Raw genomic sequence first — 57,671 nt, 5'->3', positions numbered from 1 at the left:
GGGACGCCGTAGGCCGCGGCGGCGGCGTCGCGATGCTCGGGGACGACGTCGACGACGCCCACCAGCGTGACGGCGGGGGAGCGGTCCAGCGCCGGCAGGTGCCCCGTCGTCGCGATGTCGCCGCAGCCCACCTGCACCATCGGCAGGGTTTCTACGCTCACGTCAGCCCCAGGAGTCGTTCGGCGTTGCGGTGTGCCAGCGCGGCGGCGTCGTCGTCCGGCAGTTCCGCCAGGATGGCACGATGCACGGACAGTCGGTGCCGGCGCAGGTCCGGGTCGCCGAAGCCGCCGTCGGTGCCCAGCGTCAGCTTCGCCGCCGGCACCCGCCGGCTGATCTCCCGGAACACCGCCCGCGGCGCCGTCCCGCACATCGTGATGTGCACGTTCGGGTACCGCAGGGCCGCGGCGACGGCGTCCTCCCACAGGTCGAACAGGCCGCCGTGCGCCAGCACCACCGTCAGCTCCGGGAACCGGGCCGCCAGCCGGGCGATCTGCAACGGCGACGCGTACGGCGGGGTGCCGTCGTGCAGGACCAACGGCAGCCCGCGCTCGATCGCCGCCTCCGCCACCGGGTCCATGTACGTCTCCAGCGGCGAGAATCCCTGCATCCACGGGTGCAGCTTGATCGCGTGGAAGCCGCGGTCGGCGCAGCGGCGCAGTTCGTCGGCGGCGTCCGGCCGGCGCGGGTCGACGCTGCCGAACGGGAGCAGCCGCCCGTCCGACCCCGCGCACACCTGGGCGACGACGTCGTTGCCGCTCACCGCGTCGTAGCCGAGCCCGTCCAGCGTCATGACGGCGGCCCGGGCGATGCCGAACCGGTCCATCTCGGCCAGCACGCCGGACTGCCGCCACGACGCCCACTCCGGCGCGGACGCGGACGGCAGGTGGGTGTGCAGGTCGACGAAGCTCACGCGGCCACCCCCAGCAGCGTCGCGGCGGTGCCGCCGAGCACCGCGGCGCGGTCCGGGCCGGCCAGTCCGGCGCGGTCGACCCGCTCCAGCTCCGGCGCGAGGTCGTTGAACGGCACGTCGCTGCTGAACAGCACCCGATCGGCGCCCAGCGCGGCGACCATACCGGCGATCAGCGACGCCCCGTTGTACGCCGTCTCGGCCACCAGGTTCGGGCCGGTGCTCAGCGCGGGCATGAGGTCGAGGGAGAAGTCGGTGCGCCCGGACCGGCCCATGACGAACGTGACGCCGGGACGGCGCAGCGCCAGCTCGGCCAGCTGCAGCGGCTCGCTCGCCACCGGCACGCCGGTGACGACGTAGACCGGCCGGCCGTGCTCCTCGGCGACGTCGAGCACCGGCTCCAGCAGCGGCGACAGCAGCCCGAATCCCTGCACGGACGGCGCCAGCTTCAGCCCGCGCGCGCCCGCGGCGAACGCTCTGCGCAGCTCCGCCACCGCGCGGTCGCCGTACCAGGGGTTGACGGTGGCCCAGTGCGCCAGCCGGTCCGGGTGCGCGTCGCACCAGCTCGCCAGCGTGCGGTTGCCGTCCTCGTTGTCGACGGCGAGCCAGCGCCCGACCGGGCCGAGCACGGCCCGGTCGACGCCGCCGCCGTCCAGCGCCCGCAGCAGGTCGTCGACGCCGAGCGTCGGCAGGCTGGGGTGCTCGCCGGCGGCGACGTGGGCGTCCGTTGTCACGCGACGGGCTCCGGGCGGCGGTAGCCACAGCGGTCCAGGTGCTCGGCCAGCGCGGCGCGGTCCTCCGGGCGCAGCGGCAGCAGCGGCAGCCGCACCGCCGGCCCGCCCCGTCCGAGCAGGTGCATGGCCTCCTTGATGACGGTGATGTGGTACCCCGGGCGGGCCGCGCGCAGCTCCGCGATCGGGGCGATCCGCTCGCGCAGCAGCGTCGCGTGCCGCTCGGCGTCGCCGTCCAGCGCGGCCGCCCACACGGCCAGCGCGACGTCCGGGTCGAGGTTGACCAGGCCGGAGGTCATCGCGACCGCGCCCAGGCGGGCGTAGTCGACGGCGGGCAGTTCGGCCATGCCGTTGATCCAGACGTACCGGTCGCCGAGCCGCTGGACGCAGCGGGCGAACAACTCCTGGTCGCCGGCCTCGTCCTTCACCGCGACCGCGGCCTCGACCTCGGCCAGCCGCTCGAGGTCGGCGTCGTCGTAGACCGCGCCGGTCGTGCTGAACACGATCATGCCCAGGCCGGACGCGGCGCCGATCTCGCGGTAGTGGCGGACCATGCCGTCGCGGTCCGGCGTGACGAAGTACAGCGGGTTGACCATGAGCCCGTCGGCCCCGGCGTCCGCCGCGATGCGGGCCAGCCGGGAGGCGATCGCGGTCGAGTGCCCGACGCCGGCCAGCACCGGCACCCGGCCGCCGACGGCGTCGACGCTCTCGCGGACCAGCGCCGCGTATTCCGGCTCGTCCAGCGCGTAGAACTCGCCGACGCCACCGCCGACCACGACCGCCCCGACGCCGCTGCCGGCGAGGAAGGCCACGTGACTGCGCTGGCTGTCGAGGTCGAGGGCGCCGTCGTCGTGCATCGACGTCGGGGCGAAGGCGAGGACGCCGCGCAGCGAGGCGCGCAAGTTCTGCAGATCCACGGTTGGCCTTTCCACGAAGGGGACGGCTCTGGTATATCAGACATCAGCGGCTACTGAACAGCCCGTTCCGCGTCGGTCAAGGGGTGCCGGCAGCGGGCGAGCCGATCACTGGAGGAGCCATGCGACACCACTCGACCGTCCTCGGCCAGGCGATCACCGTGCCGGACCAGGCCGGTGACGAGGGCCACGTGCTCGTGGTCCTGGCCGACATCGACGACTTCGAGGTGAACCGGCTGTCCCGCGGCGACGAGTGGGCGGCGGGCATGCTGGAGGCCGCCGCGGCCGCCGTCGAACGCTGCGCCGCCGGCTACGCGCCGGAGCGGCACGGCGCCGTCGTCGCCGTCCCGCCGGACGCCTGGATGGTGACCTTCCACGGCGCCGACCCGACCGAGCTGCGCGCCACCGGGCGGCGGTTCGCCGCGCTCGTGCGCGACCGCGTCCAGGCCGCCTGCGGGGTGGCCGTGACGGTGGGCATCAGCCGGACCAGCACCGGGCCGGCGCGGGTCGAGGCGGCGACGGCGGAGGCGGTGGCCGCGCTGGACCACAAGCTGGTCAGCGGCGGCGACGCGGTGTACGACCTCGCCGACGTGCGGGTCGCGCGGGCGGCCGGAGCCGGGCCGGTGCCGGTGCCGGACCGGGTGGAGGAACGGCTGGCCCGCTGCATCCGCCGCGGCGACGCGACCGGCGCGGTGGCGACGCTGCGGTCCTGGATCGAGCGGGTCAGCGCCGTCGACGGTGTGACGCCGGACGTGCTGCGCGAGTGGCTGGCCGCCGAGGTGCTGTACGCGCTGGAGGTGGCGGGGCAACGCCGGTTGTCGGACGGCTCGACGGACTGGATCGCGGCCTGTTCGCGGCTGCCGCTCAACGAGGTGGCCGAGATGTACGACATCCACGACCGTTCCTACCTGGTGCTGTGGCTGGAGCAACTGCTGCCGCGGATCGTCGCCTCGCACGCCGCGCCGTCGCCGGCCCGGCACGTCCTCGCCGTCGTCGAGCGGCACATCCAGGACCACTACGCCGACGACCTGCGGCTGGTCACCGTCAGCGAGGCGGTGTTCGTCAGCCCGTACTACATCAGCCACCTGTTCCAGCGCGAACTCGGCACCACGTTCCTCAAATACCTGACGGCGGTGCGGATGCGGCACGGGCGGCGGCTGCTGGCCGAGACCGACCTGCCGGTCGAGCTGGTCGCCGAGCAGGTCGGCTACCAGGCGCCGAAGCGGTTCCGCGAGCTGTTCAAGCGGACCTTCCACGTGACACCGAGCGAGTACCGCCGCCAGGTCACGACGCCGGTGCTGCGGGCGGTCGGCTGATGGCCGTCGTCGACGTCCACACGCACGTGATGTGGTACCCGGACCACATCAGCGACCGCACCGCCGGCGAGGCGCTGGCCGCGAAGCTGGTCAAGCTCGAGCGCAGCGGCGGTCTCACCAACGCCGCCCACCTCGACCTGCACTGCTACGACTCCACGCCGTCAGAGCATTGGGCGGCGGCGCAGCAGGCGGACCGCGTCGTCGTGTTCGGGATGGCCGCCAAGCCGACCGGGTTCGACGTGCCCAACGACGTCATCGCGTCGTACGTCCGGGAGCACCCGGACCGGCTCGAGGGGTGGGCGTCGGTGAACCCGGGCGAGCCCGGCGCCGTCGACGAGCTGGTCCGCTGTGTCGAGGACCTCGGCCTGCGCGGCCTCAAGGTCGGCCCGACGTACCAGCACTGGGACCCGCGCGACACGTCACTGTGGGGCGTGTTCGAGTACTGCGCGCGGCACGACCTGCCCGTCATCGTCCACCAGGGCACCACCTTCCCGACGACGGCGCGGCTGGAGTTCGCCCAGCCGCTGCTGCTGGAACGGCTGGTCATGCGGTTCCCGTCGCTGCGGGTGATCATCGCGCACCTCGGCCACCCGTGGGAGGAGGACGTCGTCGCGCTGATGCGCAAGGCGCCCAACGTCTACGCCGACATCTCCGCACTGCACTACCGGCCGTACCGGTTCTGGCACGCGATGACGACGGCGTTCGAGTACGGCGTGACGGGCAAGCTGCTGTTCGCGTCGGACTTCCCGAGCGCCACGGTGCAGCAGACCCTGGAGGGGTTGCGCCGGGTGAACGACGTCGTCGCCGGGACGCCGCTGCCGACGCTGCCGGTGGACGTGCAGGACCAGATCGTGCACGAGAACTGGAAGCGTTTCTTCCACGCCGGTTGACCCGGCCGGGCGGCGTTCGTCCGGAGGCGGGCCGACGCGTTTTCGAGGTGCGCGGCGGGCCCGGCGTCCTGGTCCTGCGTCGCGTCCTGGTTCCCAGTGGCGTTGTTCGGCCCTTTCGGCCCCGGAAACGCTACCCAGAACCAGGACGTGACGGCAGACCAGCACGCGAGGGGCCGAGGCAACGGGGCAAGTCTCCGGCCCTCGGGGCAACTATCCGGCTGTCGCCGCGTACGCCGCGCACCTAGGTTCACGGCAAGCGTCCTGGCTTCACCCGAATCGTCCCCCCGGCCGTCAGGAGCACCATGCCTTCCTTGCGTGCACGATTCCCACGACGTCTCGCCGCGCTGGCCGCGGTCGCCGCGACGGTGCTGCTGGCACCGGCCGCGGCGGCTCCCGCGGATCCCGTCGCGCCCGGTGTCGTCGAGAACCTCGGCATCCCCATCTCCACCTACCTCGTCCTCGACACCGTCCTCGCCGACGACGCCAACGGCGACCCGACCCTCTACGGCAGCACGTACAATGCGCCCAGCGACGGCGTGACGTTCTTCGGCGTCGACCCGGAGACCGGCGCCGTCCGCACCGAGCTGCCCATGCCCGGCGCGTGGGGCGGCTACCACGTCGCCGCCGCGCCGGACGGGCGCATCTACCTCGGCCCGCTGAACTCGTCCAGCGCGTCGCAGCTCTGGGAGTACGACCCGGTCGCCGACACCGTGTCGCTGGTGGCGACGATGCCGACCGGCATCATGTGCTTCGGCATCACGGTGTCGCCGTACACCGGCAAGGTCTACTGCGGCGTGCACTCCGGCGCCGGCGTCTACGAGTACGACCCGGTCACCGGCGCCGTGCGCCTCGTCGTCTCCGCCCGCACCTACCCCAAGGGCCTGACGGTGCTCGACGCGAACCGGCTCGTGGTCGCGCAGGGCACCGACGCGAGCGTCCTGGTCGTCGATATCGCCACCGGCGCGACGACCGAGGTGCTGCCGGCGGCGTACCAGCACTACTCGTTCGCCTACAACTCGCTGCGCATCGGCGACTGGGTGTACGTGCAGCTGGTGACGCCGGACTCGAAGATCATCCGGTTCGACGCGGCGACGATGACGTTCGACGCCGAGGTGCTGGGCATCACCGGGATGGGCTTCGCCGCGCAGGGCGGCGCCGACCCGAACGACTTCTACGCGACCGGCCCCGGCGGCATCGTCGCCGTCGACGGTGACACGCTCGCCACGACCAGCACCGGCACGGCGCCGACGTTCGTGTCGGCGGCGCAGATGCAGCCGGTGACGATCGGCGGGCAGCAGTGGTTCGCCAGCGTCGGCAGCAACGGGCTGCTCGGCCGGTGGAACCCGGCGACCGGCGAGGTCTGGACCCACCAGCTGTCGCTGCCGGGCGACCCGACGAACATCACCGCGCTGGTCCAGGGCCCGGACGGCGACGTCTACGGCGGCACCTACGAGACCAACGCGCTGTTCGGTTACGACGCCGACACCGGTGACACCACCGTCTACGGCAACGTCGCACCCGGCCGCACCGGCGAGATCCTGTCCATGACGACGACCGGTGGCAAGATCTTCATCGGCTCGTACATCAACAACGTCGTCACCGTCTTCGACCCGGCGCAGCCCTGGAACCCGGGCAGTTCGCCGACGTCGAACCCGCGCGACCTCGGCCCGGTCGGTGACAACCAGTACCGGCCGTGGGACATGGAGGTCGGGCCGGACGGCCGGGTCTGGGTCGCGTCGTCGGGGGCGTACGGCGCGCTGCGCGGCGCGCTGACCGCGATCGACCCGGTGACGTACGCCGTCGAGTCGTTCCGCGGCCTGGCCGGCGACCAGCACTTCTTCTCCGTCGCGGCCGGCGACGGGGTGATCTACGGGGGTACGACGCGCTACGGCGACGACACCGACGCCGGCGGCGACGCCCAGCTGCTCACCGTCGACCCGGACGACGGGACGGTGCTCGCGTCCGTCGTGCCGGTGCCGGGCGCGACCCGGATCCTCACGCTGGAGACCGCCGCCGACGGCACGCTGTACGGGTCGGCGGACGGGACCTGGTTCCGGATGAACCCGGCCACCGGCGTCGTGACGGTGCTGGGCGCGTTCCCGGGCGGCACGCTGCTGGGCCTGATCGACGGTCCCGGCGGCGACCTGTACGGGCACACCGGCGGCGCGATCGTCCGGATCCCGGCCGGCACCGACACCGTCGAGACCGTGGCGACGCCGGGCAGCGGGTACTACCGGACGCTCGCGTTCGACGGATCGGACCGCGCGTACTGGGGGAGCGGCGGCGCGCTGCTGCGGACGCTGCCCGACATCGCGCCCGCGCCGACCTCCACCACCGCGTCGACGGGGCTGCGCCCGGCGTCGGCCGGCGGGCCGGCCGTGGTGAGCGTCGAGGTCGGTAGCCCGCCCGGCGAGCCGACCGGCGCGGTCACGCTGCACCGGGTCCGGCCCGACGGGTCGCCGGGCGCGGCCGTCGCGACGGGGGAGCTGCGCGACGGCGCCGCCACCGTCACCGTCAAGGCGTCCGACGTGGGCGGGCCGGGTCTCTACCAGCTGGTCGCGACGTACGGCGGCGACCTGGCACATGCACCGAGCACCTCCACGCCGATCCGGGTCATCGTCGGACCCGGCCGGTAACCCCCGAAGTGAGGAGCCCGTCATGAGATTGCCCCGTCCACTGGCCGCGGCGCTCGCCGTCGCGACCCTCGTCGCGACCGCGGTCGCCGGGCCGATCGCGCCCGCCGCCGCGTCGTCCACCACCGTCTCGACGATCTCGTCCACCATCGGCGCCACCAACGTCACCCCGATGCACAGCCCGCAGCTGCCCAAGATCGTCCAGGACTCGAACGGCTGGCGCTACGCGGTGACGCTGGACGGCTCCGGCACGTCGTACCCGTGGATCTCGCGGATCTGGAAGTCGCCCGACGGCGTCAACTGGACCCTCGCCGTCACGCTCAACCAGTGGGTCTACCAGCCGCCGTCGCTGCTGCTGGACTCCGGCAACCGGCTCTGGGTGACCGTCCCCTGCTACACCGGCGGCCAGTGCTACCCGGGCGTCGCCTCCGCCAGTGGCGCGTCCATGGAACGCGTCTACCTGGTGCGGCTGCAGTTCTCGTCGCGGCTGGGCGACGGCTCGTTCGACTTCGGCTCGTGGAGCGACCAGTCCGTGCGCTCGGCCGGCGCGGAGCGCTACTACGGCGGCATGGCCATCGACAACGACCGCCGCTACATCTACCACGCCTACAGCAAGGCCGACTGGAGCCTGAACGTCAGCAAGTTCGACACCTGGACGAACACCGAGACGACGTCGCTGGTGGCCAACCCCGGGGTGAACGAGGCGTACCTGTATCCACGGGTCCGGCCAGGCACGACCAGCGGCGAGGTGTGGCTGCTGTTCAACCAGACCGTGCTCAACACCGGCAGCAGCGCGACCATCCACGGCGTGCAACTGTGGCGGTCGACCGACGGCGGCGCGTCGTTCCCCTCCGGGCAGCGCTACATGGTCTCGTCCAGCCCATCGCCGGACGGGGTGAACAACTGGACCGACGCCGCCGACCTCGTCGTCGACTCGTCGAACCGGCCACACGTGCTGTTCTACAAGATGATCTCCGGGGTCTCGCACCTCTACTACTGGCAGGGCAACGCCGGCTCGGTGACGCTGCCCGGCAGCCCCACGGACCTCGGCACGTACGAGAACCACGCCCAGCTGGCGGTCGCCGCGAGCGGTGAGCGGTTCGTGCTCGGCACTCCGGCGGCCGGCTCCAGCTCACTGAACGTGCTGCGTTCCACGACCGGCACGAGCTGGACGACGGAGACGTTCCCGGTCAGCGGGGCGGCGCAGGTGTACTCGCCGAACCTGGAGCGCAAGGAGACCGGCTCCTGGGTGCCTGACGCCGGGACCGGCATCCGGATGCTGCTGTCGACCCGGCCGACCGGCTCGTCCGACTTCAGCCGGCTGGACTACCTGGTCTACACGCCGACGTAGAACCGGTCAGGACGACATCGCCGCCGCCACCTTCGTGAGGGCGGCGGCGATGTCGTCGACGTCGGCGTCGGTGTAGTTCTCGTTCCACTGCAGCACGACGAGGGTGTCGTCGATCAGGCGCTCGGTGACCGGGCACAGTCCTCGCCGATACGTCCAGTCGCGCCGGGCCGGCGGGCTGGTCAGCGGGAACCCGGACGTCCCATACGTACGCCGCTCGGCCAGCGCCGGGTACAGGTAGACCGGCGACTGCAGCCAGCCCGCGTGCGCCGGCACCCCCTCCGCCGTCAGCGCCGACGCCCAGCGCCGGTTGCCGCCGTCGACCACCAGCGGCAGCACCCACCAGGCGTGCAGGTCGGGGTCCGGCGGCAGCACCACGCCGGGGAGGTCGCCGACGGCGGCCAGCAGCCGGGCCGCCAGCCGTCGCCGGCGCCGCACCACCTCGGGCAGCCGGCGCAGCTGGACGGCGGCGACGGCGGCGGTGAGGTTGGTCATCCGGTAGTTCAGCGCGAGGAACTGGTGGAACCGGCCCTGGTCGCGCGGCCACGCCTTGTCGGCGAACAGCCGCATCCGCTCGGCCAGCGCGGCGTCGCCGGTGAGACACAGCCCGCCGTCGCCGGCGGTGACGTGCTTGTACTGCTGCAGGCTGAAGCAGCCGACGGCGCCGTACGTGCCGACCGGCGGCGCGTCGGGGGCGGGCCGGGCGAGGTAGGCCTGCGCGCAGTCCTCGATCAGCGCGACGCCGGCGCGGTCGGCCAGGGCGCGCAGCGCGGCGACCGGAGCGGCCGCCCCGAACAGGTGCACGACGAGGATGGCGCGGGTCCGCGGCGACAGGCACGCCTCGACGGACGACGGGTCCAGGTTGCCGGTCAGTGGGTCGACGTCGGCGAAGACGGGGACGGCGTTCTGGGCGAGGATCGCGGCGATGGTGCCGAAGTCGGTCAGGGGAGTGGTGACGATCTCGTCGCCCGGTTCCGGGTCGATCCCCGCGACCGCCAGGTGCAGCGCCGCCGTCCCGGACGAGCTGGCGACGGCGTGCCCGCCGCCGTGCAGCCGGACCATCGTCGCCTCCAGGTCGGGCAGCCACGGCCCGCCGCAGGACGCGTTGAGGACGGCGCCGTCCAGCACCTCGAGCACGGCGGCGCGCTCCTCGGCGCCGAACGTCCGGCCGGCCGGGTCGAGGACGGTGGGCAGCGGGCGCGTGCGCACCGGCGTCCCGCCGTCGACGGCGAGCCGGCTCATGCCGCGACCAGCCGGAGGGTGCGGCCGTGCAGGACCACCTGGGTGAACGCGCGGCCGTAGCGCTGCACCCGCTCGTGCGGCTCGCCGCCGGCCGGGACGAGGTACGGCGGGAGCAGCAGCGCGACGCCGTCGACGCCGGGCCCGCCCTCCACCGTCACGGTGACGCCGCCGTCGTGCGTGGTCGTGTGCACCCGCAGCGCCCGCCGTCGCTCCGTCCAGTCGGCCAGCGCGACGCTGGTGTGGAACGCGGCCCCGGCGGCGCGCAGCCGGGCCACCGTCTCGGCGAGGGCCGAGCGGACCTCGGCGTGGTGCTGCAGGTGCTGGCCGTGGAAGAGCAGGTGCACCACGCCGTGCCGGCGCAGCGCCTCGTCCACGAAGCCGTCGCGGACCTCGTCCGTGCAGGTGAGCCAGAGATCCTGGGTCTGTAGCGGCAGGTCGAGCACGTCGGCGGGGCGGTTGCCGTGCGCGGCGCCCAGGATCGGGTGATGCGGGTGGCAGCTGCCGAACGGGAAACCGATCGCGCCCTGGACGCTCGGGCCGTGGCTCTGGTCGACCCGCAGGCCCAGCCGCTCGCACCACAGGTAGAACTCGTCCCACCCCTCCCAGCGGGTGAAGTGGTTCTTGTTCGTGACGATCGCGGCGCCGCGCACCTGGTACGTCGCCCACGCCAGCTGGTCGCGCAGCCGGTCGAAGCCCCACGTGCAGTCCGGGGTGTCGAGCATCGCGTTGTAGTGCAGCCCCGGCTCGTGCCCGGCCGCCACCACCTCGTCGTACACCGCCGGCGAGTAGCCGCCCGGGTACAGGAAGCACCAGGTCACGGGGATGTCCGCGGCGGCGAACGCGTCCAGCGCGGCGCGGGCGGACGGGTCGTCGTTGGCGTCGGAGTCGTGGCTGACGTGCGCCGCGGCGGGCGCGCCGTCCGGCCAGGGTGCGACCAGCGGGATCGCGGCGTCGCCGGCGGCGTCGAGCAGCAGGCCGAGCAGCGCCTCGCGCCACCGGTCGGCCTGCGCGGTGGCGAAGTACGGCAGGCTGCGCGCGGGCGGGTGGACGTGCTCGTAGGGGGCGTCCGCGTCGGGGACGGCACGGTCCTCCGCCCACGAGAGCGCGATGCCGTCGTCGGTCTTCAGCCAGCCGTCGTCGACCGGCGCCGAGCCGTCCGCGGGCGGGACGCCGTCGGCGTGCACCGGGTGGCCCTGCGTGATCCGCACCAGCGTGTGCCACAGGTCCGGCCCGACGACGGCGATGCTGCCGCGCCCGTGCGGCGACGTCACGATGGCCGGACGGCCGTCGGCCCAGTGGGCGACGACCTCGCCGGTCTCGTCGAGGGCCCAGCCGCCGAACGCGCGCAGCCGGTCGGCGCCGAGCGTGACGACCGCCTCGTCCGGCGCGGGCGTCGCCGCGATGCCGGTCCAGCCCGGGTCGTGGCCGCAGACTACCAGGCCGCCGCCGTCCGCCGTCCAGGCCAGCAGGACGGCCGCGGTCTCGTCGCCGGGATGGTCGACGACGAGGACGGGCGCGGTCTCGGCCGGCAGCGGGCCGTCGGCGAGGTCGTGGACAGTGGCGGGGACGCCGAGGACGGCCAGCGCCTCCGCGGCGGCGGGCGCCGACCAGACGTCGCGGCCGGCCCGCCGGGTCGCCTCGGCCGCCTTCTGGTCGGTGAAGATCCGGATCATTGCGGCCACGATAGGCACCGCCGCCGTCCGGCACAGGGCGGATTCTTGCCCTCTGTAGTGCGCAAACACGAGCCTGGGCCGGACCCGCCGCAGGCCCTACCGTCCGGGTGATCACAACAGAGGAGACCCGGATGCTCAGATGGATCACCGCTGTGCTCGCCACCGTCCTCGTGACGACGGCGACCGCGGGCGCCGCGGCGCCCGCCACTCCCGCCACGACCGGCACCGTCGAGGACCTCGGCGTGCCGATCTCGAACTACCTCATCCTGGACAGCGTCGTCGGCGCCGACCGCGACGGCCGTCCCACCCTGTACGGCAGCACCTACGCGGCCAGCTCGCCCGGCGTCTCGTTCTTCGCCATCGACGTCGAGACCGGCGAGCTGGTCAAGGAGCTGCCGATGCCCGACTCGTGGGGCGGCTACCACACGTCGATCGGCTCGGACGGCCGCGTGTACCTCGCCACCCAGCACGGCGACGGGCTGGCGCACCTGTGGCGCTACGACCCGGCCACCGAGCTGGTGGAGATCGTCGCCACCAGCGACGAGACGGACATCGGGCACACGTTCTTCTTCGGGGTCGGCGCCGGCCGCGGCGGCAAGACGTACCTCGGCAGCTACCCGTCGGGGAAGCTGTTCTCGTACGACCAGGAGTCGTCGGCGCTGACCGACCTCGGCACCGTCCAGGCCGACCGGCTGTACGCGAAGGCGATCGCGCCCCTCGACGGCCGCCGCGTCTTCGTCGGCGGCGGCACCCCCGCGTCCGCCAACATCGTCGACACCCGCACCGGCGTCGCGACGTCGATCCTGCCGCCCGAGTACGCGGACTACTCGTTCGCCTACAACGCCGCCGTCGTCGGCACCACCCTGCTGGTGCAGCTGGTGGTGCCGGACCAGCGGGTGCTGCGGTTCGAGCTGCGCGGCACCCGGACGGTGTTCGCCGGCGAGGTGCCGGGGCTGAGCGGGACCGGCATCGTCCCGATCGACGCGAACCGCGCGTACGCCGTCGGGACCTGCCCGGGCTCCGCGTACGGCATCGTCCGCTACGACTTCCGCACCGGCGGCTGCGAGTGGCTGACCGACGCGTCGTGGGTGTCCGGGCAGCTGTCCCGGACCGTTCTCGACGACGGGTCGGAGTGGCTGGTCGGGGTCGGGTCGAAGGGCCTGTTCGGCCGCTACAACCCGGAGACCGGCGAGGTGGTGACGTCGCAGCTGGCCTTCACCGGTTCCGGCAGCAACGTGACGGCGCTGCGGACCGGGCCGGACGGCGCGATCTACGGCGGCACCTATGAGACGAACGCGCTGTTCCGGATCGACCCTGCTTCTGGGGCGACGACCGTCCTGGGCGGTGTCGCCGCCGGGCGGAGCGGGGAGATCCTGTCCCTCGCCGCCACCGACGACGAGCTGTACATGGGCTCGTACACGCACAACGTGGTGACCGTGTACGACCCCGCGCGACCCTGGGCGCCGGGGACCGACCCCGGTGCGTCGAACCCGCTCGACCTCGGCCCCGTCGGCGACGAGCAGTACCGGCCGTGGGACATGGTCCAGGGCTCGTCCGGCGACGTGTTCCTCGCGTCCGGGGCGGCGTACGGCCAGCTGGGCGGCGCGCTGTCGCGGATCGACCCGGCGACGCACTCGGTCTCGTCGTGGCGCGGGCTGGCCGGCGACCAGAACCTGTTCGCGCTGGCCGCGGGCGACGGCGAGGTCTACGCGGGCACCACCACCCACGGCGACGGCGTCACGGCCTCCGGCGACGCCCAGCTGCTCGTGTTCGACGAGTCGTCCTCGACGGTGACGCATGCGGTGGTCCCGGTACCCGGCTCGACGTGGATCGCCTCGCTCGCGGTGGCCGGCAACGGCCAGGTCTACGGGTCGACCCTCGACGGCCAGTGGTTCCGCTTCGACCCGTCGACGCGGACGGTGACCGGGTTGGGCGCGTTCCCGCTCGGCTCGGCGAACGCCCTGGCCACCGGCCCGGACGGGTGGGTGTACGGCACCGGCGGCAGCGCGTTGTTCCGCATCGACCCCGCCACGGACGCCGTCACGACGCTGGCCGAGGTGGGTGGCGGCTACTACCGCACCATCGCCTTCGACGACGCGGGGCGGGTGTACTGGGGGAGCGGCACGAAGGTGATGCGCTGGACCCCGTAAGCCGCCGCCCAGGTTAGACCTCCTCAGACCCGCGGTAAGTGCACCTCACATGCGGAGACGGAGATGGGCGTTATCGTCGGCCCCGCGCCGGCCTGAGTTCTTGGACGTGAGTCGGGGCCGTCGACCAGTATTTGATCGACGGCCCCCAGGGTGCGATCCGTCAGCCGCGCGGCGGGAACGGGTCGTCCTCGTAGGTGCGCTCGTCCTCGATCGTGCCGTCGATCCGGCAGATCTTCAGCGTGCTGGGCGCGTTCGACTTCGCGACCTTGACCCCGGCCGTCACGGCGTCGGTCTTCACCGCGTGGGCGCTCACGGTGTTCTGGTTGTGCCGCACCTTCCAGCGCGAGTCGAGGTACTGGACGAAGTAGATCTTCCTCACGGGCATCTTGGTGACCTCTCGGGTTGTGTGGGGGAACGCCACCTCAGCGCTTCCCCTTGGACTTCGCCTTCGTGGATTCATTGACCGTGGTCTTCGGGCTCCGCTTGACGGTCGACTGCATGACGAACCTGCCCGTGATCGCGCTGCGGCCACGCGAGCTGCTCGTGGTCCTCCGAGACATGTGCTCCTCCTTTCCGACGGTCCTAGGGGATCCTCGCGCGAGTTGCTAGCCTGCAATCAGGCGTCTACAGGCGAACAGCCTAGGCGGTCGATTTCAAGAGTGCAAACCGATGTCGATAGTCGAATGGGGTGCTGGGTGGCGGATCGTGGATCGTTTGATGCAGGAGCCTTCTTTGAGGCGCTAGATCGGCGGCGACAGGAGCAAGAGTTGCTCTGGAAGGACGTGGCCAAGGCGGCCCACGTCAGTCCTTCGACCCTCACACGATTAGCGCAAGGCAAACGACCCGATGTCGACAGCCTCGCGGCGCTCGTCGATTGGGCGAGCCTTCGAGCTGACGACTTTGTACGTCGGGTTCACGGGGAGCCAGAGCCGGATCCGGTGGCGGCGATCTCCACTTACCTCAGAGCCGATCGAAGCCTCACGCCGGAGGCGGCCGAAGCCATCGCCAAGGTCGTGAAGGCCACCTATGACGCAGTTGCACCCAAGAGATGACGGCCCATGGCGCTCAGGAGGGGTTTCAAGTCTGAGGCCGAGGCGCTGGCCGAGGAGATGAGAGCAGAACTGGACCTTGGCAACACCAAGCGCCTGGACCCGCAAATACTTGCTGATCATCTTGAGATCCCGGTGTGGACCTTGACTGACGTCAGCGGACGATCGAGCGGCTCCGAAGATGGCCGCAGTGTGAAGGAGGCGATCCTCGAGCTTCAATCTCAGAGCAGCGACGCCTTCTCTGCGATGACCGTATTTCGAGGTCCAGAACGCGTGATCGTGCACAATGACCGACACGACACGGGAAGACAAGCCAGCAACATCACGCACGAGCTGGCACACGGGCTCCTACTTCACCCGGCGTCTGCCGCGATCGACGATCGCGGGTGCCGGAACTGGGCTGGCGATGTCGAGGACGAGGCGAGCTACCTCGGCGGGGCCCTGCTGATCCCGGGGAAGGGCGCTCGGTGGATCGCACGAGTAGGCATGTCCGTTGCCGAAGCTGCCAGTAGGTTCGGCTGTAGTGCGGACATGGTCCGATGGCGCTTGAACGTCAGTGGCGCACAGCGCATTGCGAAAGCGCAAGGTCGCGTCTAGGTACCTGGCGGCCTCTATCGATCAACGGGTGTAGAGGTCTCCGGCGTCGGTCGGCGCGGTAGGTGGCCACCTCGGCGACGGCGAAGCCCTCGGAGGCGCCCCCGTCGGCATGAACTTCGCGGCGGAACTGTGGGGGAGCACGCTCACGCGAGCTGGCGGTGGAGGTGGTCTCGCCCGCACGTGTGACCTGCGCGTCGAATTGAAGTCGTACGGCACCCTCACGCCGCACGTGCTTCGCTGCACCGAGATGAGAGAGCTGCGGTTCTCCAGCGACGTCCGTTGCCGTGGACCTATGCGGAGGTCACCGAGGTCGGGGCACTTCGCGACACGGTCAGTTCGCTCTGGCGGGTCGCGGGCATGCTGTGGTCGGAGGACGCCGACCACGACATCGCCTGCGGCTGGCTCTTCCTCGATGGGCGAGAGGTCCACCGAGCGCTGACTCAGTAGAGGTCCGGGCGGCGATCGGCGCGGTAGGTGGCGAGTTCGGACCAGCGGCGGGCGTCGGCGTCGTCGGTAACGACCTCGGCGACGGCGACGCCTTCAGCGGCGTCGAGGGTGGCCAGGACGCGGCCGGACGGGCCGGCGATGGTGGAGTGGCCGATGCTGGTGAAGCCGCCGCCCGAGCCGGCCAGGCACGACATCACCACCGGCACGCCGTTCTCCAGGGCCCGCACCCGCGCCAGCGACCGCACCATCGAGCCGTCCCAGCCCATCCCGGCCTGCCACGGGTCGGTGATCCAGTTGGTCGCGTTGACGATCATCGACGCGCCGGCGTCGACGAGGGCGCGGACGTACTCGGGGAAGATCAGGTCGTAGCAGACCGTCAGCCCGAGCCGGCCCACCGCGGTGTCGACGACGACCGGTGACGAGCCCGCCGCGTAGACCGTCCGCTCGGTGCTGAACAGGTGCGCCTTCCGGTACGTCGCCAGCCGTGCGCCGTCGGGGCCGAACAGCGAGAGCGCGTCGTACAGGTCCGGGCCGGCCGCCTCGATGTGGCCGGCGGCGATGTGCACGCCCAGGGAGGCGGCCAGCGAGCCGACGGCGTCGGCCGGCCCGGCCACCGCCGAGGCGTCTTCGCGCGAGAACGGGTACCCGGTCACCGCGCATTCCGGGAACACCACCAGCGACGCGCCGGCAGCGGCGGCCGAGCGGGCCTGGGCCGCCGAGCGGGCCTGGTTGGACGGGACCGCGCCCAGGACCGGAGCGACCTGGGCGCACGCGACCGCGACGGGCATCAGGCGGGGGCGGCGACGGCGGCGCGGTCGTACGCGACCGGGTTGACCAGCGAGCCGACGCCCTCGACGGTGGCGACCATGGTGCCGCCGTCGTCGACCCGGCCGATGCCGGACGGGGTGCCGGTGGCGATGATGTCGCCCGGCTCGAGGGTGATCCCGGCCGAGATGACGGAGATCAGCTCCGGCACGCCGAACACCATGTGCCGGGTGTTCGACGACTGGCGCAGCACGCCGTCGGTCGTCAGGGAGAGATCGAGCGAGCCGGGGTCGGCGATCTCGTCGGCCGTGACGAGGTACGGGCCGCACGGCGCGAACGTGTCGAAGCCCTTGCTGTGGTCCCACGGCTGGTTCTTCTCGATCGCGACCAGCTGGAGGTCGCGCGCCGTCATGTCGTTGAGGACGGTGTAGCCGGCGACGACGTCGCGCCAGTCGGCGACCGCGACGTCGCGGGCCCGCGTCCCGATGACGACGGCCAATTCGACCTCGAAGTCCAGCCGCGACGACCGTTCCGGGCAGCGGACGGTCTCGCCGTGCGGGAGCAGCGACGACGGCGGCTTGAAGAAGATCACCGGCTCGGCCGGGACGGCCTGCGCGCCCTCCTCGGCGTGCGCGACGTAGTTGAGGGCGACGCAGACGATCTTCTGCGGGCGGGCGACCGGCACCTCGAACCGCGCCGACGCCACCGGGATCCGCACGGCGGCGTCGTCCTCCGCGAGCGATGCCACGGCGGCCGCCAGTCCGGGCGTCGCGGCCAGCGCGACCAGGTCGTCCCCGGCCGCGCGGGCGACGGGCGTCAGGTCGAGCAGTGTCTCGTCGTCGATGCGGACGGCGGGGACGACGCCGGCGTCGGTGCGGATACGGCAGAGGAACATCAGTGACCTCCAAGCGGGGACGGTGAAGACAGCCCGAGTACCCGGCGGGCGTTGCCGCCGAGCACGAGGGCCAGATCGGCCGGGTCGAGACCGGCGCCGAGCACCCGCCCGACGCCGTACCGGGGATCGATGAGGCACGCGTCGGTGCCGTGCAGCACGCGTGACGCACCGAGCGCGGCGACCAGGCGGCGCAGCCACCGGCCGGTCATCCAGGAACCGCAGGTCTCGGCCAGGATGGACGGGTAGCGCAGGCCGACGTCGATGGTGCGGCGGAACCCGTCGACGGTGGCGCCGGAGTGGCCGACGATCAGCGGCAGCCCGGGGTGCCGCGCGGCGACGTGGCCGAACAGCAGCGGGTCGCTGTGCGTCGTCCCGGCGAACCCGTGCGCCAGCACCGGCACGGACGCGTTCAGCGCGAGTCGCCACACCCAGTCGTAGCGGGCGTCGTCGATCGGGCAGTCGTGGGTGTCCGGGTGCACCTTGAATCCGCGCACCAGTGGGGAGCCCAGCTGCTCGGCCAGCAACCCGGCGTCCTGCGGCCGGTTCGGGTTCGCGACCAGCCAGACGGAGAGCCGGTCCGGGTGGGCGGCCGCGGCGGCCAGCGCGGCCGCGTTCCCGGCGGGGGTGTCGCCACCCCAGATGGCGCTCAGGTGCGAGATGACGGCGTGCCGGGTGCCGGTGCGGTCGTACGCGGCCAGCAGCGTGTCCGCCTCGGGGTGCGGCAGCCACGACGACGGCCAGCGGCCCAGATGAGCGTGCGCGTCGACGATGTCCGGGTACTCGGTGCGGCCGGCGCGGTTCGCGACCGTAGCTGGACCCCGCCCGGCCGGGAGGGCTCCCACCCTACGGGCGGGCTGTGACAACGTGGCGTGAACGGCGTCGGCGGGCGTGGGCTGGGCGGCAACGCCGCCGGCGAGGCCGAGCAGCCGGGCGGCCGTCCCGCCGGCCACCATCGCCCGGTCGTCCGCCGACAACCCCGAGCGCTCCAGCAGGAACGACGGCGCCGCCTCGTCGCGGACGGGGGCGCCGGTGCCGAACAGCAGCCGCGACGCGCCGTACCGGGCGGCGAACAGCTCCAGCCCGTCCAGCGCGGCCAAATAGGAGAGGTCCAGGTGCAGCCGCGGCCGCCGGTCCATGACGGGGAGCGCCTGCCGCAGCGTCCGGTACCCGATGCCGCAGACGACGACGTCGACGTCGGGGAGCGCGGCGCAGAGTGCGTCGATCCCGGACCAGTCGGTCTCCTCGAGCTCCACGAACACGGGGAGACCGGCCCGCCGCAGCACGTCTTGCAGCGAGCCGGCCTCCGGTCCCGTGAGATTCCACCCGTGCCGCGCCGGCAACAGCCAGATCGCCTTCGCCTCGGCGACCGCATCGGCGCCGTGCTCACCGCAGTCCAGCGGTCCCAGCACGAACGACGGCAGCAGCCGCGGGTGCCCCTCGACCTCCTTCAGCAGCGAGGAATTCCCCGACGGCGCGTCGTACGTGACGGCGAGCGCGGACCGCACCAGCCCGTACGACAGGCCGTACCGGTCCAGGTGCCGTTCGACGTCGTCGACGGTCCACGACGCGTGCGCGTCGGACGGCCACGGCCCGACGACGACGTTCGCGTCGATCCGCACGTCGCCGGTCATCCGGCGTCCGGCAGGTCGGTGAGCAGCCCGGCCTCATGCGCCCGGAGCAGGAACGGCAGGTGCCCGCGCCACTCGGCGACGTCGTTGCTCAGCGCCGGCGCCAGCGTCCGCGGCCGGTACCAGCGCGACCCGCCGGCCAGCCCGGCCCGCAGGTACGCGTCGTCGCCGGTGGCGTCGAAGGCGAGCGCCAGCGCCTCGCGGATCAGCGCCGCCCGGTTCGCCCACCGGTAGTCGAACCGGGACAGGTAGACGAAGCTGCCGTCGGGGTTGCGGCCGAGCGTCAGCAGCGCCCGCGCCCCGGCGTCGAAGGCCGCGGCCACCTCGGACGACGGCGACAGCGCCTGCAGCCGGGCCAGCCCGATCAGCAGGACGGCGTTCTGCCAGGCGCAGTAGTCGTCGGCCAGCCCGAGCCGCATCAGCCAGCGCCCGTCCGGGTGCTGCGCGGCCACCGCCGCCTTGGCGGTCCGCAGAGCGGCGTCCAGGTAGACGGACGAACCGGTCGCCGATGCGACGGCGCACAGTGCCATCAGCGGCCAGCCGCTGTTGCGCGGCCCCGGCTCCGGCCGGGTCCAGCCGAGGTCGACGAGCCCGACGATGCAGTCGGCCACCTGCCGCGCGGCGTCCAGGTACCGGGTCTCGCCGGACAGCTGCCCGAACAGCACCAGCCCTTCGGTCCACAGGTGCCCGGTGTCGATCGACGTCCGCACCGGCCCGTCGGGGGTCCGCGCGGAGACGTAGTGCACGTGCGCCCGCCCGTGCGCCCGCAGCCCGCCGACCTCGTGCGGGTGGGTGCTGTGGTGGATGAGGTCGACGTCGCACAGGTGGTCGGCGTAGGCCTGGGCGGAGTCGTAGTACGCCCGTTCGCCGGAGCGCAGGTGGTGCAGCGACAGCGCCAGCAGCGCGTCGTGCTCGTTGTTCGCGCTGTACCCGGTGCGCGGGCCGGTCGTGATGCCCTGCACGCTGTCACCGAAGTCGTGGAAGCCCAGCGACTGCCCGGACTGGTACCAGCTGGACAGCTCCTCGCGGATGTGCGATTCCAGGTTCGGGTAGCGCTCCGGCAGGTACGGCAGGTAGCCGGGGACGGCCGAGCGGAGGGCGGGCACCAGCGGCGAGTCCAGCACCGGCCCGGCCCGCCGGTCGTCGCCGCCGGTCAGCCGCAGCTGCCGGGTCTTCGCCGCGCCCTGCGTGAGCCGCAGCGCGCCCGCGTCGGACGGCCAGAACCGGACGGTCACGCCGGACGGTGACACGGCGAGGTCGCTCGGGTGGTTCTCGGCGAACCGGTGGACGGCGACGGTGACATCCTCGCCGCCCGGCCGCGACGCGACCAGCCAGTTCACCGCCTGACGGCCGTGCAGTTCGGCCCATTCCCAGCGCGACCAGTAGTCCGGGTCGCTGACGTCCTGCCAGCCCGACCCGCCCACCACCTGCGACGTCGCGAAGATGCCGCGCGGGTGGCCCTCGCCGCGGTGCTGGACGGCGTACGGCGGGGCGCCGCGGTGGGCGGCCCCGAAGACGCCGGTGACGGCGGTCGCCACCGGCCCGGCGTCCAGCTCGACGGCCCACTCGGCGACCTCGCTCTCCGCCGCGTCGTCGTCGTTGACCAGCCCGACGGAGAGGTCCACCGAGGAGGCCCCGGCCCTGGCCGTCAGCCGGGCCCGGAACCCCCACGACGACCCGTACCGCCCGGTCAGCGAGACCTCCGCGAGCAGCGGCCCGGCCTGCGTGACGGTGACACCGCCGTCCGGCACCACTGCGGCGTGCCGGACACCGTCGCCGTCGACCAGGACCACCGAGGCCGCGGGCACGCCCAGCGCTGGGATCGCGACGGTGAACGGGGACAGCCCGATCTCCGCCGTCACCACCCCCGTCGTCAGCGACAGCCCGGACGCCCCGGCCGAAGACGTCACGGCCGGCGGGGGACCAGCTTCACCCGCCGGCCGCACGACCACCTCCGCCGACGCCCGCGCGCCGACGGACACCGGGAACGCCAGCCCGGCCCACCCGCCCCGCCGCCACAGCGACTGGTGCGGCACCACGGCGCCGTCCACCAGCACCGACACCGGCCCGGCAGCAGCGAACGGCACGCCGCACACCACCACCTCGCCGGACCGGGCGACGCCGATCTCCTCGCTGACGTTCAGTCGTACGTCGGTCATCTCAGCCCTTCAACGCGCCGACACTGACGCCCCGCGCGATGCGGTCCTGCGCGAAGGCGAAGAGGATGAGCATCGGGATCATGGTGATCACCAGGCCCGCGAACAACTGCACCCAGTTGGCGCTGTACTGCGCGTTCACCGAGAGTCCGAGCAGGCCGACGGGGATCGTCTGCTGCTGCGGGTCGGTGAGGAACACCAGGGCGAAGAAGAACTCGTTCCAGATCGTCAGCGTGTTCAGCAGCGCCACGCTGGCGACCGCCGGCGACACCTGCGGCAGCACGACGGAGAAGAACGTGCGGGTGGGCGAGGCGCCGTCCATGCAGGCGGCCTCCTCCAGCTCCTTCGGCAGTGACTGGAAGAAGCTGCTCAGCAGGTAGATGCTGAACGGGATCTGGGTGGCGATGTACACCAGCACCAGCCCGTGCAGCGACCCGAGCAGGCCGAGGTTCCGGAGCAGGAAGTACAGCGGCACGATCACCAGGAAGGCCGGCATCATCAGCCCGCTGAGGAACACCAGCCGCACCACCGACTTCCCCGGGAAGTCCACCCTGGCTAGCACGTACGCCGCCATCACCGCGAACAGCAGGCTCACGCCGACGCTGGTGACCGTCACGTAGAGGCTGTTGAGGAAGAACCGGCTGATCTGCGCGCCGTTCCACGCCTCGGCGTAGTTGCCGAACTGTGGGTCCTGCGGCAGCGACCACGGGCTGCTGGAGAAGAACTCCGGGTTCGTCTTCAGTGACACCATGACGCACCAGACGAACGCGCTGACCGACGTCAGGCAGTACGACACCAGCGCGAGGTGGCTGAGCATGCGGCCGGGCCGGACCGGTGGCCGGCGCCGCGGCGGCGACGGCGCCGGCGGGGGAGCCGCGGCGACGGCCGGCGGGGTGGCGGTCGGGGTCGTCATCAGTACTGCTCGCTTTCGCGCCGGGTGAGCCGCTGGGAGAGCAGCGTGAGGACGAGGATCGCCGCGAACAGCACGACGGCGATGGCCGCGGCGTAGCCGAACTCGGACGACGCGAACGCGACCTTGTAGAGGTAGGTCCCGATCACCTCGGTGGCGCGCAGCGGGCCGCCGTTCGTCATCGCGATGATGAACGCGAACGTCTGCAGCCCCTGGATCATCCAGAGGATCAGCAGCGTCCGGGTGACCTCCCACATCAGTGGCCAGACGACGTGACGGAACACCTGGAACGAGCTGGCGCCGTCCAGCGTCGCGGCCTCCTTGAGCTCGGCCGGAACCCGCTCGGCGGCGGCCGCGAAGAACATCATCCACAGCCCGATGCCGTGCCAGACCGTCGCCAGCACCACCATGAGCATCGCCGTCGACGGCCGGCCGAGCAGTTCCACCGAGGCGAGCGAGTCCAGCCCGATCGCGCGCAGCACGCTCTGCACCGCGCCGAAGTTCGGGTCGACCAGGAACTTCCACAGCAGCGCCGCGGTGGTGACGGACAGCGCGACCGGCGCCAGGATCAGGAACCGGTACACCCGGCCCAGCCGCATCCGCTGCGTCACGTAGCCGAAGAACATCGCGCCGGGGAACAGGACCAGCGCGCCGAGCACCGTGAACACGATCGTGTGCGTGATCGTGCTGCTGAACAGCGAGTCCTCGGTGAGCCGGGTGAAGTTGGCCGCGCCGGCCCACTCCGGTGCGTTCACGCCGTCCCACTTGGTCAGCGCCACGTAGAACGTCGTGACCGCCGGGTACAGCATGAACAGCGCGTACAGCACCAGGGCCGGCAGGAGGAACGGCACCACGAGGCGGCGGCGTTGTCGCTCGAGCAGGTTGGGCCGGCTGCGTGGCACCGTCTCTCCTCTCCGCGGGTACGGGCGGCGGTCAGCCCGCGGCCGACTGCAGGCCGTCGGACATCTGGCTGAGCATGGTGGCGCCGTCGATCTCGCCGAAGAACAGCTGCGCGATCGGCTGCTGGTAGGCGTTCTGGACCTCCTGGCTCAGCGCGAGGATGCCCATGTACGACGGGGCGAACGCGGCGCCGTCCTCCAGCATGGCGGTGACGTCCTCGAAGCCCTCCGGCGCGGCGATGCCGGTGTAGGCGGAGATACCGCCGGTGTTCTGGACGTAGGCGGTCTGGTTCTCCGGCTCCGCGACGAACTGCAGCCACGCCACGGCGGCGTCGGGGTTCTCGCCGTCCTTCGCGACGATCTGCCCGTTGGTGCCGCCGAACAGGCCGTCCTGGTCGCCGCTGCCGCCGTCGACCGTCGGGAACGCGAACGTGCCGACCTCGAAGCCCTCGGGGATGGCGGCGGACATCTCGCCGATCAGCCACGAGCCCATCAGGATCATCGCCGCGTCGCCCTGGAAGAACGACATCTGCGCGGAGGTGAAGTCGACGCCGCGGAAGCCGTCGAGGAAGTACCCGCCGGACGTCAGCCGCTCCAGGTCGGCGGCCGCCTCGGCGGCGCCGGGCAGCGACGCCAGCTCGACCTCACCGGCGATGGCCTGCTGCAGGCCCTCCAGCCCGATGTGGCGCAACGCCAGGTAGTCCCAGTACATCTGCAGGTACGGCAGGAACGTGCCGGTGACGGTGAACGGCGCGACGCCGGCCGCCTTCAGCGTGTCGGCCGCGGCGACGAGGTCCTCGAAGGTCTGCGGCGCCTCGATGCCGTTCTCGGCGAAGAGCGCGGCGTTGTAGAAGAACTGCAGCGTCGTCACCGACTCGGGTGCGCTGTAGATCGTGTCGTCGACGCTGAGCAGCGGCCGCACGCCGGGCAGGATCGCGTCCTCCCAGCTGCCGTCGTAGCCCTCGAGCGGCTGCTGCATTGGGTCATCCAGCGGCAGCACCTGGCCGGCCGACACCCACGGGCCGCCGTCCGGCACGGACGCGTCGAGGAAGCCGTAGTTGACGTCCGGCGGGTCGCCGGCCCGCCAGCGGGCCTCGATCTGCGGCACGTCCTGGCCGCCGCCGAAGGTGAGCGTCACGTCGACGCCCGGGTGCCGCGATTCGAACTCCTCGGCCAGGCCGCTGAGCCGGTCGAAGTCGGGCGAGCCCTCGGGGTAGAAGCTGACGACCTCGAGCGGGCCGGTGATCTCGGCCGCGGCGCCGCCGCTGGCGTCGCCGCCACCCGTGCTCTCGGTCTCCGGCTCGTCGCCGGAGTCGGAGCCGGTGATGCAGGCCGACAGGCTCAGCATGACGGCGGTCGCCACGGCGGTGGCGCGGAGGAGCGAACGTGTCTTCATGAGTTGGACTCCACGGTCAGGTCGACCGGCCGGCCAGAGCGCCAGGACCGGTCGATGGCGGCGAGAACCTCGGTGACGTGCACCGAGCTGTCGATCGACACGATCGGCGGCCGGCCGTCCAGCACGGCGTCGACGAAGTGTTCGACCGCACCCGCGATCGAGCCGGACGGCTTGCCGCCGACCCGGCCCGCGAGCTGGTTACGCGGATACGCGAACGACTCGTGTGTGGCGAGCTCGATCTGCTCGTGCTTGCGGTCCAGGTGGATCACCGCGTCGCTGAACACGAGCTCGAGGAACGAGTCGGTCATGGTGGGGAAGGTGTCGGGGTAGATCCAGCACGCCTCGAGCGTGACGACGGCGCCGCCGGACAGCCGCAGCTGGGCCTGGACGGCGTCGGGGGTGTCGATGCCGCGGTCGCGGAGCACGCCGTGCACCGCGGTCGCGTAGACCTCGACCACGTGCTCCTCGAAGTACCAGAGGATGAGGTCGAGGTCGTGCCCGGACAGGAACAGCGACGGCGTCGTCTGATCGGCCCAGTCGAGCATCTGCGTCGGCACGTAGATGGTGTCGTTCTTGCGGGCGTAGGCGAGCACCGGCCGGCCCAGGGCGCCGCCGGCTGACCGCTCGTGCGCCTGCCAGTAGGCCGGCACCCAGCGGTGGTTGTAGAGCGTCATCGCGGTGACCCCGGCGGATCGCGCCGCGTCCCGGATGCGGCGGGCGTCGTCCGCCGTCGTGGCCAGCGGCTTCTCGATCAGCACCGACTTGCCGGCCGCGATGGCGGCCAGCGCCGCCTCGGCGTGCGCGTGGTCGGGGGTGGCGACGAGGACGGCGCCGACGGAGTCGTCGGCGAGCAGTGCTGCCAGGTCGCCGTACACCGGCGCCGGGCCGAACTCGTCCAGGCCGGTGGCCGCCGCCGGGTTGCGGCTGCTCCACCCGGCGACGCGGCTGCGGTGGTAGGCGGCGAGGACGGCGGCGTGCTGGCGGGCCATGATGCCCGTGCCCACGATGCCCATGCCGAGCTGATCCACGATGCGGTGTCCTCCCCGTCGGCCGCTGCGGAAGTGCGGCGAAGCCGTCACGCTAGGGGCCGTGCGACCGCGCCAGCAAGCGCTGTTCGTGTCGTCGAGGGCCCGTAGTTGTCCTGTTCCGCTGTGACGGTACGGCACGGTTGACACGCCTGTGACGAGGGACTCTACGGTCAGACCACCGCAGATCGAGGAGGATCGATGACGAACCCGACCGTCGCCGCAGGTACCCGCACGCCGCTGCGGCGCGGCGCCGAGCTGGCCGCCCGCGCGAGCCGCGTGCTGCCTGCCGGCGTGTCCAGCGACGCCCGGCGTGGCCTGCCCGAGCCGGTGTACGTCGACCACGCCGCCGGCGCGCACCTGACCGACGTCGACGGCAACGACTACATCGACTACGTGCTCGGCCAGGGCCCGATGATCCTGGGCCACAGCGCGCCCGAGGTGGTCGAGGCCGTCACCCGGCAGGTGGCCCGCGGCCAGGCGTACGCCGGCCAGCACGCGCTGGAGATCGAGGCGGCCGAGCTGGTGCAGGCGATGGTGCCGGGCGCTGACCTGGTGCGATTCAACACCGTCGGCTCCGAGGCGGTCATCGGCGCGTGGCGGCTGGCCCGCGGCCTCACCGGCCGGCAGAAGATCCTCAAGTTCGAGGGGCACTACCACGGCTGGCTGGACGCCGCGCTGTGGAGCCTGCACCCGCCGGTCGACGCGGCCGGCCCCCGGCAGGCGCCGGTGCCGGTGCCGGCGAGTGGCGGCCAGCAGGCCAGCGCGGGCGCCGACCTCGTCGTCGCGCCCTGGAACGACCTCGACGCGTTCACCGCGCTGCTCGCGGCACACCGCGACGAGATCGCCGCCGTCGTCATGGAGCCGCTGCTGTGCAACACCGGCTGCATCTCGCCGGCGCCGGGCTTCCTGGAAGCGGTGCGTGAGCAGACGTCGGCGGCCGGGGCGCTGCTGGTGTTCGACGAGGTCATCACCGGGTTCCGGCTGGCCCGCGGCGGCGCGCAGGAGTGGTTCGGCGTCGTGCCGGACCTCGCGGTGTACGGCAAGGCGATCGCCGGCGGGCTGCCGGTCGCCGCCATCGCCGGCCGCGCCGAGGTGATGGACCAGATCACGGCGGGCACCGTCGGCCACGCCGGTACCTTCAACAGCAACCCGATCGGCATGGCCGCGACCGTCGCGACGCTCGGCCGGCTCCAGCGCGACGGCGACGAGCTGTACCCGCGGCTGCGCACGCTGGGCGGACGGCTGATGGCGGGGCTGCGCGACGTGGCGGCGGCGGCCGGCGTGCCGATGCTGGTCGACGGACCCGGACCGGTCTTCCAGACCTACCTGACCAGCGCCGACGCCGTGCGCGACTACCGCGACTTCGCCGCCACCGACCGCGCCGGCATGGCCCGGCTGCACGCCGGGCTGCTGCGTCGCGGCATCAACATCGTGCCGCGCGGCCTGTGGTTCCTCTCGGCGGCCCACACCGAAGCGGACATCGACCACACGGTGGAGGTCGTCGCCGACGTCCTCCGTGACGGGGAGTTCGACGACCTCCGGCGCTGACCGCGCCATCTCTTGCCGGGCGTGTTGACACCGATGCCAACTGTTGGCGCTGGTGTCAACGCGCCCGTTCGCAACCGTCCGGGGGTGACGCGTGGCGGGGTGTTCGGCGGCATCGGCCGCTGACCGCGCCATCTCTTGCCGGGCGTGTTGACACCGATGCCAACTGTTGGCGCTGGTGTCAACGCGCCCGATCGCAACCACCCGCCGGCGACCCACCGGCCGCCGGGGTGGGCCGACCGGGCAAGTTCGGGGGTCGGGAGGGCAAGCAGGCGTCCTGCCGGGACGGCGGCGGGTCCCTAGCGTCGGGGGCACCAACGACACCAGGGAGCCGCCATGCCCAAGCACCGTTCCCGCTTGTTCGCCGCCGCGACGGTGGCCGCCGTCCTCGCCGGGGCGGGTGGATCCGCGGCCGCCGACCCGGATCCGCCCGCCGTCGTCCGGGCGTCGGTGGTCTCCGACGACCTGGCGGTGACGAACGTCGTGCCCACGTGGGGCGCGCAGATCCCGAAGGTCGTCTACGACGGCCACTTCTACTACGCCGCGACGCTGGACGGCGACGGCGCGCAGTACCCGTGGTCCGCGCAGGTGTGGCGGTCCCGCAACGGCACCAGCTGGACGCCCGTCCTGCGGCTGCCGGGGCACGTCTACCAGCCGGTCGGCCTGCTCGTCGACGGCGAGGGCGACCTGCACCTGCAGGTGGCCTGCTACACCGGCGCCGAGTGCTACCCGGGCGTCGAGCCGGCGCCCGGCGGCGAGCAGGCCGCCGTCTACCCGGTGCGGGTGGAGTTCACCGACCGCAACCCCGACGGCTCGGTCGACTTCGCCGACTTCACCGACCACACCGTCCGCGCCGCCGGCAGCGAGCGGTACTACCAGGGCATGGCCGTCGACCCGACCGGCCGGTACCTGTACTCGGCGTACGCCGTCGACGGCTGGGACCTGTGGATCAACGTGTTCGACACGGTCACCGGCGAGGACGTGCACACCAGCGAGGTCGGCCGCCCGCCGGCCGGCCGCGCCTGGCTGTACCCGCGGGTGCAGCCGGGCACGGAGCCGGGCGAGGTGTCGCTGAGCTTCAGCCAGTACGTGCTCGGCACGCCGAACTCCGCCTACCTGGACGCGGCGCTGCTGTTCTCGTCCGACGACGGCGGCCGCACGTTCGCGCACCAGGAGGTGCTGACCTCGAACCCGGCGCCGGACGGCGACGGCAACTGGGTCGACGCGTCCGACCTCACCGTCGGGCCGGACGGTGCGGTCCACACCGTGTTCTACCGGCGCGACGGCGGCGTCGGCACGCTCTACTACCAGCGCGGGTGGGACGGCGACCCGGTCGCCGTCGGGCCGATGGACAACCACTCGCAGATCCTCGTCGCACCGGACGGGAAGATCAGCGTGTTCTCCAGCGAGGGCGCCGCGCTGGTCGTCGCCACCAGCACCGACGGCGTCGACTGGTCGATCGAGCGGCACACCATCCCGGGTGTCACCGCCGCGTTGTGGCCGAACCTGCTCAGCGCCCGCCAGGGCAGCCGGGTCCCGCCCGGGTTCAGCAGCCGGCGGCCGACCGTCGGCATGCTGATGGCCGGCCAGACCAGCGGCGACGCGGCGTTCCACCCGCTGCTGTTCGTCCGCTACAAGGACTGACCGCGTCAACAGCGCATCGCCTCGACGGCCTCGGGGTCGACCTCGACCCCGAGGCCCGGGCGGTCCGGCGGCACCAGCAGGCCGGCGGCGATGACCGGCGGCTCGGCGACGATGTCGCGGACGTAGCGCAGCGGCCCGACCACGTCGGACTCGTAGGCCAGGTTCGCGACGGCGACCCCGACGTGTGCGCAGGCGGCGGTCGCGAGGCCCAGCTCGCACTGGCTGCCCAGCAGGCCGGTCAGCCCGGCCGCCTCGGCCGCGGCGAACGCCTTCACCGCCTGCAGCGGCCCGCCCATCTCCGTCACGTACACGTTGAGCACGTCGGCGGCGCCGCGGCGGACGATCTCGCCGATGTCGCGCAGCTCCCAGCAGGACTCGTCCAGCAGCAGCGGCGTCTCCAGCCGGTCCCGCAGCCGGGCCAGCTCGTCGAGGTCGCGCGGCGGCAGCGGCTGCTCGATCAGCTGCAGCCCGTGCCGCTCCAGCGGGCGCAGCGCGGCCAGCGCCTGGGTGGCGCTGCGGTAGGCCATGTTCGCGTCGACCTTGATCGCGATCTCGTCGCCGACGGCGGCCCGCACGGCCGCGACCACGGTGTCGTCGGTCCGGCCGGGCCGGCCGATCTTGAGCTTGACGGTGGGGAAGCCGGCCGCGACCGCCTCCTCGGCGGCGGCGACGGTGGCCTCGACGGAGCCCCACGGGATCGGCCAGGCCACCGGGACGGCGTCGCGGGCGCGCCCGCCGAGCAGCTGGTACGCAGGCAGCTCGAACGCCTTGCCGGCCACGTCCAGCAGCGCCATCTCCACGGCGGCCCGGGCCGCGTGCCCGCCGTCCATCGGCAGCGGCAGCCGCGCCTGCATCGCGGCGGCGCATCGCGGCAGGTCGCACGGGTCCAGGCCGGTGACCGCCGGACCGAGGATCAGCTCGACGTCCTGGCACAGGCCGCGGCCGACGCGGCCCCACGACATCGCGATCTCGCCCCAGCCGGTCAACCCCTCGTCGGTCTCGACGCGCACGACGCCGAACTCCGACACGTCGATGGCGCCCTGCGTCGCCACCATCGGGGTGATCCGCCGCGCGCGGATCGGGATGGCCGTCACCGAGGTGATCTTCATGCGGAGTCCTCCTGTCGCCGGGCGTCGTCGGTCCGATCCTGCCGGTCCCGGGCGGATGCGCCAGGCCGGTTCTTGCCCAGTCGCAGCGCCACCTCGATCCGGCCCGCGTCCGCCAGCACGGCCGCGACGGGGTACGCGCGCGGGTCGGTCTCGACCACGTCCTGCAGGCCGTAGCCGGCCCGCAGGTCCGGGCGGTACCCGCCGGGTGTCACGCCGGTGACGGTTCCGACGGTGACGGCGGGCGTGGCGGGCGTGCCCCACCACCAGCGCCGCGGCGCGCCGTCCAGCCGGACGACGGTGACCGTGCGGCGGCGCCGGTCCAGCGTGAGCCGCAGCAGGGGCCGGCCGGCCGCGTCCGTGCCGGTGACGACCGCCGCGTCGCCGACCTCGGCCACCCGCAGCGCCGCGGGCTCCAGGCCGCCCGGCTCGGTGCGGTAGACGCCGGAGCCGGTGCGCCGCGACTCCTCGACGTCGACGACGGTCTCCGGCGTGAGGTCGGCGAACGCGCACTCGCCACCGGCCCAGACGGTGACCTTGCCGCGACGGACGGTGACGGCGACGGCGTCCGGGCCCCAGCCGGTGCGCACGTGCACCTCGCCGAGCGCGGGGGAGTGCCAGCTCAGCGCGGCCGGCTCGGGCGCGTCGCCGGTGTCACCGGGGTGCCAGAGCGCCGCGTATCCGCTCCAGGCCATCCGCAGCTGCTCGCCGCGGCGCGGCGTCCGGGCCGGCCAGACCTCCAGCCGTCCCGGCGCGGCCTCCCGGGCGGCGACGGCGGCCAGCCGCGGGTCCGCGCGCTCCCGGGCCAGCGCCGACAGCACCGCGCACAGCCCGGTGCTCGGCCCGTAGTGCGGGTGTCCGTCCGCCGTCGCCGGCCGCGACGGCAGGTAGATCGCCAGCCCGGGCGTGGGGTCCAGCGTGCGGGCGTGCTCCGTCAGCAGGTCGCGCCCGGTCACGTCCCGCAGCCGGTCGAGGAACTGCACCTGGCTGAGCACCGTCGACGCCCAGAACTCCATGCCCTCGGGCGCGCTGCCGTCCGCCGCCAGCGCGCCGGGCAGCAGGTGGTCGCGGAACTGCCGCTCGGCGCCGGCCACCCAGCCGGCCGCCTCGGGGAGGCGGTCCAGCAGGGCCAGCGCGCCGATCCCGAACGCGGACCACTCGACGCTGGAGTGGTGCGGCGAGTGCCGGTCGGCGCCGGTGCCGACCGGGCCGCGGATCGGCGGCCGGCCGAACCAGTCCGCCGCCAGCGGCCGCAGGCAGTCCGCCAGCACACCGGTCACCTCGTCGGCGGCCGGTCCCGGCAGCGCGTCGCGCAGCAGGTCGTACCCGGTGGCCAGCGCCTTGACGATGCGCGTCGTCGCGTAGGCGGTCCCGTAGTCCGGCGCCAGCTCCGCCTCCCGCCGCCACCGCCGGGCCGTGCCCACCAGCCGGGCCGCGGCCGCGTCCGTCACCCACTCCGAGCCGTCCAGGTGCGCCGTCAGCGCGAGCTGCTCGAGCACGGCGGCGTCGGACATGATCGCCCAGAACCGGTCGTAGAGGTTCTCGTACACCGGGTCGTCGGCCACCGGCGCGATCCACTCGGCGTCCACCGGCCGGCCCGCCCACGCCCGCGCGTCGGCCCGCAGGCCGTCGATCACCCGGTCGCGGAAGCTCATCGGTCCGCCAGGAAGCGGTCCAGCACGTTCCGCGTCAGCGCCGAGACGACGTCGTCGGCCAGCAGCGACATGACGTACGCGATGGAGCCGGTCGACACCACCTCGCCGCGGCCGAGCGCCGGCACGTGCACCAGGTGCGCGCCGCCGCCGTCCGCGTTGACGCCACGGGCCAGCAGCGTCGTGCCGGGCGGGGAGTGCGGCGAGAGCTTGTCCGTCTCGTGGCCGGACGCTCCGCCGAGGATCCGCCCGTTCAGCGAGCGCTCGCCGAACCGCTCGCCCGCGGCGAGGCCGGTCCCGGCGAACGCCCAGTGGTCCGGCGACACGACCTCGTACGGCGCCGCCGTCAGCAGGCCGCGCTGGTCGTAGCCGACGCCGAGCAGCGCGGCCTCGGGCTCGCGCCGGTGGGTGAATCGGCTCCAGTCCGGCCCGTCGCCGGGGCCGAGCTTCCGGGTGTCGCCGTTGTGCACCAGCATGCGGTCGTCGTCGAGCAACTCGACCTCGCAGTTGAGCCCGTTGCCGCCGAGATGCAGCAGCCGCCCGCCCGCGTGCACCCAGTCGCGCACCCGCTGGAACATGCCGTACGTCCAGTACTCCGGGTGGCAGCCGAGCACCAGCACCCGGTACGCGTCCAGCGGCACCTCGCCGCGGTCCAGCCGCGACTCCGCGTACAGGTCGTAGCCGTAGCCCTGCCGCTCCAGCCAGGCCAGCAGCCGCCAGTCGGCGGCGGCCAGGTGCGGGCCGGACCGGGTGGTCGTCGGCCCGTCCACGTCCTCGGCGAGCGGTATGGACGCGTCCGGGTCCGGGCGGCGCAGCGACAGCGGCGGGTAGTGCTCGTCCTCCCACTCGCCGCGCTCCGGGGTCGCGTAGAACGCGAGGTCCTGGCGCCGCGACACCGCGGGCGCCGGCGGCAGCCCGGCCGGGTTGAGGTAGTTGCTGCGCCCGCCGAACGAGTTGTATGACGTCCAGGTCAGGTCGCTGGCCAGCACCGCGACGGGCGCCGCCGGGGCGGACGGCGACACGATCCACGGCAGCCCGTGGAAGCCGCCGCCGTCGTCGTCGACGTGCACGAAGTACAGGCCGCTCCGCTCCGGCGCGACCACCCGCTGGCCGGGGAACTCGCCCGGCGACCAGTCCACGCCGGACCCGGCGACGTCGCCGTCGGGCAGCGGGATGGCCGTGGCGCCCGGCTCGTGCTCGCCGACGCCCAGCGGCGCGACGTGCTCGCGGCCGTCGCCGTAGCGCCAGAGCGACAGCCGGTACGGCCGCGGGCAGGACACCCGGATCTCGGCCGTGCTGCCCGACGTCGCCTCCTTCGGCCAGACGAACCCGTAGGTGTGGTCGCCGAGCAGCCGGAACCGGACCGGCTCGGCACCCACGTCGGCGCCGGTCCGCTTCGGCCCGTAGCCGTCGCGGGCCAGCACGACGTCGTACCGGCCGGGCGCGACGGCGGCGTCGATCCGGCCGCTCGCACTGGACCGGCAGCTGACCGGGACGTCGTCGGCGCCGATCAGCTCGACGGCAACGTCCGCGATGGCGACGTCGTTCTCGTCGCTGACATAGCCCACTAGCATGAGGCCTCCAGCATAAGACCTAGGTTCGGGGTGACGGGATGATCCTAGAGGTGTCGACGGCGGATGTGCGGGCCGCGGCGGAGCGGCTCGGGCTGGCCGGGCGACCGGTCTGCCTGCACTCGTCGCTGTCGTCGTTCGGCCGGGTGCGCGGGGGAGCGGATGCCGTGATCGACGGGTTGCTGGCCGGCGGCGGGACGCTGCTGGTGCCCGCGCAGAGCCCGGCGTTCGCGGGGCCGCCGCCGGCCGGGCACGTCGCGCTGCCGAGCAACGCCGAGGATGACGGCTCGATCCCGGCCGTCCTCCCGGCAGAGACGTACGACCCGGCGACGGACTCCGTCGGCCGGGAGATGGGGGCGATCGTGCGGGCGGTACTGGCCCGGCCCGGCCGCGCCCGCGGCGCCAACGCGCTGTCGTCGTTCGCCGCGGTTGGGCCGCTGGCGGACGTGCTGGTGGCCGGGCAGAGCGCCGCGGACGTGTTCGCGCCGCTGCGCGAGCTGGCCGCCCGTGACGGCGCGGTGCTGCTGGCCGGGGTCGGGCTGGACGCGCTGACGTTGCTGCACGCCGCCGAGGAGGACGCCGGGCACGCGCCGCTGACCCGCTGGGCCCGGGTGGCCGGCGCACCGGGTGTGGCGCCGACCCGGCACGGCGGCTGCTCGCGCGGGTTCGAGCGGCTGGCGCCGGCACTCGCCCACCTGGAGCGGACCGGCGGCGCCGGCGCCAGCCGGTGGCGGGCGTACCCGGCGGCCCAGACGCTGGCGGCCGCGGCGGACGTGTTCCGGCGCGACCCGCTCGCCGCCGTCTGCGGCCGGCCGGACTGCCGGCGCTGCGCCGCCCGGCGCGCCGAGCACTGACCTGCGGGTGCGGGGCAGGAACAGCGCCGGGACGATCGACAGCACCACCAGGGCGACCGCCACCGTGTAGGTCGAGGCGAACGCGCGGGCCATCCCCGGGCGGTCGGCGGCGGACACGTCCAGCAGCCGGCTGGTCAGCAGCACCGACATGACGGCGGTCGCGACGGCCGCGCCGGTCTGCTGGACGATGGTGATCAGCGTGGAGCCGCGGGCCACCTCGGCGTGGCGGAGACTGGCCAGCGCCGCGGCCGTCAGGGGCAGCGTCGTCATCCCGAGCCCCAGCCCGACGACGGTCAGCGACCCCGCCAGCAGCGCGTACGAGGTGTCGGCCCGGACCTGGGCGAGGGTGGTCATGCCCAGCGCGACGAGCGTCATGCCGCCGATCACCAGCCGCCGCGGGCCGACGCGGTCGGCGTACCGGCCGCACACGATCATGGTGACGATGCCCGCGACGCTCTGCGGCGCCATCAGCAGCCCGGCGGCCAGCGCGCTCTCGCCGCGGACCTGGACGAAGTACCCGGGCAGCAGCAGCCCCGTGCCGGTGAACGCCACGAAGAACATCGCCAGCGTCACGGCGGCGACGGTCAGCTCCCGGTTGCGGAACATCCGCAGGTCGATCAGCGGATGGTCGGTGCGCAGCGCGTGCACGACGAACGCCACGACGAGCAGCACCCCGGCCGCGGCCGGCGCCAGCACCGCGGCCGTGGCGAGCGAGCCCTGCCCCGGCGCGGACGACACGGCGAACAGCAGCGCCGCCAGGCCGGGGGAGAGCAGCGCCAGCCCGGTGAAGTCGAACCCCGCCGGGCGCTGCGGGCGGTCCCTCGGCAGCAGCCGGTACGCCGCCACGAACGCGACGGCGACGACCGGCAGCTCGACGAGGAACACCCAGGGCCAGGAGGCGATGCCGAGCAGCCAGCCGGCCAGGATCGGCCCGGCGATCGCCCCGGTGGCCGCCGTCGCGAACAGGACGGCGGTGGCGCGGCCGACCCGGCCCGGCCCGGCGGCGCGGGTGGTGATCGTCATGGCCAGCGGCACCAGCAGCCCGCCGCCGAGCCCCTGCAGCGTCCGCGCGCCGATCAGCGCCCCGACGTCCCAGGCCAGGCCGCACAGCAGGGCGCCGGACCCGAACAGCGCCAGCGCGACCAGGTACAGCCGCCGGGCGCCGAACCGGTCGGTGGCCCAGCCGGTGAACGGGATGACGGTGGCCAGCGCGAGCGTGTAGGCGGTCATCGTCCAGGCCGCGGTGGCGACGGTCGTGCCGAACTCGGCCTGGAACGTCGGCAGCACGACGCTGATGGCGGCGAGGTCGAGATTGAGCATGACGGCGCCGATGATCGCGGTGCCCACGAGGTGGGCGGCGGTGGGCGGTCTTGACCTGGTCATCGCGGGGCGGCCGCGCCGGCCGTGGCCTCGCCGCGCAGGGCCGGGTTCTCCGTCATGATCCGGGCCAGCTCGGTGCGCTGCTCCGGCGTCAGCGGCAGCAGCGGCGGGCGGCAGTGCCCGCCGTGCTCGCCGCGGATCTCCAGCATGGCCCGGTACAGGGCGAGGTCGCCGGCCGCGCCGAGCGGGTGCCGCGTGTAGAGGTAGCGGTACTGACGGATCGCCGCGGCCCAGCGCCGGGCGGACTCCAGGTCGGCGTCGCGGACGGCGGCGTACAGTGCCAGCGCCTCGGGCAGCGCGACGTTGAGCACGCCGCTGATCCAGCCGTGCGCGCCCTCGGCCAGCCCGGACAGCGGCGCCATGAACCCGCCGTAGAACAGCGCGAAGTCCGGCCCGGTCTCGTCGATCACCTCGGGCACCTGGTGGACGGTGGGGAAGGTGCTCTTCACGCCGTGGATGACGCCCTCGCGGTAGAGCATGCCGACGTCGACGGCGTCCAACTCGGTGGTGCCGCTGTTGGCCGGGTTGTTGTAGAGCAGCACCGGCACCGGGCTGGCCGCGCCGACGGCCCGGACGTGCGCCAGCACCTCCTCGCGGTGCGGACGCATGTAGTAGGGGAGGATCACCAGCGCGGCGGCGGCGCCCTCGGCGGCGGCCGCGCGGGTCAGCTCGATGGACTCGGCGGTCGACGCGGTCCCGGTGCCGGCCACGACCGGCACCCGGCCGTCGGCCGCCGCGACCGCCGTCGCCACCAGCCGGACCTTCTCGTCGGGGGACATCGCGACGAACTCGCCGCTGGTCCCGGCCACCACCAGACCGTGCGCACCCTGGCCGACCAGCGATTCCAGGTGGCTGCGGGTGGCCGGCAGGTCCAGCCGGCCGGCCTCGTCGAACATCGTCAAGCTCGCGGGGAAGACCCCGGACAGGGAGATGCCGTCGCTCATGTCGTAACCCAATCCTTACATAGGACCTATGTCAAGAGACTTGACTACACTTTGACGTGAACCTAGATTCCCGTCCATCCCCTCCGGCGGATCGACCACTTGAAGGAGCGCGTGATGTCGAAGCGTCAGTTCCGAGTTCTGGCCGCTGGCCTGGTGGCCGCGGTCGTGCTCGCCGGCTGTGGCGGCGGGTCGAGCGATGATCCGACGGCGGGCGACGGCGGCGACGGCTCGAGCGGCCAGTCCGCCGGCCCGCTGCGCATGCTCGGCGTGGAGCCCTCTCAGGGCTTCGACCCGGCCACCGCGTTCGCCGACGCCTCCCGCGTCCCCATGGCGATGATCTACGAGACCCTCACCGAACGAGACGGCGACGGCGAGATCGTCGGCGCCCTCGCCGAGTCGTGGGAGATTTCCGACGACGGCACGGTCTACACGTTCACCCTGCGCGACGGGATCGCGTTCAGCGACGGCTCGCCGATCACCGCGGCCGACGTGGTGTTCTCGTTCGAGCGGGCGAAGGAGGGCGAGGCGCTGTCCGGCCAGCTGGGCACGCTGACCTCGGTCGAGGCCGTCGACGACACGACCGTGAGGTTCACCCTCGCCGGGCCGATGAGCACCTTCCCGGCGCTGGTCGGGCGGCCGGCCAACGCGGCGATCCTGTCCGAGGCGGCGGTCACCGCCGACCCGGACTACTTCACCATGCCGACCGTCACCTCCGGTCCCTGGACGCTGTCGGAGTACACGCCCAAGAGCCAGATGACGTTCACGGCCAACGAGCACTACTTCCGCCCGCCGGGCATCGCGACCATCCAGGTGTCGTTCAACAACGACCCGACGGCCAACGCGGCCGCGCTGGAGTCCGGCTCGGCCGACGTCGCCAGCGTCGCCTACTCCGACGCCGAGCGGCTGAAGGCCGAGGGCACCATCCAGGTCATCCAGTCCGACCAGCTGTCCCCGCTGTTCTGGGGCTGGGACCGGACCAAGGCGCCGTTCGACGACAAGCAGGTGCGCCAGGCCGTCGCCTGGGCCGTCGACCGCGAGGGCAAGCAGGAGGCCTGCTGGTTCGGCACCGGCGGCCTCACCTACGGCAACATCCTGCGGCCCTGGGACGCGGCGTACGAGGAGATCGACACGTACAAGGCGGACAGCCGCGAGGACGCCCTCGACGAGGCCGCGAGCCTGCTGGACGAGGCCGGCTGGGTCGAGCCCGACGGCGGCGGCACCCGGGTGGCGGACGGCGTCGACGGCGTCGACGACGGCACCCCGCTGGCGTTCGAGGTCCCGTACGAGGGCAACTGGCCCGCGGCCGAGTGCCACGTGCAGATCCTGCAGCAGAACCTGCAGGAGGTCGGTATCGAGGTGACGCCGCGCAAGTACGACCCGGCCGCCTACTGGGGCGACGTCGGCAACGGCCTGTTCACGATGTACCACGGCGGCGCCGGCGCGGCCGACTCGATGGACCTCTACACGAACTGGTTCGCCTCCGGCGGCTCGCTCACCGCGCTCACCACGCACCTGAACGACCCGGAGATCGACGCCGAGGTGACCGAGGCGCAACAGGTCGACGAGGCCACCTCCATCGAGATCATCAAGGAGCTGGAGCAGTGGCAGGCCGACGAGCTGCCGATGCTCGTGGTGGGATACCAGTGGCCACAGGTCGGCATGACGCAGCGGGTGCAGAACTACAAGCCCGGTGTCGACGCCGACTCGTACACGCTGGTCGACGCCACGCTCACCGAGTGATGTCGGCGCTGACCAGCTAGGGGGAGGTGCAGTGGTCCAGTACATCGCGCGTCGGCTCTTGCTCGCGGTCCCGCTGCTGTTCGGGCTGAGCATCCTGGCCTTCGCCTACGTCCGGGTCATCCCGGGTGACCCGGTGACCGCGATGCTGGGGGTCAACAGTGATCCGGAGCTGGTCGCGCGGCTGCGCGACCAGCTCGGCCTGGACGAGCCCTGGTACCAGCAGTACCTGAGCTGGCTCGGCAACGTGCTGACCGGCGACTTCGGGCTCTCGTACCGGTCCCGGATGCCGGTGTCGGACATCCTCGTCGACCGCATCCCGGCGACGCTGGAACTGGCGCTGGGCGGGCTGCTGGTCGGCCTGCTGATCGCGATCCCGGCCGGCCTGTACGCCGGGTTCCGGCGCGGCAGCCGGGCCGACAACGTCATCACCGGCGCCACGCTGGTGGGGCTGGCCACGCCCGGCTTCTGGCTGGGCACGCTGCTCATGCTGCTGCTCGCGCTGCAGTTGGGCTGGCTGCCCAGCCAGGGCTACGTGCCGTTCGACGTCGATCCGGCGCAGAACCTGCGGCTGCTGGTGCTGCCGGCGCTGACGCTGGGGCTGGCGATCGCGCCATACCTGGCCCGGCTGACCCGCACCGCCGTCGTCGAGACCGGCGGCGAGCCGAGCGTCGCGTACGCCCGGGCGCAGGGCCTGCCGGAGCGGACGGTGGCGCGCACGGTCGTGCTGCGCATCTCGATTCCGTCGCTGATCGTCGCGGTCGCGCTGACCGTCGGGTTCCTGCTGGCCGGCTCGATCATCGTCGAGGAGCTGTTCAACTGGCCCGGCATGGGCCGGCTGGTCGCGGCCGGCGTCAGTGAGCGCGACTACCCGATGATCCAGGCGCTGATGCTGATCTACGGCGTGATCTTCATCGTGGTCAACGTCATCGCCGAGGTCCTGCAGGGCCTGATGGACCCGAGAGTGAGGCTCACATGAGCGCCGTGGCGGTGGTGGCCGCGACCACCGACGGCCCCCGGGTGAAGCGGGGCTGGAAGGTCATCGTCGGTGGCGGGCTGCTGGGATTCCTGGCGCTGTTCATGCTGGTCGGGCCGCTGATCTCCGGGTACGACCCGAACGCCACCGACCTGGACGCGCGCTTCGCCGGCCCGTCGGCGCAGCACTGGCTCGGCACCGACGACCTCGGCCGGGACCTGTTCACCCGGATGGCCGTCGGCGGCCGGATGACCATGCTGATCGCGCTCGGCGCCGTCGCGCTCGCGTCGGCCATCGCGATCCCGCTGGGCCTGCTCACCGGGTACCTCGGTGGCTGGGTCGACCTCGCGGTCATGCGGGTCGTCGACCTGTTCTTCGCCATCCCGACGCTGCTGGTCGCCATCGGCATCGTCGGCCTGTTCGGGCCGTCGTTCAGCACGACGCTGCTGGCGCTCGGGCTGGCGTTCTGGCCGTTCTACGCCCGGCTGGTGCGCAGCGCCGTCGTCGGCGTCCGCGACCTCGCCTACACCGACGCGGCCCGGGTGATCGGCGCCGGGCGGTGGCGGATCATCCGCAAGGAGATCCTGCCGGCGCTGCTGCCGCTGCTCATCGTCCAGACGACGGTGCTGCTCGGGTTCGCCGTGCTCGACGAGGCCGGGCTCGGCTTCCTCGGACTGGGCGTGCAGCCGCCGGACGCGTCCTGGGGCTCGCTGCTCGCGCAGTCGCGCGGGTTCGTGCTCAGCCATCCGTGGATCGGCGTCATCGCCGGCGTCCCGATCCTGCTGGTCGTCCTCGGCATCAACATCATGGCCGACGTGCTGCGCGACCGGCTCGACCCGCAGGGAGCGAGCACATGACCGGCCAGCCGTTGCTCAGCGTGCGTGACCTCGCGGTCGAGTTCGGCCACGGGGCGGCGACGTCCCGGCCGGTCGACGGCGTCGGGTTCGAGGTCGGCGAGCGGGAGATCGTCGGCATCGTGGGGGAGTCCGGCTGCGGCAAGAGCCTGACCCTGCTCGCGCTGCTCGGCCTGCTGCCGGCCGGCGGCCGGGTGGTCAACGGCGCCATCACGTTCGCCGGTCGCGACCTGCGCGGCGCCGACCAGTCGGTGCTGCGGTCGCTGCGCGGGCGCCAGGTGGCGCTGATCCCGTCCGACGCCGGCGCCGCGCTGAACCCCGTCGCGCGGGTGGGCAAGCAACTGCGGCTCAGCCTGCGCACCCACCACCCGGAGCTGAACGCGCAGCAGCGCCGCGGCCGGGCGCTGGACGCACTGCGGCGGGCCCGGCTGGCCCGCCCGGAGCAGGCGCTGGCGGCGTACCCGCACGAGCTCAGCGGCGGCATGCAGCAGCGCTCGGCGATCGCGCTGGGGCTGCAGAACGAGCCGCAGCTGCTGCTGGCGGACGAGCCGACCACCGCGCTGGACGTGTCGATCCAGGCGGAGATCCTGAAGCTGCTGGTGCAGTTGCGGGACGAGCTGGGCACCGCGATCGTGTTCGTCACGCACGACATCAGCACGGTCCGGGAGATCTGCGACCGGGTGGTCGTCATGTACGCCGGTCAGGTCGTCGAGCAGGGCGACGCCGACGAGGTGCTCGCGGCACCGCGGCACCCGTACACCGCGGCCCTGCTGGGCAGCGTGCCGCCGCTGGGCGGCGTCCCGCCGGAGCAGCTGGAGACCGTCTCCGGCATGCCGCCGGACCCGGCCGCCTGGCCCGGCGGCTGCCGGTTCCAGGCCCGCTGCCGGCACTTCACCGAGCTGGGCGAGCCGGACGAGTGCACGTCGACCTGGCCGGGCAGCGCCGACGGGCTGGCGTTGAGTGCTGCTTGTCACTTTCCGTTGGATGACAGTCCGTTGGAGGAGGTGCGCCGATGACCGAGCCGCTGCTGTCCATCGACCGGGTGTCGCACGAGTTCGGCGCCCGCCGCGCGCTGCTCCCGGGTCGCCGCGGCCACCTCGCCGTCGACGACGTCTCGCTGACCATCGGCGCCGGCGAGTCGTTGGCGCTGGTCGGCGAGAGCGGGTCCGGCAAGACCACGCTGGGCCGGGTGGTGGCCAAGCTGCTCACCCCGACCGGCGGCACCGTGCAGGTCGACGGCCGTGACGTCGGCGGGCTGCGTGGCCGGGAGCTGCTGGCCTACCGTCGCACCGTCCAGATGATCTTCCAGAACACCCAGCACGCGTTCAACCCGCGGCGGAAGATCCGCGACATCCTGGCCGACCCGTACGAGATCCACCGGCTGCCGGCGCCGGACGGCCGCGACGCCGCCCTCGGCGAGCTGATGGAGCGCGTCGGCCTGCGCGCGTCGATGCTGGACCGCTACCCGCACCAGTTCAGCGGCGGGCAGCGCCAGCGCATCGGCGTCGCCCGCGCGCTGAGCCTCGGCCCGCGGCTGATCGTCGCCGACGAGCCGGTCTCCGCGCTGGACGTGTCCGTGCAGGCCCAGGTGCTCAACCTGTTCTCCCGGCTGCGCCGCGAGCTGGGGCTGTCGCTGCTGTTCATCAGCCACGACCTGCGCGCGGTGTACTTCCTGTGCGAGCGCATCGCGGTGCTCTACCAGGGCCGGCTGGTCGAGGTCGCGCCCCGGGAGCGGCTGCTGGAGCACCCGCTGCACCCGTACTCGCGGCGGCTGATCGCGGCCGTGCCCGGCCTGGGCGGGCGGGACAGCGCCGAGGTCAGCACGGCCGACGCGCCGGCCGCGGCGCCGGCGGCCGGTGGGCCGGCGACGGCCGCGGGGTGCCACTACGCGGCGACCTGTCCGCTGCACGTGCAACTGGGCCGGCCGGACCGGTGCCTGACCGAGCGGCCCGCCCTGCGCGCCACCGCCGGCGGGTCGGCCGTCGCCTGCCACTTCGCCGGCGACGAGTCGCCGGCGCCGGTTCCGTCGGTCGTCACGGAGGAGGTCCGATGAAGGTCGCTGTCGTGGGGACCGGTCTGATGGGGCTGCCCGTGGCGGTGCGGCTGGCCGAGGCCGGCCACGACGTCACCGTCCACACGCGGCGGAAGGAGAGCGCCGGGCCGGCCCTCGCCGCCGGGGCCGCCTGGGCGGACTCTGCCGCGGCCGCCGGTGACGGCGCGGACGTCGCCATCACGTTCCTGCCGGACCCGCCGACGGTCGAGGCGGCCGTGCTCGGGCCGGACGGGCTGCTGGCCGCGGCCACGCCGCCGGCCGTCGTCGCCGACATGTCGACCGGCCCGCCGGAGCTGGCCCGCCGGCTGGCTGCCGCGGCCGAGGCGCGCGGCGTGGCCGCCCTGGACGCTCCGGTCTCCGGCGGCCCGCCCGGCGCCGCCGCCGGCACGCTGACCATCATGGCCGGCGGCACGTCCGAGGCGTTCGCGCTGGCCCGGCCCGTCCTCGCCGAACTCGGCACCGCGGTGCTGGTCGGCGGGCCGGGCGCCGGGCAGAGCCTCAAGCTGGTCAACCAGCTGCTGATCGGCGGCATCGCCGGTGGCATCGCCGACGCGTGGGCGCTGTCCGGCGCGCTCGGCCTGGACCCGGCCATCGTCGCGGAGGTGGTCGGCCGCGGCTTCGGCGCCAGCCCGCTGCTGGCCTTCATGTGGCCGCGGCTCGCCGGCGGCGACCTCGCGCCGGGCTTCAAGGTCGACCACATGATCAAGGACCTCACGCTGGCACTGGCCGCGGGCGACGAGCACGGGCTCGACCTCGCCGCCGGCCGGTCCGCCCAGGAGCGCTACCGCTGGCTGTCCGACGCCGGCGACGGCGACCTGGGCACCCAGGCGCTCTACCGGCACGCCGTCCGGCACCACTCCACCGTCGAGGAGGACGACCGACCATGACCGCCCTGCGCCTGCCCGGCCGCTACTACCGGCTCAAGCCGACCATCGCCGAACCGCTCGGCCACGCGGAGGAGGAGCTGGAACTCGGCCTGGACGACACCGCGCTGCTCATCGTCGACGTGTACGGCGCCGGGTTCGACGACGAGCCGGCGGACGGCCTGGACGGCATCTACACGGTCGACCCGGAGACCCGCGACATGGTCCGCAACCGGATCCGGCCGGTGAAGGACGCCGCCCGCGCGATCGGGCTGCCCACCGTCTACCTCACCAACTACCTGTCGCCCGGCATCGACGAGGGCAACGAGTGGCGCAACATGTCGCTGCGGGTCACCGGCGTCGACGTGCTGACCGACTGGCAGCCGCCGACGCCGATCCTGGAGCACTCGAAGGTGATCGCGCCGGACGACGACGACGTGCTGATCCGGAAGCAGTACTACAGCGGATTCCACGAGACCGAGCTGGACAGCGCGCTGCGCAACCGCGGCGTGCGCAACCTGGTCGTCGTCGGGTTCGACAGCCGGGTCTGCCTGGGCACCACGGTCGTCGACGCCCTCTACCGCAACTACCGGGTCGTCGTGCTGCGCGACTGCGTGTCGACGTTCGAGTGGCCGGAGACGCGCGAGGGTGGCTGGGCGAACTTCGTCGCGATCCGGCACATCGAGTGCAACGTCGGCTACACGTCGACGGCCGACGACTTCCGGGCGGCCTGCGCCACGGTGGACGCCGGATGAGCCCGGCCGTCGTCGACGCGCACGTCCACTCGGGGCCGCCGAAGTACGCGCCGATCTCGGCGTACCGGGCGGCCATGGCCGAGTCGGGGATCGGCGCCGCCGTGCTCGTCCAGCACCTCGGCAACAGCGACAACCGCTACCTGCTCGACGCCGTGCGGTCCGACCCCGCGCGGTTCGCCGGCGTCGCGGTCGTCGACCGGGCGTCCGACGCGGACGCGGCGCTGGCCGCGGGGTTCGCCGGGCTGCGGGTCGGGCCGGGCGGGCTGCCGGACGGCAGCGGCGCCGAGGTGTTCGACGTGCTCGCCGCGGCGGGTGCGGTGGCCAGTGTGACGGGGCCGTTCGCGGACGTCGTCGCGGACCGGTTCGCGGAGGTGGTGGCGGCGCGGCCGCGGCTGCACGTCCGGCTGGAGCACCTGGGCTGGTTCCGCTACCAGCCCGGCTCGCCGGACGTCGAGTCGTTCGACCGGCTGCTGGCGCTGGCCGCGCTGCCGAACGTCAGCGTCATGTGGTCGGGGTTCTTCGCCAACGCGGGCTCCCCGTACCCCTACCCGGATGCGCGGCCGTACCTGGACCGGTGCCTCGAGGCGTTCGGGTCGGAGCGGACGATGTGGAGCGGCGACTGGAACCGGGCCGGGCTGGCGCCGGGGGAGTACACGGCGGCCGTGTCGCTGGCGCTGTCGCACTGGGGGCTGTCCGCCGCGCAGGCGGCCGACGTCCTCGGCCGCACCGCCGCCCGGGTGTTCGGGCTGCCAGCGTCCGTCACGGAAGGAGCACACTCGTGACCGGGGTCGCGATCCTGGGGCCGGGCGCCATCGGCGACGTGCACGCCCAGGCGCTGGCCACCATCGGCGTCACGCCGGTCGCCGTCGCCGGGCCCAAGCCGGACGAGCTGGCCGCGTTCGCGACGGCGCACGGTGTGCCGCGGACGTACCTCTCGCTGGACGAGCTGCTCGCCGACGACGACGTCGAGGCCGTGATCGTCGCGACCCCCAGCCACCTGCACGCCGCGCAGTCCGTGGCGGTGCTGGAGTCCGGCCGGCACGTGCTTTGCGAGATCCCCACCGGCCTGTCGCTGGACTCGTCGGCCGCGGTGGCGTCGGCGGCCGAGGCGGCCGGGCGGGTGGCCGCCGTCGGGTACACGCTGCGCTACTGGGAGCCGCACCGGCGGATCGCCGGGCGGCTGGAGGAGACCGGCACGCTGCCGTCGCTGGTCGTCGTGCGGCAGCTGATGCTCCGGCAGAGCGACGTCGGCTGGACCGGGAAGCTGCGCGACTGGACCGACAGCGCGCTGTGGCACCACGGCGGGCACATCATCGACGCGGCGCTGTGGCACCTGCGCCCGGCCGAGCCGGTCACCGTCGCAGGGACCGCCGGGCCGCCGTGGCCGGGCAGCGGGTCGCCCATGGACGTCGCCGCCGCTCTGGTCACCTCGGACGGCCGGCTGGCGTCGGTCGCGATCTCGTACCACTCGCGCGTGCCGGTGAGTGACGTGCTGGTGATCGCGCCGGACCACACGTTCCAGGTCGACGGTGCCGTGCTGCGGGAGAACGGCACCGTCGTCTACGACGGCGGCTCCGTCGCGACCGAGCAGTTCGCCGCCGTCGCCGCCCAGGACCGCGCCTTCCTCGCCGCGGCCGCCGGTGGTCCGGCGCCGCTGGTCCAGGCGTCCGACGTGATCGCGGCCGCCCGGGTCCAGTCCCTCCTCGAGGCCGGCTCACTGCCCGCCTGATCCCGACCACGCTGCCCGCCCCCTCGACGTGCGGAGGGGGCGGGCAGCGTGCCGCTTTGTCACCTGATCATCTTCAGCATCCGGACGCCCGGCGATCAGGTGACCAAAGCGCCGCTTTCGGTGCCGCTACGTCACCTGATCGTTTCGAGTCCACCTGGTGGAGATGATCAGGTGACGAAGCGGCGGCGGGCGGGGCGGGAAGGTCACCTGATCGTTCCCTGGAGAACGATCAGGTGACCCAACGGACGTCAGGCGATGACGTAGAGGTAGCCGTCGTCGGCGGTGACGAGGAGCTCGCTGCGGCCGTCGCCGTCGACGTCGGCGGCGATGACGTCGCCGAGCTTGTGGCCGAGCTGCACCGTCCACTTCACCCGGGGCAGGTCGCCGTCGGCGGTCAGGCAGACGACCCGGCCGTCGACCGTGCCGACGACGAACTCGGGGCGGCCGTCGCGGTCGACGTCGAGGGTGGTGACGGCGCTGCCGGCGGCCCCGACGTCGAACGTCCAGCGCAGCGCGCCGGTCGCGGCGTCACGGCACTCGAACGAGCCGTCGTTCAGCAGGACGCCCAGCTCCAGCCGCCCGTCGCCGTCGACGTCGGCGATGCCGGGCTGGCGGCCCAGGTGCGCGCCCGGCACGGTGTCGACCCGCCAGAGCGTGCTCCCGGCCGGCGCCGACGCGAACGTCACGACGTCCAGGTAGTCGAACCCGGCCGCCAGCACCACCTCCAGCGCGCCGTCGCCGTCCACGTCCACCAGGATCGGCGTGTGGTACAGCCCGACGTGACCCTGCACGATCCCCGGGTCGGCGAAGTCCGTCCCGTTGACGTCGTACAGCAGGTCGGCGGCCAGGAACAGGGCGTTGTCGACGCCGTCGCCGTCGAGGTCCGCGGCCGCCGGCGGGCCGACCCACGGCCCGAACTGCCCACCCGCGTGCCCCGGCCCGTCGTTGTCGCGGGTCGCCAGCAGCGCGCCGTCGCGGCCGTCGAGGATCCGCGACACCTCGGTGTTGTAGCCGGCCTTGTTCGCGCCGACGTAGACGTCGAGGTGGCCGTCGCCGGTGAAGTCGCCGAACGTCCACAGGTAGACGCCGTTCGGGCCGGCGAACGTGGGCGCGGGCAGATCGGCGAAGACGTGGCTCCACACCTCGTGCCCGGCGCCGTCGAGCACCCGCAGCCGCGACCGCGGCCCGGCCGCGTCGACGAACACCACCTCGGCGCGGCCGTCGCCGTCCAGGTCCGCCGCGGTCGCCGACTGCAGCCCGCCGAGGTACACGTACTCGCCGCGGCCGGCCACGCTCCAGCGCTCCTTGAACGTGTTGCCGCGCAGGTCCAGCACCCTGATCCGGTCGAACGCGCTGACGACGACGCTGCTGCGGCCGCGTCCGTCGAGATCGGCGACGACCGGGTCGCAGACCAACGCGCCGAGCCGCGTGCTGCCGAGGACGGCGCCGGCGGCGTCCTCGGCGACCAGCTCGCCGGATGGGCGCTGGTACAGCACCGTCGCCGTGCCGCTGCCGTCGAGGTCGCCGGCGCGGTGCAGCACGCCGCCGTCGTCCGCCCGCGTCCACGTCTGCGTGACGGCGCCGCCGGCGTAGCCGAAGCCGCGCAGCTCGCCGCCGGCACGGACGACGAACGACGCCAGCGGCCCCGCCCGCAGGATCTCGGACCGGGCGGAGCGCGAGTGCGGGCTCAGCGTCGCCGGGACCGGCGTGTGCGGGTCCATGACGTACTGCGCGGCCGCGAGCGACCACACCGGCGCCCACGTCCCGGCGCCGTCCAGCGCGTACACCTCGAGGTCCGCGACGGCCGGCGGCGTCTGGTCCGTCGCGACGCTGACCAGCAGCTGGCTCGCGCCGCCGCCGTCGAGATCCTGGACGCCCCAGAGGTACCGGTCGGCGAGGTCGGCCTTGACCGTGCCGAACCCCTCGATCGCGTCGACGACCAGCACGTGCCAGCGCCCGTCGCCGGTGTGGTTGAACACCGACACCGCGATCTCGACCCGCCCGTCGCCGTCGAGGTCGCCGACCCCGTTGACGGTGGTGCGCAGCGACTTGCCGCTCTCCGGGAACTCGACGAACTCGTCCCACAGCAGCGACAGCCCGGCGGCGTCGCTGTCGACGGCGGCGACGTGCAGTGTGACGCCGTCGCAGACCTCGACCAGTTCCAGCCGCCCGTCGCCGTCCAGCTCGATCAGCTGCACCTGGCCGTAGTTGCGGCCGTTGACGTCCGGGCCGGAGATCCAGTCGACGCGGCCGCGCCAGCCGGACCCGGTGTCGAGCAGCGCGCCGGTGCGGCCGTCGTAGGCGAGGATCTGCCCGTACCCGGCGATCACCAGCTCGTTCCGCCCGTCGCCGTCCACGTCGCCGATGACCAGCTCGGGCGCGTAGGCCCACTCGACGTAGTCGGGCGACGTGCGCCACAGCTCGTAGCCCTCGGCGACGCCGCGGTCGAAGGCGATGGCGACGCCGACGGGGCTGAGGTACGGCCAGACGACGATCTGCTGGCCGGCGACGCCGTCGGCGAGCGGGCCGATGCTCATCCAGTCGAACGCGACGACGGCGCCGAAGTCGTGCGACCACAGCTGCGCGCCGGTCGCGGCGTCCAGCACCGCCACCGTCGTCGTACCGATGACGACCACCTGGCGGCCACCGTCGCCGGCCAGGTCGTAGACGCCGGCGATGTCGGCGGGGGAGAGGCCGGGCGCGGACCAGCGCGGTTCCAGCCGCGGCCCGGTCGCGACGACCGAGCCCGCGGTCAGGAACAGCAGCGACGTCGACCCGTCGCCGTCGAGGCCGGCCGCCATCACCCAGGGCGTCGAGCCGCCCAGGTAGGCGCTGGCCACGACCTTCGGCTGCCGGCGCAGGCCGCCGGGGAGCGGCTGGTGGCCGGTGTTGCGGGCGTCGGCGCGGGGGAGCGGCCACTGGCCGGGGGTGATCCGTCCCGGTCCCGTCACCGCTGCCGCGGTGCTGGTGAGGCCCGGGATGGCAGCGGCGCCGGCGGCGGCCGCCGCGCCGGCGAGGAACGTTCGGCGACGTACTGGGGGCATGCCGGTCTCCGATCGTTGCGGGGGTGGGGTCAGAGCGTTCGCCGCTGCACGGCGCCGGAGCTGGTGCGCACGAGCAGTTCGCGGACACCGCCGTCTGCGACGACGTGCGCCGCCGCCAGCGAGCCGTCACTGCTCGTCGTGTTCGCGGTGGTGAACGTCCGCTGCAGGTACGGGATCGCGTCGGTGAAGGTGGCGATGCTGGTCAGCGTCAGGGCCGACTCGTTCCAGTGGTAGGCGCCGGTCTGCCACTTCGGGAAGTAGTACGCCGGGCCGAGCGGGTCGCCGGCGTTGCGGGTCGGGCTGATCAGCCACTCCTGCGTCCCGTCGCCGTCGACGTCGACGATGTCCCACAGGAACACGTCGTCCAGCTCGTACAGCGAGGCCGTCGAGCCGGGCTGGCTGACGTGTAGCCGCCAGCGGCCGTCGCGGAACACGTTGTAGGCCAGCCGCGAGGCGCCGGAGCGCTGGACGAACGGGTGCGCCGGGTAGCTGACCCGGTTCTGGTACTTGTGCCCGTCGGAGGCGTCGTGGGCGTAGCTGAAGAAGCGGTCGTCGACGGTGTTCGCGGCGGCGTTGTAGACGGACACGTGCCGTTCGATGCCGCCCCACTGGTCGTAGCTCTGGGTGCCGGTGATCGCATCCTGGTAGAGCGAGTAGTTGCTCGTCCCGGAGAGCAGGACGACCGAGTTCGGGCTGCCCGGGTCGACGCCGACGAGCCCGTAGTTGCGACCGGCGATGTCGGTGCGGCCGCCGGTCAGGTACGGCCGGTCGGCGACCAGCTGGCCGCTGCTGAGCGCGCCGATCGAGTACTGCACGACGCGCCCGCTGGTCCAGAACACGGCACGGTTCTGCCCGCTGACGGACGTGATGAGCCCGTTGGCGACGTGCGCGTACTGGATGTAGTCGGTGCCGGTCGGATAGGTGTTCGGCTGCGCGTTGGTGTACGTGCTGTCGTACGACGACGTCGACGGGTAGTAGAGCGCGCCGGCGGTGTTGAACGAGCCGCCGCCGAAGCCGAGGTACCACGACGTCGTCGCATAGTAGGGGGAGGTGAACAGCGTGCTGGTCTCGTCGCCCCAGAGCGGCGCCAGCTCCGACCACTGGTGCGTCGGGTACGGCGTGGTGCCGGGGAACGACCAGCAGATGTCGTTCATCGGGCTGAGCGGGGTGTGCTGCGTACCGGTCGCGCCCTGGTAGAAATGCAGCGTCGTGGTGGTGAGCGGGCTGACGCCGCAGGTGGACCCGGTGTTCGCCGAGATCGTGACGGCGACGTCCGGCCACCCGTCGGCGTCGAAGTCGTAGCCGCCGGACAGCTGGGTGCCGGTGGTGGACCGCGCCCACAGCTGCACGCCATCCTGGTCGTAGGCGCGCAACTGGCCGCCGCTGACCCGGTACCCGACGGCTGCGACGCCGGGGTGGCCGGTGACCGGCACGATCGGCAGGTAGCTGCCGTCGGCCAACTGGATGACGGTGCCGTCCTCGGGGGCGACGGCGTGGGCGGGGGCCGCGCTGACTCCGAGGCTCCCGGCGACGATGCCGGTCGTCGCGGCGGCGGCGATGAGGTTCCGGAACAGGTGACGATGTGGCATGGCGGGCTCCTTACCACAGACCTAGGACCTTAGTTACATGACCTAGGTCCTATCATGTCGCGAATTGCCCCGTCTATCCCCGTTTCACCGGGGGAGACGGGTACGGCTGTCGACTCGGCCTTGGCGACGATGGGGCAGGCGGACGCGGACGGGGTGACGGCGGGCGCTGCAGGGTGCTGCGGGCGCGGCGCGTGCTGTGGGCGCGGCGCCGGCTGCGGGTGACCACAGGGGCCTGTCGGGGCGGCCGGGTGTGGTGGCGTGTGACGTTGGCCGTGGTCCTGACGTTGATCGGTGCGCTGCTGTTCGCCGCTTTGCGGTAGTGGGCCGTCCCCCTGCTGCCCATGTTCTTAGCCGCGGCACCGCGCCTCAAGCGGAGCCAGAGGGCGCTTCGCGCGTGCGAAGCACCGCTTGACCCGCGGCCAAGTGCGGGCAGTTATCAGGGGGACGGGGAAAGTGCGGGCAGAGCCCGCCCGGGTGCACCGTTGGCCGTTTGCCTGGCTGCCGTCCTCGCCGACCGTGCGCGGCCGCCGATGGTTGGCGGATTACTGGCGCCCTGGGCCCACCAAACTGCCAACCACGAGCGGCCAGTGAGCGGCCGGCGGCATTCTCTCCGGCCAGCTCTGTATGGCGGCACGAGGACTCACGTACTCGGACCCAATCGTCGTTCCTGCCGGTGCACCGTTGGTGTCCTCGATTCCCGGAGCCGTCTTCGATGGCGGGAGTCGTGTTCCGGGCGCCGTTTGGACGATTCTGGCCATCGAAGACGACCCAGGTCGTCGACGTCACTCGTCTCGTGGGCACTTCGCCCGCCGCAGCACCGGATGAGAGCCGTCATCGACGGTCATGCGGTGCTGACGCGGGTGAGGTGAGCCCGCCGCGCGTGAAGTGAGGCGTGCCCAGTCTTTCCCCGTCCCCTTAATAGCTGCCCGTTCTTGGCCGCGTGCGTGCGGGTCAAGCGGTCATCGCCGCGCGAAGCGCCGTCAGTCCGCTTGAGGCGCGCGTGCGCGGCCAAGAGAATGGGCAGCAGGGGACGGCGAACGAGATCACACGGCGACCTCGTGCACCACTCCGTCGGCGGTCCCCGCCAGCAACCCCGCTCCACCGACGGCCAACGTCTCGACGGCGGCGCCAAGCGACAGCAGCTCGCGCCGGTCCCCAGATGAGGCGTCGACGGCCACGAGGGCGCCGGCAGCGGTGCCGGCGACGAACCCATCGTCGAGCGCCACCAGGGGAGGCCGCGCCGCCACGGGGCCGAGGTCAACGTTCCACAGCACCCGGCCAGAAGCGACGTCGAAGGCGTCGAGCCGGCCGGACCGGGTCATGCAGCCCAGCACCGACCCGGCCACCGCGGCCTCGCCGGGGAAGTACGTCCACAGGGGCGCGCCGTGCCGCCAGCGGACGCCGCCGGAATCGTCGAGGAGGTCGATGCCGTGGATGCCGCCGACGCGGAGCCAGCCGGGCGGCGTGTCCAGTCGCAGCGGCGTCGTGTAGGCGGCGGTCCAGTCGTCCTTCGTCAGCACCTCGCCGGTGTGGGCGTCGCGCGCCGTGAACTGGCCGTGGTCGTCGTACGCGGCGAGCCACCGGCCGGACGGCGTCCGCGCGACGGCGGGCAGGTTGGGGTGCGGACCCTGCGCGGGGTCCTGCCACAGCGCCGTCCCGTCCAGCCGGTACACCCCCAGATCGGCGGTGTGCACTCCGGTCCGCGAGGCCGCCAGCAGCAGCGACGCGTCGTCGAACAGCAGCGCGTGACTCGGCCGCCCGCGGGTCGTGACGGCGCCGGCCGGCTCCCAGCCCGACGACCCCAGCTTCCAGCAGCGCACCGCCGTGTCCTCCAGGCAGGCGACGACGACCGCACCGGACGGCGTCCGCCCGGCCGCCGCGACCCGCCCGGGCAGCGGCAGCTCCACACCGTCGGGGAGGACGGCCCGGCTGTCGCGCGGCCCGTCCAGCAGCACCACCGGCCCCGCAGCGGACGTGACGGGGAGCGCGGACGCCCGCCGTCCCGCCGGCCGCACCGAACCCGCGGCCGCAAGGTCGGCGCCAACCCGGTGCAGCGCACCGTCGGACGACACCAGCACCGCCGCGCCGGACCCGCCCGGGAAGGCCCCGGCCACGTCCGCGACGCCCAGCGGCGCCGACGCGCCGGAGACGGGCGACCACCACGCCGCCGCGCCGGACGGCAGCCGCATCACCACGCCGTCGCCCAGCGCCACCAGTGAGCGCCGCTCGGCGTGGAAGGACAGCTCCGCGGGCAGCTCGTCGTCGCCGCACACCACCGGATGACCGGTGAACGACGCTGCGACGGTGAGATCGGGCAGCCGCACGGCCAGCGTCGGCTCGGCCCCGGTCAGGGTGCGCGGGACCGCCGGCGACACGACGGCCACCGAACCCGTCACGCCCCAGAGGTAGTGCCCGGGCAGCGCCGCGACCCGCTCGCCGGTGACCGCGTCGTCGACCACCGTGGTCCAGGTGGCGCCGTCGTGGTGGCCGGTGACCAGCCACGGGTTGCCGTCGGGCCGCTCGACGACGGAGGACACCTGCGGCCGCAGCTCCTGCGCGTCGTGCGGCCAGTCCTTCTCGACGAAGCGTCCCCACGCCCGCGCCAGCTCGCCGTCGCGCACCCGCGTCACCGAGTAGTACTCCTCGACCTGGCAGCTCACCAGCACGACGATCCGCCCGGCCGGCGCCGCGGCGGTCGTCAGCAGTCCGTACGGACGGGCGCACGGGTAGTCGCCGGGGTCGGGCCGGAACGCGACCTCCGTCAGCGTCGAGCCGTCGGACACCGACAGGACCAGCTGCAGCAACCGCCCGTCCTCCCGCCCGAGCACCAGCCGTTCGCTGCTGACGTCCGCGTCGCCGGTCCCGTAGCCGGAGCCGGTGCGGGTCGACAGCAGCAGCTGCGGCTCGCCCGAGCCGAGCACGTCCGCCACCACCAGCACCGGCCCGAACCCCGCGTCGTAGTGGCCGCCGAACTCGCGCACCCACACGGTCGAGACATCTCCGCCGGGCAGCAGCTCGCGGCAGGTGACGGCGGTCGCGTAGGCCGGTGCGGTGAACCAGAGCAGGCGGCCGCCGACGAGCGCCAGCTTGGACGACCCCGGCCCGGACAGGTTCGTCCCGTCCGGGACCGTGCCCGCCCAGGACGACGCGCCGGTGCACAGCGACAGCCGGCGGACCAGCCGCTCGCCGGACAGCACCAACGCGCTGTCGTCGCGGACGTGCAGCACCCGCGTCACCGCCGACGTGCCGTCCGACCACAGCAGCGTGCCGTCCCACCGCCAGGCCTGCAGCGTCGCGCCGGCCAGCACCAGCACGCACGGCGCGCCGCCGGGCCCGGCGAACTCCGCGACCTGGCGGACGTCGGCGCCGGTCGCCCAGTGCCGGACCACCCGGGCGCCGCGGGCCGCCGCGGTGGTCATGGGCGGGCGGCCGCGGACCAGTAGCCGAGCGCACGCTGGACGATCTCGACGGCGCTGCGCTCGGCGGCGTCGCCGTCGCGGGTGGCGATGGCCTCGATCAGGGCGACGTGCTGGTGGTTGGTCTCGTCGTGCCCGATGCCCTTCGAGCGGGTGATCTGGGCGCCGCGGCGGCGCTCCTCGGCCAGGGTGTCGGCCAGCACGCCGAGCATGCTGTCGACCAGCCGGTTGCCGCACGACCGCGAGATCAGCTCGTGCAGCCGAAGGTCGGCGGGGACGCGTGCCTCGAGGTCGTCGCCGGCCTCCAGCACCCGGGCCAGCGCCGACTTCATCTGCTCGATGTCGTCGTCGGTGGCCCGCTCGGCGGCGAGCCGGGCGGCGTGCCCCTCGAGCAGGGCGCGGAAGTCCATCAGCTCGTCGATCGCCCCTGGATCGGTGTCGACGAGGAAGCGGATGTAGTTGCCCATCGCGTCCGGGCGCAGGCTGCCGACGACGGCGCGCTTGCCCTGCCGCGTCGAGATGATGCCTTCGTTGTTCAGCGTGCGCAGCGCGTCGCGGACCACGCGCTGGCTGACCTCGAACCGCTCGCCGTACTCCGCCTCGGACGGCAGCTCCTCGCCGGGTTTCAGCCCGCCCTTGGAGATGTCGGCCCGGATCCGCTCGGCCACCTGGACGCCCAGGGGCACGCGTCGTCCGTGATCGGACAGCCGCCGGGTGAGGCGGTCGTCGTCGCTCGTCGTGGTTCTGGGGTCGTCCACCTCTGCGCCGGATCGCGCCACCGTCGCGTCACTTCCTCTCGACCGTTGCCGGGGTGTGGCCGGGCAACGAGCATAGTTCAGTACTTGCTAAGTAAACACCTAAGTCCTAGGTTCTAGGAAGGAGGTGCCATGAAGATCGATCGAATTCGCTCGTGGCCGGTGGATTTCGGCTTCTACAACGCCGTGTATGTGCAGGTGGAGACGGACGACGGCGCGGTCGGGGAGGCCGAGGTCGCCATGCGGCGGCGGACGCGGTCGATCGTGGCGCTGCTCGAGGAGCTCGGCGACGAGTTGCGCGGCCAGGACCCGACCCGGATCGAGCAGCTCAGCGAGCGCATGTACCGCGACGCGTTCCTCGGCGGCACGCTGCTCACCATCGGCATCAGCGCCATCGACATGGCGTTGTGGGACCTGAACGCGCGGGCGCTCGGCGTGCCGGTGCACCGGCTGCTCGGCGGCGCGTTCCGCGACGAGGTGCGCGTCTACACCCACGCCCGGGCCGGCGAGTCGCCGGAGGCGCTGGCCGAGGCGGTCCGCGCACGGGTCGCGGCCGGGTTCACCGCGATCAAGACGACGCTGCCCGGGTTCTACGAGAAGGTCACCAGCGTCCGGCACGAACGGGTCCAGCTGGTCCCGCCGCGGCAGACGGAGACCGAGCTGCTGCCGCCGTGGATCTTCGGCCACATCGCCGAGTACTTCGCCGCCGCCCGCGAGGCCGCCGGGCCGGACGTCCACCTCATGGTCGACTGCCACGGCCGGCTGAACGTCGCGAACTCGATCCGGCTGGCCGAGGCGCTGGCGCCGTACGACCTGACGTTCATCGAGGAGCCGGTGCCGTACGAGCGGCCGGACTGGCTGCGCGAGGTGTCCAGCCGGGTCAGCACGCCGATCGCGGCCGGCGAGCGCTGGGGCAACCACCTGTCCAGCGCACCGTTCATCGAGCAGCACGCGGTCGCCGTCGCGCAGCCCGACGTCGGCATCTGCGGCGGGCTGACGCCGGCGAAGAAGATCGCCACGCTGGCCGAGGCGCACGGCATCTCCGTCGCGTTCCACAACCCGTTCGGGCCACTGCAGAGCGCCGCCACCTGGCAACTCTCGGCGACGCTGCCGAACTTCCTGCTCAGCGAGTCGATGATCACGCCGGAGCAGGCGCCGTACTGGGAGCGCTACGTGGAGGATCCGCCGCAGGTGACCGACGGCGTCTGGCGGGTCGACGACGCGCCCGGGCTGGGGCCGCGGCTGCGGATCGACGAGCTGGAGCGGTCCGAGCCCCGGTTCGTGCTGGACCTCGGCGGCACCCGATGAGCGCCCCGTTCGACGTGCTGATCGAGCACGGCACCGTCGTCGACGGCACCGGCAACCCGGCGTTCACGGCCGCCGTCGGGATCAGGGACGGACGGGTGACGCTGCTGCGCGGCGCGACGGCGGACGTGCCGGCGCGGGAGCGGATCGACGCGACCGGGCTGACCGTCGCGCCCGGCTTCATCGACCTGCACAGCCACTCCGACCTCGTCCTGCTCGGCGACCCGGACCTGGAGATGAAGATCCGCCAGGGCGTCACCACCGAGGTCATCGGCGTCGACGGGCTGTCCTACGCGCCGTTCGACCGGCCGGCCGACCTGCACGGGTTCGCCGAGCAGAACGGCGGCATCGCCGGGCTGCCCGCGGAGCCGCTGGGCTGGCGCTCGATCGCGGACCAGCTGGACGCGTACGACCGGCGGGTCGCGGTGAACGTCGCGACGCTGGTCGGCAACACCGCGCTGCGGGTCAACGCGCTCGGCTGGGAACCAGGCGTCGCGGACGGCGCGGCGCTGGACCGGATGCGCGGCCAGGTGCGCGACGCGATGTACGACGGTGCGTTCGGCCTGTCCACCGGCCTGGACTACCCGCCGGGGGCGCACGCGACGACTGACGAGCTGGTCGCGCTGGCGGCCGAGGCGGCCGAGCTGGGCGGGATGTACCACACGCACGTCCGCTACGGCCTCGGCGACACGTACCTCGACCCGTTCCGCGAGGCGGCCGAGATCGCCCGCCGGTCCGGCGCGCCGCTGCAGGTCACGCACTTCTCCCGGTCCGCCCGGGCGACCTACACCGGCGGCGCGCAGCGGATGCTGGACCTGCTGCAGGACGAGCGCGACGCCGGCCTCGACGTCACGTTCGACACCTACACCTACGAGTGGGGCGGCACCCGGCTGAGCCGGCTGCTGCCGCTGTGGGCGCAGGAGGGCGGGCCGGACCGGCTGCGCGAGCGGCTGGCCGGCGGCGCGACCCGCGACCGCATCGCCGCCGAGGTCGAGGCCAGCGGCGCCGCCCGGCAGTACGTCGCCAGCGCGCCGTTCTCGGACCTGCGGCTGGGCTACCTCACCAGCCCCGAGTACGACCGGTTCGAGGGCTGGTACCTGTCCGAGGTGGTGAGCACGCTCGGGGTGTCGCTCGGCCGGGCGGTCTGCGACCTCGTCGCCGCGAACCCGGGCGCGACGTTCACCCGGCCGAGCCCGCACGCGATGACGCTGTGGAAGTTCGTCTGCCACCCGCTGGGCATGATCGCCAGCGACGCGGTCTTCATCGGGCTGGCGCCGAGCCCGCGGGCGTACGGCTGCTTCACCCGGGTGCTGGCCGACTTCGTCCGCGAGGAGCGACTGCTCTCGCTGCCGGAGGCGGTGCGCAAGATGTCGTCGTTCCCGGCGCAGCGGCTCGGGCTGTCCGACCGTGGCGTGCTGCGCGACGGCGCCGTGGCCGACGTCGTCGTGTTCTCGCTGGAGGCCAGCCTGGCGCCGGCCACCTTCGAGCGGCCGCGGCAGCTGGCCGAGGGTGTCACCGACGTGTTCGTCTCCGGCACCGCGGTGCTGCGCGACGGCGCGATGACCGGCGCCCGGCCGGGGCGGGCGCTGCGCGGCCCGGCGTACCGGCGGGCGTCGTCGGCCCCGCTGGTCCCGGTGGCGGAGGAGGTACTGGCGGACGACTGATCGGTCAGCGGGGGAGCGGCACCGGCGCCGGGCGGCGGTGCCGGACCCCGTGGACGGCGGCGATGACGGCGGTCAGCGTGGCGGCGATGCTGGCGAGGACGAACGAGATCACGTAGCCGTCGACCTTCGGGATGGACGTGCCGGCGATGAGCGAGCCGGTCAGGATGGCCGCCGTCGCCGCGCTGGCCACGCTGCCGCCGGCCGTGCGGACCAGCGAGTTGATGCCGCTGGCGATGCCGCTCTGATTCATCGGGACGTGTTCGACGGCGAGCGTGCCCAGTGCCGCGTACGCGATGCCGAAGCCGATGCCCTGGATGCCGCTGAAGATCATGACGTCCAGCGGGGTGTCGTGGTTGATCGCCAGCCACAGGTAGCTGAGCGCGGCGAACGTCGCGCCGACGGACAGCGTGAACGCCGCGCCGAGCCGGGCCTCGAACCGTCCGGCCAGCACCGCGAAGACCAGCATGGTGACGGTGCTCGGCAGCATGTACAGCCCGACGTCGAGCACCGAGCCGGTGAGGCCGTACCCCGCGACGCCGGACGGCGTCTGGATGAGGTTCGACACCAGCGTGAACGCCGTGAACATGGCGAAGCCGAGCAGCACCGACGCGAGGTTCGCCGACAGCGACTTCGGCCCCGTCAGCAGCCGCAGGTGCACCAG

Annotated in this window: 45 protein-coding genes and 1 pseudogene (1 of these 46 running past the window's edge); 21 read left to right on the top strand and 25 right to left on the bottom strand. The window is 73.3% G+C overall.

What is annotated here, in order from left to right; all coding sequences use genetic code 11:
- The 4 genes in view from ACW62_RS03360 to ACW62_RS03345 are tightly spaced (each overlapping or abutting the next) and all read right to left on the bottom strand, a layout consistent with a single transcriptional unit that may run on beyond the window.
- On the bottom strand, positions 1-161 hold the 5' end (the start) of the coding sequence (locus ACW62_RS03360; protein ID WP_157574352.1) for a Gfo/Idh/MocA family protein. It extends 853 nt beyond the left edge of the window; 161 of the gene's 1,014 nt are visible here — the first part of the coding sequence; it begins with the start codon at positions 159-161; the stop codon falls past the left edge of the window.
- Positions 158-910 carry an amidohydrolase family protein gene (locus tag ACW62_RS03355; protein ID WP_053202679.1) on the bottom strand — a complete coding sequence of 251 codons (753 nt, stop codon included), beginning with the start codon at positions 908-910 and terminating at the stop codon, positions 158-160. The genes ACW62_RS03360 and ACW62_RS03355 overlap by 4 nt, the downstream gene beginning before the upstream one ends.
- Positions 907-1,641: an amidohydrolase family protein gene (locus ACW62_RS03350; protein WP_053202678.1), complete on the bottom strand. Its 735-nt coding sequence runs from the start codon at positions 1,639-1,641 to the stop codon at positions 907-909. Before ACW62_RS03350 ends, ACW62_RS03355 begins: the two co-directional genes overlap by 4 nt.
- On the bottom strand, positions 1,638-2,555 hold the full coding sequence (locus ACW62_RS03345) for a dihydrodipicolinate synthase family protein (RefSeq protein WP_053202677.1): 918 nt from the start codon (positions 2,553-2,555) through the stop codon (positions 1,638-1,640). Before ACW62_RS03345 ends, ACW62_RS03350 begins: the two co-directional genes overlap by 4 nt.
- Positions 2,556-2,674: 119 nt before the next feature.
- On the opposite strand from ACW62_RS03345, the gene ACW62_RS03340 reads away from it, so the two are divergent.
- The 4 genes from ACW62_RS03340 (at position 2,675) to ACW62_RS03325 (ending at position 8,742) form a co-directional block, all read left to right on the top strand.
- Positions 2,675-3,868 (top strand): helix-turn-helix transcriptional regulator, encoded by a 1,194-nt coding sequence (locus ACW62_RS03340; protein ID WP_053202676.1) that lies wholly within the window; start codon positions 2,675-2,677, stop codon positions 3,866-3,868.
- Positions 3,868-4,758, top strand: a complete 891-nt coding sequence (locus ACW62_RS03335) for an amidohydrolase family protein (protein ID WP_053202675.1) — start codon at positions 3,868-3,870, stop codon at positions 4,756-4,758. Before ACW62_RS03340 ends, ACW62_RS03335 begins: the two co-directional genes overlap by 1 nt.
- Positions 4,759-5,069: 311 nt before the next feature.
- Entirely contained in the window at positions 5,070-7,394 is a 2,325-nt protein-coding gene (locus tag ACW62_RS03330) for an Ig-like domain repeat protein (protein WP_157574350.1), read from the top strand.
- Between the two features lie 22 nt (positions 7,395-7,416).
- Positions 7,417-8,742 (top strand): hypothetical protein, encoded by a 1,326-nt coding sequence (locus ACW62_RS03325; protein ID WP_157574348.1) that lies wholly within the window; start codon positions 7,417-7,419, stop codon positions 8,740-8,742.
- 6 nt (positions 8,743-8,748) lie between these two features.
- Here ACW62_RS03325 and ACW62_RS03320 read toward each other — a convergent pair whose 3' ends face one another.
- Together ACW62_RS03320 and ACW62_RS03315 are read right to left on the bottom strand one after the other, a co-directional pair.
- Entirely contained in the window at positions 8,749-9,981 is a 1,233-nt protein-coding gene (locus tag ACW62_RS03320) for a DegT/DnrJ/EryC1/StrS family aminotransferase (protein ID WP_053202672.1), read from the bottom strand.
- On the bottom strand, positions 9,978-11,654 hold the full coding sequence (locus ACW62_RS03315; protein WP_053202671.1) for a polysaccharide deacetylase family protein: 1,677 nt from the start codon (positions 11,652-11,654) through the stop codon (positions 9,978-9,980). Before ACW62_RS03315 ends, ACW62_RS03320 begins: the two co-directional genes overlap by 4 nt.
- A 131-nt stretch (positions 11,655-11,785) precedes the next feature.
- Between ACW62_RS03315 and ACW62_RS03310 the strand changes: the two genes are divergently transcribed.
- Positions 11,786-13,804, top strand: coding sequence for a ligand-binding sensor domain-containing protein (locus ACW62_RS03310; protein WP_053202670.1), 2,019 nt, complete (start codon positions 11,786-11,788; stop codon positions 13,802-13,804).
- A gap of 160 nt (positions 13,805-13,964) precedes the next feature.
- Here the strand turns inward: ACW62_RS03310 and ACW62_RS03305 are convergent, their stop codons facing one another.
- The gene (locus ACW62_RS03305; RefSeq protein ID WP_053202669.1) at positions 13,965-14,189 is read right to left on the bottom strand and encodes a DUF2188 domain-containing protein; all 225 of its coding nucleotides are present in this window, start codon (positions 14,187-14,189) and stop codon (positions 13,965-13,967) included.
- 298 nt (positions 14,190-14,487) lie between these two features.
- Here ACW62_RS03305 and ACW62_RS32880 point away from each other — a divergent pair, with 298 nt between their 5' ends.
- Positions 14,488-14,856 (top strand): helix-turn-helix domain-containing protein, encoded by a 369-nt coding sequence (locus ACW62_RS32880; protein WP_083459148.1) that lies wholly within the window; start codon positions 14,488-14,490, stop codon positions 14,854-14,856.
- 6 nt (positions 14,857-14,862) lie between these two features.
- On the top strand, positions 14,863-15,450 hold the full coding sequence (locus ACW62_RS03300) for an ImmA/IrrE family metallo-endopeptidase (RefSeq protein ID WP_053202668.1): 588 nt from the start codon (positions 14,863-14,865) through the stop codon (positions 15,448-15,450).
- A gap of 440 nt (positions 15,451-15,890) precedes the next feature.
- On the opposite strand, the gene ACW62_RS03295 is transcribed toward ACW62_RS03300, so the two are convergent.
- Genes ACW62_RS03295 through ACW62_RS03260 form a run of 8 tightly spaced genes read right to left on the bottom strand, consistent with a single transcriptional unit; the run spans position 15,891 to position 25,574 of the window.
- Positions 15,891-16,685, bottom strand: a complete 795-nt coding sequence (locus tag ACW62_RS03295; protein WP_053202667.1) for a carbon-nitrogen hydrolase family protein — start codon at positions 16,683-16,685, stop codon at positions 15,891-15,893.
- Positions 16,685-17,557, bottom strand: a complete 873-nt coding sequence (locus ACW62_RS03290; RefSeq protein ID WP_083459146.1) for a fumarylacetoacetate hydrolase family protein — start codon at positions 17,555-17,557, stop codon at positions 16,685-16,687. Before ACW62_RS03290 ends, ACW62_RS03295 begins: the two co-directional genes overlap by 1 nt.
- Positions 17,557-19,188: an amidohydrolase family protein gene (locus tag ACW62_RS03285; RefSeq protein WP_053202666.1), complete on the bottom strand. Its 1,632-nt coding sequence runs from the start codon at positions 19,186-19,188 to the stop codon at positions 17,557-17,559. The genes ACW62_RS03290 and ACW62_RS03285 overlap by 1 nt, the downstream gene beginning before the upstream one ends.
- Positions 19,185-21,344 carry a hypothetical protein gene (locus ACW62_RS03280; RefSeq protein WP_053202665.1) on the bottom strand — a complete coding sequence of 720 codons (2,160 nt, stop codon included), beginning with the start codon at positions 21,342-21,344 and terminating at the stop codon, positions 19,185-19,187. The genes ACW62_RS03285 and ACW62_RS03280 overlap by 4 nt, the downstream gene beginning before the upstream one ends.
- A 1-nt stretch (position 21,345) precedes the next feature.
- Positions 21,346-22,254, bottom strand: a complete 909-nt coding sequence (locus tag ACW62_RS03275) for a carbohydrate ABC transporter permease (protein ID WP_053202664.1) — start codon at positions 22,252-22,254, stop codon at positions 21,346-21,348.
- On the bottom strand, positions 22,254-23,153 hold the full coding sequence (locus ACW62_RS03270; RefSeq protein ID WP_157574346.1) for a carbohydrate ABC transporter permease: 900 nt from the start codon (positions 23,151-23,153) through the stop codon (positions 22,254-22,256). The genes ACW62_RS03275 and ACW62_RS03270 overlap by 1 nt, the downstream gene beginning before the upstream one ends.
- Before the next feature lie 31 nt (positions 23,154-23,184).
- A complete protein-coding gene (locus tag ACW62_RS03265) occupies positions 23,185-24,546 on the bottom strand; it encodes an ABC transporter substrate-binding protein (RefSeq protein ID WP_053202662.1) in 1,362 nt (453 codons plus the stop codon).
- The gene (locus ACW62_RS03260) at positions 24,543-25,574 is read right to left on the bottom strand and encodes a Gfo/Idh/MocA family protein (RefSeq protein ID WP_083459144.1); all 1,032 of its coding nucleotides are present in this window, start codon (positions 25,572-25,574) and stop codon (positions 24,543-24,545) included. Before ACW62_RS03260 ends, ACW62_RS03265 begins: the two co-directional genes overlap by 4 nt.
- 198 nt (positions 25,575-25,772) lie before the next feature.
- On the opposite strand from ACW62_RS03260, the gene ACW62_RS03255 reads away from it, so the two are divergent.
- Both ACW62_RS03255 and ACW62_RS03250 read left to right on the top strand, forming a co-directional pair.
- On the top strand, positions 25,773-27,122 hold the full coding sequence (locus ACW62_RS03255) for an aspartate aminotransferase family protein (protein ID WP_083459142.1): 1,350 nt from the start codon (positions 25,773-25,775) through the stop codon (positions 27,120-27,122).
- A 333-nt stretch (positions 27,123-27,455) separates the two neighbouring features.
- Positions 27,456-28,763, top strand: coding sequence for a hypothetical protein (locus ACW62_RS03250; protein WP_053202661.1), 1,308 nt, complete (start codon positions 27,456-27,458; stop codon positions 28,761-28,763).
- Between the two features lie 5 nt (positions 28,764-28,768).
- On the opposite strand, the gene ACW62_RS03245 is transcribed toward ACW62_RS03250, so the two are convergent.
- From ACW62_RS03245 to ACW62_RS03235, 3 genes are read right to left on the bottom strand one after another with little or no spacing between them, the layout of a single operon-like run.
- Positions 28,769-29,872 (bottom strand): mandelate racemase/muconate lactonizing enzyme family protein, encoded by a 1,104-nt coding sequence (locus ACW62_RS03245; protein WP_053202660.1) that lies wholly within the window; start codon positions 29,870-29,872, stop codon positions 28,769-28,771.
- Complete coding sequence (locus ACW62_RS03240) at positions 29,869-31,524, bottom strand: hypothetical protein (RefSeq protein WP_053202659.1); 1,656 nt, start codon at positions 31,522-31,524, stop codon at positions 29,869-29,871. Before ACW62_RS03240 ends, ACW62_RS03245 begins: the two co-directional genes overlap by 4 nt.
- On the bottom strand, positions 31,521-33,095 hold the full coding sequence (locus tag ACW62_RS03235) for a carboxypeptidase-like regulatory domain-containing protein (protein ID WP_053202658.1): 1,575 nt from the start codon (positions 33,093-33,095) through the stop codon (positions 31,521-31,523). The genes ACW62_RS03240 and ACW62_RS03235 overlap by 4 nt, the downstream gene beginning before the upstream one ends.
- A 38-nt stretch (positions 33,096-33,133) precedes the next feature.
- On the opposite strand from ACW62_RS03235, the gene ACW62_RS36445 reads away from it, so the two are divergent.
- Positions 33,134-33,946, top strand: a complete 813-nt coding sequence (locus ACW62_RS36445) for an AAC(3) family N-acetyltransferase (RefSeq protein WP_083459270.1) — start codon at positions 33,134-33,136, stop codon at positions 33,944-33,946.
- Between the two features lie 138 nt (positions 33,947-34,084).
- Here ACW62_RS36445 and ACW62_RS36440 read toward each other — a convergent pair.
- Both ACW62_RS36440 and ACW62_RS03225 read right to left on the bottom strand, forming a co-directional pair.
- Positions 34,085-35,329: pseudogene (locus ACW62_RS36440) on the bottom strand (DHA2 family efflux MFS transporter permease subunit); the annotation flags it as partial.
- Positions 35,326-36,270: a dihydrodipicolinate synthase family protein gene (locus tag ACW62_RS03225; protein WP_053202657.1), complete on the bottom strand. Its 945-nt coding sequence runs from the start codon at positions 36,268-36,270 to the stop codon at positions 35,326-35,328. The pseudogene ACW62_RS36440 and the gene ACW62_RS03225, both read right to left, overlap by 4 nt.
- Positions 36,271-36,384: 114 nt before the next feature.
- Here ACW62_RS03225 and ACW62_RS03220 point away from each other — a divergent pair, with 114 nt between their 5' ends.
- The 9 genes from ACW62_RS03220 to ACW62_RS03180 are packed head-to-tail and all read left to right on the top strand — an operon-like array spanning position 36,385 to position 45,237.
- The gene (locus tag ACW62_RS03220) at positions 36,385-38,010 is read left to right on the top strand and encodes an ABC transporter substrate-binding protein (RefSeq protein WP_053202656.1); all 1,626 of its coding nucleotides are present in this window, start codon (positions 36,385-36,387) and stop codon (positions 38,008-38,010) included.
- 31 nt (positions 38,011-38,041) lie between these two features.
- Positions 38,042-38,986: an ABC transporter permease gene (locus ACW62_RS03215; RefSeq protein WP_053202655.1), complete on the top strand. Its 945-nt coding sequence runs from the start codon at positions 38,042-38,044 to the stop codon at positions 38,984-38,986.
- The gene (locus ACW62_RS03210) at positions 38,983-39,840 is read left to right on the top strand and encodes an ABC transporter permease (RefSeq protein WP_053202654.1); all 858 of its coding nucleotides are present in this window, start codon (positions 38,983-38,985) and stop codon (positions 39,838-39,840) included. Before ACW62_RS03215 ends, ACW62_RS03210 begins: the two co-directional genes overlap by 4 nt.
- On the top strand, positions 39,837-40,853 hold the full coding sequence (locus ACW62_RS03205; protein ID WP_053202653.1) for an ABC transporter ATP-binding protein: 1,017 nt from the start codon (positions 39,837-39,839) through the stop codon (positions 40,851-40,853). Before ACW62_RS03210 ends, ACW62_RS03205 begins: the two co-directional genes overlap by 4 nt.
- Positions 40,850-41,890 carry an oligopeptide/dipeptide ABC transporter ATP-binding protein gene (locus ACW62_RS03200; protein ID WP_053202652.1) on the top strand — a complete coding sequence of 347 codons (1,041 nt, stop codon included), beginning with the start codon at positions 40,850-40,852 and terminating at the stop codon, positions 41,888-41,890. Before ACW62_RS03205 ends, ACW62_RS03200 begins: the two co-directional genes overlap by 4 nt.
- Positions 41,887-42,777 (top strand): NAD(P)-dependent oxidoreductase, encoded by an 891-nt coding sequence (locus ACW62_RS03195; RefSeq protein WP_053202651.1) that lies wholly within the window; start codon positions 41,887-41,889, stop codon positions 42,775-42,777. The genes ACW62_RS03200 and ACW62_RS03195 overlap by 4 nt, the downstream gene beginning before the upstream one ends.
- A complete protein-coding gene (locus ACW62_RS03190; protein ID WP_053202650.1) occupies positions 42,774-43,508 on the top strand; it encodes a cysteine hydrolase family protein in 735 nt (244 codons plus the stop codon). The genes ACW62_RS03195 and ACW62_RS03190 overlap by 4 nt, the downstream gene beginning before the upstream one ends.
- Positions 43,505-44,290: an amidohydrolase family protein gene (locus ACW62_RS03185; protein WP_053202649.1), complete on the top strand. Its 786-nt coding sequence runs from the start codon at positions 43,505-43,507 to the stop codon at positions 44,288-44,290. Before ACW62_RS03190 ends, ACW62_RS03185 begins: the two co-directional genes overlap by 4 nt.
- The gene (locus ACW62_RS03180; RefSeq protein ID WP_053202648.1) at positions 44,287-45,237 is read left to right on the top strand and encodes a Gfo/Idh/MocA family protein; all 951 of its coding nucleotides are present in this window, start codon (positions 44,287-44,289) and stop codon (positions 45,235-45,237) included. Before ACW62_RS03185 ends, ACW62_RS03180 begins: the two co-directional genes overlap by 4 nt.
- 248 nt (positions 45,238-45,485) lie before the next feature.
- Here ACW62_RS03180 and ACW62_RS03175 read toward each other — a convergent pair whose 3' ends face one another.
- The 4 genes from ACW62_RS03175 to ACW62_RS03160 form a co-directional block, all read right to left on the bottom strand.
- Complete coding sequence (locus ACW62_RS03175; protein WP_053202647.1) at positions 45,486-48,281, bottom strand: FG-GAP-like repeat-containing protein; 2,796 nt, start codon at positions 48,279-48,281, stop codon at positions 45,486-45,488.
- Between the two features lie 29 nt (positions 48,282-48,310).
- Positions 48,311-49,870, bottom strand: coding sequence for a hypothetical protein (locus ACW62_RS03170; protein ID WP_053202646.1), 1,560 nt, complete (start codon positions 49,868-49,870; stop codon positions 48,311-48,313).
- 1,043 nt (positions 49,871-50,913) lie between these two features.
- Complete coding sequence (locus ACW62_RS03165) at positions 50,914-53,289, bottom strand: outer membrane protein assembly factor BamB family protein (protein WP_053202645.1); 2,376 nt, start codon at positions 53,287-53,289, stop codon at positions 50,914-50,916.
- Positions 53,286-53,972: a FadR/GntR family transcriptional regulator gene (locus ACW62_RS03160; protein ID WP_169791981.1), complete on the bottom strand. Its 687-nt coding sequence runs from the start codon at positions 53,970-53,972 to the stop codon at positions 53,286-53,288. Before ACW62_RS03160 ends, ACW62_RS03165 begins: the two co-directional genes overlap by 4 nt.
- A 201-nt stretch (positions 53,973-54,173) precedes the next feature.
- Here ACW62_RS03160 and ACW62_RS03155 point away from each other — a divergent pair, with 201 nt between their 5' ends.
- Together ACW62_RS03155 and ACW62_RS03150 are read left to right on the top strand one after the other, a co-directional pair.
- Positions 54,174-55,349: a mandelate racemase/muconate lactonizing enzyme family protein gene (locus tag ACW62_RS03155; RefSeq protein WP_083459137.1), complete on the top strand. Its 1,176-nt coding sequence runs from the start codon at positions 54,174-54,176 to the stop codon at positions 55,347-55,349.
- Complete coding sequence (locus tag ACW62_RS03150; RefSeq protein WP_053202642.1) at positions 55,346-57,010, top strand: N-acyl-D-amino-acid deacylase family protein; 1,665 nt, start codon at positions 55,346-55,348, stop codon at positions 57,008-57,010. The genes ACW62_RS03155 and ACW62_RS03150 overlap by 4 nt, the downstream gene beginning before the upstream one ends.
- A 4-nt stretch (positions 57,011-57,014) precedes the next feature.
- Here the strand turns inward: ACW62_RS03150 and ACW62_RS35045 are convergent.
- Positions 57,015-57,671, bottom strand: a 657-nt coding sequence (locus ACW62_RS35045) for an MFS transporter (RefSeq protein ID WP_205629112.1), incomplete at its 5' end; no start/stop codon positions are given.

The organism is Jiangella muralis, from assembly GCF_001270745.1.
Taxonomy (GTDB): domain Bacteria; phylum Actinomycetota; class Actinomycetes; order Jiangellales; family Jiangellaceae; genus Jiangella; species Jiangella muralis.
Note: the sequence above shows the minus strand (reverse complement) of the source record. Positions and strands in the feature narration are given on the sequence as shown.

Bases quoted from the DNA above. Each gene is read 5' to 3' on its own strand.
- ACW62_RS03305 (WP_053202669.1), bottom strand. From the start codon at position 14,189: ATGCCCGTGAGGAAGATCTACTTCGTCCAGTACCTCGACTCGCGCTGG.
- ACW62_RS03285 (WP_053202666.1), bottom strand. From the start codon at position 19,188: ATGACCGGCGACGTGCGGATCGACGCGAACGTCGTCGTCGGGCCGTGG.
- ACW62_RS03245 (WP_053202660.1), bottom strand. From the start codon at position 29,872: ATGAAGATCACCTCGGTGACGGCCATCCCGATCCGCGCGCGGCGGATC.
- ACW62_RS03250 (WP_053202661.1), top strand. From the start codon at position 27,456: ATGCCCAAGCACCGTTCCCGCTTGTTCGCCGCCGCGACGGTGGCCGCC.
- ACW62_RS03340 (WP_053202676.1), top strand. From the start codon at position 2,675: ATGCGACACCACTCGACCGTCCTCGGCCAGGCGATCACCGTGCCGGAC.
- ACW62_RS03310 (WP_053202670.1), top strand. From the start codon at position 11,786: ATGCTCAGATGGATCACCGCTGTGCTCGCCACCGTCCTCGTGACGACG.
- ACW62_RS03225 (WP_053202657.1), bottom strand. From the start codon at position 36,270: ATGAGCGACGGCATCTCCCTGTCCGGGGTCTTCCCCGCGAGCTTGACG.
- ACW62_RS03255 (WP_083459142.1), top strand. From the start codon at position 25,773: ATGACGAACCCGACCGTCGCCGCAGGTACCCGCACGCCGCTGCGGCGC.
- ACW62_RS03235 (WP_053202658.1), bottom strand. From the start codon at position 33,095: ATGCTAGTGGGCTATGTCAGCGACGAGAACGACGTCGCCATCGCGGAC.
- ACW62_RS03200 (WP_053202652.1), top strand. From the start codon at position 40,850: ATGACCGAGCCGCTGCTGTCCATCGACCGGGTGTCGCACGAGTTCGGC.
- ACW62_RS03280 (WP_053202665.1), bottom strand. From the start codon at position 21,344: ATGACCGACGTACGACTGAACGTCAGCGAGGAGATCGGCGTCGCCCGG.
- ACW62_RS03150 (WP_053202642.1), top strand. From the start codon at position 55,346: ATGAGCGCCCCGTTCGACGTGCTGATCGAGCACGGCACCGTCGTCGAC.
- ACW62_RS03240 (WP_053202659.1), bottom strand. From the start codon at position 31,524: ATGAGCTTCCGCGACCGGGTGATCGACGGCCTGCGGGCCGACGCGCGG.
- ACW62_RS03210 (WP_053202654.1), top strand. From the start codon at position 38,983: ATGAGCGCCGTGGCGGTGGTGGCCGCGACCACCGACGGCCCCCGGGTG.
- ACW62_RS03320 (WP_053202672.1), bottom strand. From the start codon at position 9,981: ATGAGCCGGCTCGCCGTCGACGGCGGGACGCCGGTGCGCACGCGCCCG.
- ACW62_RS03295 (WP_053202667.1), bottom strand. From the start codon at position 16,685: ATGCCCGTCGCGGTCGCGTGCGCCCAGGTCGCTCCGGTCCTGGGCGCG.
- ACW62_RS03185 (WP_053202649.1), top strand. From the start codon at position 43,505: ATGAGCCCGGCCGTCGTCGACGCGCACGTCCACTCGGGGCCGCCGAAG.
- ACW62_RS03300 (WP_053202668.1), top strand. From the start codon at position 14,863: ATGGCGCTCAGGAGGGGTTTCAAGTCTGAGGCCGAGGCGCTGGCCGAG.
- ACW62_RS03165 (WP_053202645.1), bottom strand. From the start codon at position 53,289: ATGACCACCGCGGCGGCCCGCGGCGCCCGGGTGGTCCGGCACTGGGCG.
- ACW62_RS03335 (WP_053202675.1), top strand. From the start codon at position 3,868: ATGGCCGTCGTCGACGTCCACACGCACGTGATGTGGTACCCGGACCAC.
- ACW62_RS03190 (WP_053202650.1), top strand. From the start codon at position 42,774: ATGACCGCCCTGCGCCTGCCCGGCCGCTACTACCGGCTCAAGCCGACC.
- ACW62_RS03290 (WP_083459146.1), bottom strand. From the start codon at position 17,557: ATGTTCCTCTGCCGTATCCGCACCGACGCCGGCGTCGTCCCCGCCGTC.
- ACW62_RS03205 (WP_053202653.1), top strand. From the start codon at position 39,837: ATGACCGGCCAGCCGTTGCTCAGCGTGCGTGACCTCGCGGTCGAGTTC.
- ACW62_RS36445 (WP_083459270.1), top strand. From the start codon at position 33,134: ATGATCCTAGAGGTGTCGACGGCGGATGTGCGGGCCGCGGCGGAGCGG.
- ACW62_RS03170 (WP_053202646.1), bottom strand. From the start codon at position 49,870: ATGCCACATCGTCACCTGTTCCGGAACCTCATCGCCGCCGCCGCGACG.
- ACW62_RS03325 (WP_157574348.1), top strand. From the start codon at position 7,417: ATGAGATTGCCCCGTCCACTGGCCGCGGCGCTCGCCGTCGCGACCCTC.
- ACW62_RS03155 (WP_083459137.1), top strand. From the start codon at position 54,174: ATGAAGATCGATCGAATTCGCTCGTGGCCGGTGGATTTCGGCTTCTAC.
- ACW62_RS03265 (WP_053202662.1), bottom strand. From the start codon at position 24,546: ATGAAGACACGTTCGCTCCTCCGCGCCACCGCCGTGGCGACCGCCGTC.
- ACW62_RS32880 (WP_083459148.1), top strand. From the start codon at position 14,488: ATGGGGTGCTGGGTGGCGGATCGTGGATCGTTTGATGCAGGAGCCTTC.
- ACW62_RS03220 (WP_053202656.1), top strand. From the start codon at position 36,385: ATGTCGAAGCGTCAGTTCCGAGTTCTGGCCGCTGGCCTGGTGGCCGCG.
- ACW62_RS03275 (WP_053202664.1), bottom strand. From the start codon at position 22,254: ATGACGACCCCGACCGCCACCCCGCCGGCCGTCGCCGCGGCTCCCCCG.
- ACW62_RS03315 (WP_053202671.1), bottom strand. From the start codon at position 11,654: ATGATCCGGATCTTCACCGACCAGAAGGCGGCCGAGGCGACCCGGCGG.
- ACW62_RS03175 (WP_053202647.1), bottom strand. From the start codon at position 48,281: ATGCCCCCAGTACGTCGCCGAACGTTCCTCGCCGGCGCGGCGGCCGCC.
- ACW62_RS03195 (WP_053202651.1), top strand. From the start codon at position 41,887: ATGAAGGTCGCTGTCGTGGGGACCGGTCTGATGGGGCTGCCCGTGGCG.